The 57,355-nt window shown below is 57.0% G+C and carries 51 protein-coding genes and 3 pseudogenes; 35 read left to right on the top strand and 19 right to left on the bottom strand.

Translation table 11 applies throughout. The features are described 5' to 3' along the window. Positions 1-509: 509 nt before the first annotated feature. The 4 genes from gltB to G5137_RS18780 all read left to right on the top strand — a co-directional run bounded on the left by gltB (position 510) and on the right by G5137_RS18780 (position 8,782). Positions 510-4,967 (top strand): glutamate synthase large subunit, encoded by a 4,458-nt coding sequence (gene gltB / locus G5137_RS18795; protein WP_421255796.1) that lies wholly within the window; start codon positions 510-512, stop codon positions 4,965-4,967. A gap of 12 nt (positions 4,968-4,979) precedes the next feature. Beyond that, the gene (locus tag G5137_RS18790; protein ID WP_021229438.1) at positions 4,980-6,395 is read left to right on the top strand and encodes an FAD-dependent oxidoreductase; all 1,416 of its coding nucleotides are present in this window, start codon (positions 4,980-4,982) and stop codon (positions 6,393-6,395) included. 342 nt (positions 6,396-6,737) lie between these two features. Then, positions 6,738-8,033, top strand: coding sequence for a DEAD/DEAH box helicase (locus G5137_RS18785; RefSeq protein WP_421255795.1), 1,296 nt, complete (start codon positions 6,738-6,740; stop codon positions 8,031-8,033). Between the two features lie 98 nt (positions 8,034-8,131). After that, positions 8,132-8,782, top strand: coding sequence for a DUF2913 family protein (locus G5137_RS18780; RefSeq protein WP_202005516.1), 651 nt, complete (start codon positions 8,132-8,134; stop codon positions 8,780-8,782). Between the two features lie 99 nt (positions 8,783-8,881). Here the strand turns inward: G5137_RS18780 and G5137_RS18775 are convergent, their stop codons facing one another. The 3 genes from G5137_RS18775 to G5137_RS18765 all read right to left on the bottom strand — a co-directional run bounded on the left by G5137_RS18775 (position 8,882) and on the right by G5137_RS18765 (position 11,747). Continuing rightward, on the bottom strand, positions 8,882-9,121 hold the full coding sequence (locus tag G5137_RS18775; RefSeq protein ID WP_005350974.1) for a FeoC-like transcriptional regulator: 240 nt from the start codon (positions 9,119-9,121) through the stop codon (positions 8,882-8,884). Further along, positions 9,118-11,391: a Fe(2+) transporter permease subunit FeoB gene (feoB, locus tag G5137_RS18770; protein WP_266135580.1), complete on the bottom strand. Its 2,274-nt coding sequence runs from the start codon at positions 11,389-11,391 to the stop codon at positions 9,118-9,120. Before feoB ends, G5137_RS18775 begins: the two co-directional genes overlap by 4 nt. 128 nt (positions 11,392-11,519) lie before the next feature. Beyond that, entirely contained in the window at positions 11,520-11,747 is a 228-nt protein-coding gene (locus tag G5137_RS18765) for a FeoA family protein (RefSeq protein WP_005337384.1), read from the bottom strand. A 119-nt stretch (positions 11,748-11,866) separates the two neighbouring features. Between G5137_RS18765 and G5137_RS18760 the strand changes: the two genes are divergently transcribed. The 8 genes from G5137_RS18760 to G5137_RS18725 all read left to right on the top strand — a co-directional run bounded on the left by G5137_RS18760 (position 11,867) and on the right by G5137_RS18725 (position 18,207). Then, the gene (locus tag G5137_RS18760) at positions 11,867-12,196 is read left to right on the top strand and encodes a translation initiation factor (protein WP_005337385.1); all 330 of its coding nucleotides are present in this window, start codon (positions 11,867-11,869) and stop codon (positions 12,194-12,196) included. Positions 12,197-12,455: 259 nt separating this feature from the next. Beyond that, positions 12,456-13,013, top strand: a complete 558-nt coding sequence (locus G5137_RS18755; protein WP_005337386.1) for a TMEM165/GDT1 family protein — start codon at positions 12,456-12,458, stop codon at positions 13,011-13,013. A 164-nt stretch (positions 13,014-13,177) separates the two neighbouring features. Beyond that, positions 13,178-14,116: a DUF2157 domain-containing protein gene (locus G5137_RS18750; protein ID WP_421255794.1), complete on the top strand. Its 939-nt coding sequence runs from the start codon at positions 13,178-13,180 to the stop codon at positions 14,114-14,116. Further along, a complete protein-coding gene (locus tag G5137_RS18745) occupies positions 14,109-15,113 on the top strand; it encodes a DUF4401 domain-containing protein (protein WP_421252353.1) in 1,005 nt (334 codons plus the stop codon). The genes G5137_RS18750 and G5137_RS18745 overlap by 8 nt, the downstream gene beginning before the upstream one ends. Beyond that, positions 15,110-15,628, top strand: a complete 519-nt coding sequence (locus G5137_RS18740; protein WP_421255793.1) for a GDYXXLXY domain-containing protein — start codon at positions 15,110-15,112, stop codon at positions 15,626-15,628. The genes G5137_RS18745 and G5137_RS18740 overlap by 4 nt, the downstream gene beginning before the upstream one ends. A 71-nt stretch (positions 15,629-15,699) precedes the next feature. Further along, the gene (locus tag G5137_RS18735; RefSeq protein ID WP_139400970.1) at positions 15,700-16,446 is read left to right on the top strand and encodes a substrate-binding periplasmic protein; all 747 of its coding nucleotides are present in this window, start codon (positions 15,700-15,702) and stop codon (positions 16,444-16,446) included. 122 nt (positions 16,447-16,568) lie between these two features. Next, complete coding sequence (locus G5137_RS18730; RefSeq protein WP_421252354.1) at positions 16,569-17,324, top strand: substrate-binding periplasmic protein; 756 nt, start codon at positions 16,569-16,571, stop codon at positions 17,322-17,324. 127 nt (positions 17,325-17,451) lie between these two features. Then, positions 17,452-18,207, top strand: coding sequence for a substrate-binding periplasmic protein (locus tag G5137_RS18725; RefSeq protein ID WP_216953321.1), 756 nt, complete (start codon positions 17,452-17,454; stop codon positions 18,205-18,207). Positions 18,208-18,598: 391 nt separating this feature from the next. On the opposite strand, the gene G5137_RS18720 is transcribed toward G5137_RS18725, so the two are convergent. Genes G5137_RS18720 through G5137_RS18710 form a run of 3 tightly spaced genes read right to left on the bottom strand, consistent with a single transcriptional unit; the run spans position 18,599 to position 23,710 of the window. After that, positions 18,599-20,584, bottom strand: coding sequence for an MtrB/PioB family decaheme-associated outer membrane protein (locus tag G5137_RS18720; protein ID WP_421255792.1), 1,986 nt, complete (start codon positions 20,582-20,584; stop codon positions 18,599-18,601). A gap of 11 nt (positions 20,585-20,595) precedes the next feature. Beyond that, a complete protein-coding gene (locus G5137_RS18715) occupies positions 20,596-21,570 on the bottom strand; it encodes a DmsE family decaheme c-type cytochrome (RefSeq protein ID WP_421255791.1) in 975 nt (324 codons plus the stop codon). 55 nt (positions 21,571-21,625) lie between these two features. Further along, positions 21,626-23,710 carry an OmcA/MtrC family decaheme c-type cytochrome gene (locus G5137_RS18710; protein ID WP_421254631.1) on the bottom strand — a complete coding sequence of 695 codons (2,085 nt, stop codon included), beginning with the start codon at positions 23,708-23,710 and terminating at the stop codon, positions 21,626-21,628. A 246-nt stretch (positions 23,711-23,956) separates the two neighbouring features. Between G5137_RS18710 and pdsA the strand changes: the two genes are divergently transcribed. The 4 genes from pdsA to nrfD all read left to right on the top strand — a co-directional run bounded on the left by pdsA (position 23,957) and on the right by nrfD (position 27,030). Then, a complete protein-coding gene (pdsA, locus tag G5137_RS18705; protein WP_216953317.1) occupies positions 23,957-24,568 on the top strand; it encodes a periplasmic diheme shuttle PdsA in 612 nt (203 codons plus the stop codon). Between the two features lie 153 nt (positions 24,569-24,721). Beyond that, entirely contained in the window at positions 24,722-25,342 is a 621-nt protein-coding gene (gene nrfB, locus G5137_RS18700) for a cytochrome c nitrite reductase pentaheme subunit (protein ID WP_421254630.1), read from the top strand. Further along, positions 25,339-26,007, top strand: a complete 669-nt coding sequence (netC, locus tag G5137_RS18695; RefSeq protein ID WP_421206413.1) for an Nrf-like electron transfer protein NetC — start codon at positions 25,339-25,341, stop codon at positions 26,005-26,007. The genes nrfB and netC overlap by 4 nt, the downstream gene beginning before the upstream one ends. Before the next feature lie 69 nt (positions 26,008-26,076). After that, a complete protein-coding gene (nrfD, locus tag G5137_RS18690; RefSeq protein ID WP_421206415.1) occupies positions 26,077-27,030 on the top strand; it encodes a cytochrome c nitrite reductase subunit NrfD in 954 nt (317 codons plus the stop codon). A gap of 177 nt (positions 27,031-27,207) precedes the next feature. Here the strand turns inward: nrfD and G5137_RS18685 are convergent, their stop codons facing one another. From G5137_RS18685 to G5137_RS18670, 4 genes are all read right to left on the bottom strand, one after another. Further along, positions 27,208-30,642, bottom strand: coding sequence for an ImpA family metalloprotease (locus G5137_RS18685; protein ID WP_421255790.1), 3,435 nt, complete (start codon positions 30,640-30,642; stop codon positions 27,208-27,210). A 279-nt stretch (positions 30,643-30,921) separates the two neighbouring features. Further along, the gene (gene lpxH, locus G5137_RS18680) at positions 30,922-31,677 is read right to left on the bottom strand and encodes a UDP-2,3-diacylglucosamine diphosphatase (RefSeq protein ID WP_227342426.1); all 756 of its coding nucleotides are present in this window, start codon (positions 31,675-31,677) and stop codon (positions 30,922-30,924) included. Continuing rightward, on the bottom strand, positions 31,674-32,471 hold the full coding sequence (locus tag G5137_RS18675; protein ID WP_421254627.1) for a DUF4269 domain-containing protein: 798 nt from the start codon (positions 32,469-32,471) through the stop codon (positions 31,674-31,676). Before G5137_RS18675 ends, lpxH begins: the two co-directional genes overlap by 4 nt. Next, positions 32,461-32,958 (bottom strand): peptidylprolyl isomerase, encoded by a 498-nt coding sequence (locus G5137_RS18670; RefSeq protein WP_033115878.1) that lies wholly within the window; start codon positions 32,956-32,958, stop codon positions 32,461-32,463. The genes G5137_RS18675 and G5137_RS18670 overlap by 11 nt, the downstream gene beginning before the upstream one ends. A 212-nt stretch (positions 32,959-33,170) precedes the next feature. Between G5137_RS18670 and cysS the strand changes: the two genes are divergently transcribed. Next, entirely contained in the window at positions 33,171-34,547 is a 1,377-nt protein-coding gene (gene cysS / locus G5137_RS18665) for a cysteine--tRNA ligase (protein ID WP_421255789.1), read from the top strand. Between the two features lie 118 nt (positions 34,548-34,665). Beyond that, positions 34,666-35,313, top strand: a complete 648-nt coding sequence (locus G5137_RS18660) for a hypothetical protein (protein WP_421255788.1) — start codon at positions 34,666-34,668, stop codon at positions 35,311-35,313. A 131-nt stretch (positions 35,314-35,444) separates the two neighbouring features. Here G5137_RS18660 and G5137_RS18655 read toward each other — a convergent pair whose 3' ends face one another. Next, complete coding sequence (locus G5137_RS18655; RefSeq protein WP_421255787.1) at positions 35,445-37,094, bottom strand: MBL fold metallo-hydrolase; 1,650 nt, start codon at positions 37,092-37,094, stop codon at positions 35,445-35,447. 1,357 nt (positions 37,095-38,451) lie between these two features. Between G5137_RS18655 and G5137_RS18650 the strand changes: the two genes are divergently transcribed. Further along, positions 38,452-39,636: an 8-oxoguanine deaminase gene (locus G5137_RS18650; RefSeq protein WP_421255786.1), complete on the top strand. Its 1,185-nt coding sequence runs from the start codon at positions 38,452-38,454 to the stop codon at positions 39,634-39,636. A gap of 175 nt (positions 39,637-39,811) precedes the next feature. After that, positions 39,812-40,446, top strand: a pseudogene (locus G5137_RS18645) (integrase core domain-containing protein); the annotation flags it as partial. 63 nt (positions 40,447-40,509) lie between these two features. Here G5137_RS18645 and G5137_RS18640 read toward each other — a convergent pair. From G5137_RS18640 to G5137_RS18610, 7 genes and pseudogenes are all read right to left on the bottom strand, one after another. Continuing rightward, positions 40,510-41,688 (bottom strand): acyltransferase family protein, encoded by a 1,179-nt coding sequence (locus tag G5137_RS18640; protein ID WP_216953306.1) that lies wholly within the window; start codon positions 41,686-41,688, stop codon positions 40,510-40,512. 220 nt (positions 41,689-41,908) lie between these two features. Further along, positions 41,909-42,760 (bottom strand): annotated as a pseudogene (locus G5137_RS18635) (IS5 family transposase); the annotation flags it as partial. Positions 42,761-42,853: 93 nt separating this feature from the next. Further along, positions 42,854-43,511 (bottom strand): annotated as a pseudogene (locus tag G5137_RS18630) (IS3 family transposase); the annotation flags it as partial. A gap of 540 nt (positions 43,512-44,051) precedes the next feature. Further along, positions 44,052-45,110 (bottom strand): phage integrase, encoded by a 1,059-nt coding sequence (locus G5137_RS18625; protein WP_421255785.1) that lies wholly within the window; start codon positions 45,108-45,110, stop codon positions 44,052-44,054. Next, the gene (locus G5137_RS18620) at positions 45,107-45,508 is read right to left on the bottom strand and encodes a hypothetical protein (RefSeq protein WP_110303031.1); all 402 of its coding nucleotides are present in this window, start codon (positions 45,506-45,508) and stop codon (positions 45,107-45,109) included. Before G5137_RS18620 ends, G5137_RS18625 begins: the two co-directional genes overlap by 4 nt. Positions 45,509-45,735: 227 nt before the next feature. Then, entirely contained in the window at positions 45,736-46,626 is an 891-nt protein-coding gene (locus G5137_RS18615; protein ID WP_110303030.1) for a BRCT domain-containing protein, read from the bottom strand. 100 nt (positions 46,627-46,726) lie between these two features. Continuing rightward, on the bottom strand, positions 46,727-47,422 hold the full coding sequence (locus G5137_RS18610) for a LexA family protein (protein WP_110303029.1): 696 nt from the start codon (positions 47,420-47,422) through the stop codon (positions 46,727-46,729). A 99-nt stretch (positions 47,423-47,521) separates the two neighbouring features. Between G5137_RS18610 and G5137_RS18605 the strand changes: the two genes are divergently transcribed. From G5137_RS18605 to G5137_RS18545, 13 genes are all read left to right on the top strand, one after another. Further along, positions 47,522-47,713 carry a Cro/CI family transcriptional regulator gene (locus G5137_RS18605; RefSeq protein ID WP_110303028.1) on the top strand — a complete coding sequence of 64 codons (192 nt, stop codon included), beginning with the start codon at positions 47,522-47,524 and terminating at the stop codon, positions 47,711-47,713. A 10-nt stretch (positions 47,714-47,723) separates the two neighbouring features. Further along, the gene (locus G5137_RS18600) at positions 47,724-48,086 is read left to right on the top strand and encodes a hypothetical protein (RefSeq protein ID WP_110303027.1); all 363 of its coding nucleotides are present in this window, start codon (positions 47,724-47,726) and stop codon (positions 48,084-48,086) included. Between the two features lie 33 nt (positions 48,087-48,119). Further along, positions 48,120-48,635, top strand: a complete 516-nt coding sequence (locus tag G5137_RS18595; protein ID WP_216988478.1) for a phage regulatory CII family protein — start codon at positions 48,120-48,122, stop codon at positions 48,633-48,635. Between the two features lie 8 nt (positions 48,636-48,643). Next, complete coding sequence (locus tag G5137_RS18590; RefSeq protein ID WP_005351998.1) at positions 48,644-48,868, top strand: ogr/Delta-like zinc finger family protein; 225 nt, start codon at positions 48,644-48,646, stop codon at positions 48,866-48,868. A gap of 49 nt (positions 48,869-48,917) precedes the next feature. Continuing rightward, positions 48,918-49,370, top strand: coding sequence for a hypothetical protein (locus G5137_RS18585; RefSeq protein ID WP_058056132.1), 453 nt, complete (start codon positions 48,918-48,920; stop codon positions 49,368-49,370). A 65-nt stretch (positions 49,371-49,435) separates the two neighbouring features. Continuing rightward, positions 49,436-49,624 carry a hypothetical protein gene (locus G5137_RS18580; protein WP_058056131.1) on the top strand — a complete coding sequence of 63 codons (189 nt, stop codon included), beginning with the start codon at positions 49,436-49,438 and terminating at the stop codon, positions 49,622-49,624. A gap of 2 nt (positions 49,625-49,626) precedes the next feature. Next, positions 49,627-49,887, top strand: a complete 261-nt coding sequence (locus G5137_RS18575) for a helix-turn-helix domain-containing protein (protein ID WP_005352009.1) — start codon at positions 49,627-49,629, stop codon at positions 49,885-49,887. Between the two features lie 193 nt (positions 49,888-50,080). Beyond that, the gene (locus G5137_RS18570; protein WP_421255784.1) at positions 50,081-50,287 is read left to right on the top strand and encodes a hypothetical protein; all 207 of its coding nucleotides are present in this window, start codon (positions 50,081-50,083) and stop codon (positions 50,285-50,287) included. Next, a complete protein-coding gene (locus tag G5137_RS18565) occupies positions 50,284-50,484 on the top strand; it encodes a hypothetical protein (protein WP_216988481.1) in 201 nt (66 codons plus the stop codon). Before G5137_RS18570 ends, G5137_RS18565 begins: the two co-directional genes overlap by 4 nt. After that, positions 50,462-50,773, top strand: coding sequence for a hypothetical protein (locus G5137_RS18560; RefSeq protein ID WP_206901623.1), 312 nt, complete (start codon positions 50,462-50,464; stop codon positions 50,771-50,773). The genes G5137_RS18565 and G5137_RS18560 overlap by 23 nt, the downstream gene beginning before the upstream one ends. Continuing rightward, positions 50,770-51,027: a hypothetical protein gene (locus G5137_RS18555; RefSeq protein WP_323893780.1), complete on the top strand. Its 258-nt coding sequence runs from the start codon at positions 50,770-50,772 to the stop codon at positions 51,025-51,027. Before G5137_RS18560 ends, G5137_RS18555 begins: the two co-directional genes overlap by 4 nt. Next, positions 51,024-53,327 (top strand): replication endonuclease, encoded by a 2,304-nt coding sequence (locus G5137_RS18550; protein ID WP_421255783.1) that lies wholly within the window; start codon positions 51,024-51,026, stop codon positions 53,325-53,327. Before G5137_RS18555 ends, G5137_RS18550 begins: the two co-directional genes overlap by 4 nt. Next, positions 53,320-53,886: a hypothetical protein gene (locus G5137_RS18545; RefSeq protein ID WP_421255782.1), complete on the top strand. Its 567-nt coding sequence runs from the start codon at positions 53,320-53,322 to the stop codon at positions 53,884-53,886. The genes G5137_RS18550 and G5137_RS18545 overlap by 8 nt, the downstream gene beginning before the upstream one ends. Before the next feature lie 88 nt (positions 53,887-53,974). Here G5137_RS18545 and G5137_RS18540 read toward each other — a convergent pair whose 3' ends face one another. After that, entirely contained in the window at positions 53,975-54,541 is a 567-nt protein-coding gene (locus tag G5137_RS18540) for a cytochrome b/b6 domain-containing protein (RefSeq protein ID WP_421255781.1), read from the bottom strand. A 347-nt stretch (positions 54,542-54,888) separates the two neighbouring features. Here G5137_RS18540 and G5137_RS18535 point away from each other — a divergent pair, with 347 nt between their 5' ends. Next, positions 54,889-56,514, top strand: a complete 1,626-nt coding sequence (locus G5137_RS18535) for an MCR-3-related phosphoethanolamine--lipid A transferase (RefSeq protein WP_421255780.1) — start codon at positions 54,889-54,891, stop codon at positions 56,512-56,514. An 85-nt stretch (positions 56,515-56,599) separates the two neighbouring features. After that, positions 56,600-56,980, top strand: coding sequence for a diacylglycerol kinase (locus G5137_RS18530; protein ID WP_421255779.1), 381 nt, complete (start codon positions 56,600-56,602; stop codon positions 56,978-56,980). The last annotated feature ends 375 nt before the right edge of the window (positions 56,981-57,355 follow it).

The raw sequence follows: 57,355 nt of genomic DNA, 5'->3' as shown, positions 1-57,355 counted from the left end.
TTTTGAATAAATATAGAGAAAAAGCGCAAAAAAAGGATTTTTACAGTTCTTTGACGATTCAAACAGTAAACATCCATATGAAAATGAGACCTGATAACCCACTGTTGAACAATGAAAAATTCAAAGAGACCCGACAGCACACAATTGCAAGCATGGGATATTGAAAATGTGATCCCTTCCGCTGTCGGCCACATCGGGTTGGTAAAATTACTACATTCGCCCACCGTCGCCGAGCGCACCATTGAGCCCGCCAATGACGATATATTTAACCAACAAAATAAAAATACACAGAATAAACACTCCATAACTGCGAGCGAATCCCCCTAACCCGACATTTTGTTATGCGAATGTAATCATGAAGACAAACCTGACCTGCGATTGACCTCGCCAGAAAATCCCATTAGTTTGGAGATTCGCCACGTCAGGCAGACGGAACCACAAGAGCCAATCGCAATTTATGCAGTCAGGTGATGACTGTGCGATACAAGGCCGAGCAAGGGAGAAATGCAATGTCACTATATGATCCAAAGCTGGAGAGGGATAACTGTGGCTTCGGCCTGTTGGCCCACATGGAAGGGGAAGCCAGCCACAAGCTTGTCCGTCTCGCGATGTCAGCATTGGCTCGCATGCAGCACCGCGGCGGGATCTCCGCCGATGGCAAGACCGGCGATGGTTGCGGTCTGCTGCTGCAAAAACCGGACAGCTTCTTCAGAGCTGTCGCCGAGGAGAAGGGATGGCACCTTGGCCGCAACTATGCGGTCGGCATGCTGTTTCTCAACCCTGACCCCGTATTGGCCCAGCAGACCCGCGACATCATAGACGAAGAGCTGGAAAAAGAGACCCTGAGTCTGGTCGGCTGGCGCAAGGTGCCCGTCGATACCAACGTACTGGGTACCATCGCCAAAGCCTCCCTGCCCAGCATTGAACAGGTCTTTGTCAACGCCCCGCCCGGCTGGGTCGACAAGGATCTCGAGCGCCGTCTCTATATCGTGCGTCGCCGCATCGAAAAGCGCGTCAACGACGACTACTTCTATGTGGTCAGCCTCTCCAACCTGGTCACCGTCTATAAAGGGCTGTGCATGCCGGTGGACTTGCCGCGCTTCTATCTGGATCTCGCCGACATACGTATGCAGGCGGCCATCTGCGTCTTCCACCAGCGTTTCTCCACCAACACCAGCCCGCGCTGGCCGCTGGCGCAGCCGTTTCGCTATCTGGCCCACAACGGCGAGATCAACACCATCGCCGGCAACCGCCAGTGGGCCAAGGCACGCAGCTACAAGTTTGCCACGCCGCTCATTCCCGATTTGCAGGAAGCGGCCCCCTTCGTCAACACCACCGGCTCTGACTCCTCCAGCCTCGACAACATGCTGGATCTCTTCCTCGCCGGTGGCATGGACCTGTTCCGCGCCATGCGCCTGTTGATCCCGCCTGCATGGCAAAAACACCCGAACATGGATGATGACCTGCGCGCCTTCTACGACTTCAACTCCATGCACATGGAGCCATGGGATGGCCCCGCCGGTATCGTCATGACCGATGGTCGCTACGCCACCTGCGCACTTGATCGCAACGGTCTGCGTCCGGCCCGCTACGTCATCACCAAGGACAAGTTCATCACCCTCGCCTCAGAAGTCGGTACCTGGGACTACACCCCGGACGAAGTGCTGGAGAAGGGCCGGGTCGGCCCGGGCGAGCTGTTCGTGGTGGATACCAGCAACGGCAAGGTGTGGACCAGCTTCGAGATCGATGACGACCTCAAGAACCGTCACACCTACAAGCAGTGGATGGATAAACATTGCCGCCGACTGGTCCCCTTCGAGCAGATGGACGACAGCCAGACCGGTAGCCGCGAGTTCTCTGATGACCAGCTGAAAACCTATCAGAAGTTGTTTGGCTACTCCTTCGAGGAGCTGGATCAGATCATCCGGGTGCTCGGTGAAAATGGTCAGGAGGCGGTGGGCTCCATGGGGGATGATACCCCGATGGCGGTGCTCTCCTCCGGCCCGCGCACCCTCTATGACTACTTCCGCCAGATGTTTGCCCAGGTGACCAACCCGCCCATCGACCCGCTGCGGGAAAACCACGTGATGTCGCTGGCCACCTGTATCGGTCGCGAGCAGAACGTCTTCAACGAGACCTTCGGCCACGCCCACCGGGTGCTGTTCCAGTCGCCGATCCTGCTCTACTCCGACTTCCACCAGCTGCTGGCACTGGAAGGTGAGTACTACCGTCATCAGGTGATCAGCCTCAACTTCAAGCCAGAAGAGGGGCTGGAAGCGGCCATCGTGCGCATCTGCGATGAGGCCAAAACCGCCGCCAGGAGTGGCACCGTACTGCTGGTGCTGTCGGATCGCGATATCAGCGCCGATACCCTGCCGATCCCGGCCGCCATGGCGGTGGGCGCGGTACAGCGCACCCTGGTGGACAACAACCTGCGCTGTGACGCCAACATTCTGGTGGAAACTGCAAGCTGCCGTGACCCGCACCACTTCTCGGTGCTGCTGGGCTTTGGCGCGACCGCCATCTACCCCTATCTCGCTTACGAAACCCTGGCCAAACAGGTTGAAGAGGGCGTGCTCACCATGTCCCTGCGCCAGGCGATGGTCAACTACCGCAACGGCATCAACAAGGGGCTCTACAAGGTGATGTCCAAGATGGGCATCAGCACGGTCGCCAGCTACCGCTGCTCCCAGCTGTTTGAAGCTGTGGGCTTGGCCAGAGCCGTGGTCGATACCTGCTTCCGTGGCGTATCGAGCCGTATTCAGGGTGCCGATTTTGCCGACATCCAGCAGGATCAGCACAATCTAGCCCGTCAGGCCTGGCTGGTGCGCAAGCCCCTCCCCCACGGCGGCCTGCTCAAGTTCGTCCACGGCGGCGAGTACCACACCTACAACCCGGATGTGGTGCAGACCCTGCAAACCGCGGTGCGCTCCGGCAACTATGCCGATTACAAGGAGTACGCCCGTCTGGTGAACGAGCGCCCGGTTGCCACTCTGCGCGATCTGCTTGCCCTGAAGAAGGTCGACAATCCGGTCGCGCTGGATCAGGTTGAGCCGGCCGACAAGCTGTTCCCCCGCTTCGACTCCGCCGCCATGTCCATCGGTGCCCTCGGCCCAGAGGCTCACGAGGCGCTGGCTGTCGCCATGAACCGCCTCGGCGGTCAGAGCAACTCCGGCGAAGGTGGCGAAGATCCCAAGCGTTTCGGTACCGAGAAGAACTCCCGCATCAAGCAGGTCGCTTCCGGCCGCTTTGGCGTCACCCCCCACTACCTGATGAACGCCGATGTGGTGCAGATCAAGGTGGCGCAGGGCGCCAAGCCCGGCGAAGGGGGCCAGCTGCCCGGTGACAAGGTGACTGCCCAGATCGCCCAGCTGCGTTATTCCGTGCCCGGCGTGACCCTGATTTCACCGCCGCCGCACCACGATATCTACTCCATCGAGGATCTGGCCCAGCTCATCTTCGACATCAAGCAGATCAACCCGAGCTGTCTGGTGTCGGTGAAACTGGTCTCCGAGCCCGGCGTGGGCACCATCGCCTGCGGCGTGGCCAAGGCCTATGCCGACTTCATCACCATCTCCGGTTATGACGGCGGCACTGGCGCGAGCCCCCTCACCTCGGTCAAATATGCCGGCTCCCCGTGGGAGCTGGGTCTGGCTGAAACCCAGCAGGCGCTGGTCGCCAACGGCCTGCGCCACAAGGTGCGGCTGCAGGTGGATGGCGGCCTCAAGACCGGTCTCGACATCATCAAGGCGGCCATCCTCGGCGCCGAGAGCTTCGGTTTTGGCACCGGCCCCATGGTGGCGCTCGGTTGCAAATACCTGCGTATTTGCCACCTGAACAACTGCGCCACCGGCGTTGCCACTCAGGATGAGAAGCTGCGTCGCGAGCACTTCACCGGCCTGCCGGAGATGGTGATGAACTACTTCAAGTTCATCGCCGAAGAGACCCGCGAGCTGATGGCCCAGCTCGGCGTCACCCAGTTGACCGACCTGATTGGCCGCACCGATCTGCTGGAGGCCCTGCCCGGCCTCACCGCCCGGCAGGCCAAGCTGGATCTCTCCGGCATTCTGGCCCTTCCGGTGGCACCGGCAGGTTCCAGCCTGTTCAGCCAGCAGAACAACCCCACCTTCGACAAGGGGCCGCTCAACCTGAAAATGGTGGAGGATCTGCTGGAGGCGGTGGAAACCTCAAGCGGCGGCGAGTTCCGCTACGACATTCGCAACACCGACCGCTCGGTGGGTGCGCGCCTCTCGGGCGAGATCGTCAAACGTCACGGCAACCAGGGGATGGCGGCCGATCCGGTCAAAGTGCACTTCAACGGCACCGCAGGCCAGAGCTTCGGCGTCTGGAACGCAGGTGGCCTTGAGATGATCCTCACCGGTGATGCCAACGACTACGTGGGCAAGGGGATGACCGGCGGCAAGCTGGTGATCAAGCCCCATGTCGGCGTGGCGTTCAAATCCCATGAAGCAGCCATCATCGGCAACACCTGCCTCTACGGCGCCACCGGCGGCAAACTCTACGCCGCAGGCACTGCTGGCGAGCGTTTCGCGGTGCGCAACTCAGGTGCCCTGGCGGTAGTCGAGGGGATTGGCGACAACGGTTGTGAATATATGACCGGCGGCATCGTCACCGTGCTCGGTCAGACTGGCGTCAACTTCGCGGCAGGCATGACCGGCGGCTTTGCCTACGTGCTCGACGAGTGCGGCAACTTCGCCAAGCGCACCAACCCCGAGCTGGTGGAACTGCTGGATGTGGCGGATCTCGCCATCCATCAGGAGCACCTGCGCGGCATCATCACGGCGCACCTCAATGAGACCGGCAGCTCGCGCGCCGAGGAGATCCTGGCCAACTTCGACTCCTATGTGCCCAAGTTCAGGCTGATCAAACCCAAGTCCAGCGACGTGAAATCGCTACTGGGTCACACCAGCCGTTCCAGTGCAGAACTCAGAATCCAGGCGCAATAAGGAGGGAACCCTATGAGCCAGAACGTATTTCAGTTTATCGATGTCCAGCGGGTCGACCCGCCCAAGAAGCCGCTCAAGATCCGCAAAATCCAGTTTGTGGAGATCTACGAGTCCTTCAATCAGCCGCAGGTACAGATGCAGGCGGATCGCTGCCTCGAGTGCGGCAACCCCTACTGCGAGTGGAAGTGCCCGGTCCACAACTACATCCCCAACTGGCTGAAACTGGCCAAAGAGGGGCGCATTCTGGAGGCGGTGGAGCTCTCCCACCAGACAAACAGCCTGCCGGAAGTGTGCGGTCGGGTCTGCCCGCAGGATCGCCTCTGCGAGGGCTCCTGCACCCTCAACGATCGCTTCGGCGCGGTGACCATCGGCAATATCGAAAAGTACATCACCGACAAGGCGTTCGAGATGGGCTGGAAGCCCGATCTCTCGAACGTGGTCAAAACCGGCAAGCGGGTCGCCGTCATCGGTGCCGGCCCTGCGGGTCTCGCCTGTGCCGACGTGCTGGCACGCAACGGCGTCACCCCTGTGGTGTTTGACAAGTATCCGGAGATCGGCGGCCTGCTCACCTTCGGCATCCCCTCCTTCAAGCTGGAAAAAGAGGTGATGCAGCGTCGCCGCGAGATCTTCCAGGGGATGGGTGTAGAGTTTCGTCTCGAGACCGAAGTGGGCAAGGACATCACCTTCGCCGACCTGCTCGGCGAGTTCGATGCGGTCTTCCTCGGGGTCGGCACCTACAAGTACATGAAGGGCGGCTTTGCCAACGAAGAGGCGCCGGGCGTCTATGACGCCCTGCCCTACCTCATCGCCAACGCCAACCGGCTGCTGGGCTTCGAGAAGGCGCAAGCCGACTACATCGACTTCGCCGGCAAGCAGGTGGTGGTGCTGGGCGGTGGCGATACCGCCATGGACTGCGTGCGTACCGCCATCCGTCAGGGGGCCGCCAAGGTGATCTGCGCCTATCGCCGCGACGAGGAGAACATGCCGGGCTCCAAGCGGGAGGTGAAAAACGCCCGCGAGGAGGGGGTTGAATTCATGTTCAACCTGCAACCGGTGGCGGTCGAGCTGGATGCCAACGGTCGCACCGTCGGCATCAAGGTGGTGAGCACCGAGCTGGGTGAACCCGATGCCAATGGCCGCCGCAATCCGGTGGTTATCGAGGGCTCAGAGCAGGTGTTGGCCGCCGATGCGGTGGTGATGGCGTTTGGCTTCCAGCCCAACCCCCAGCCCTGGATGGCGGAGTTCGGCATCGAGCTCGACAACCGGGATCGCATCAAGGCCCGCGAGCAGGCGGAATACGCCTTCCAGACCAGCAATCCCAAGGTGTTTGCCGGTGGCGACGCGGTGCGTGGCTCCGATCTGGTGGTGACCGCCATCTACGAAGGGCGCAAAGCGGCCGAAGGGATCATGGACTATCTGGCGGTCTGATCTGACCGGCCACAGCCGTGATGTTCCCTAACAGTCAGCCCCGCCAATGCGGGGCTGATTTTCTATGCGCGCTCACCAACCGCTCATACGCTCCTGGCAGCCGTGAAGATAACTAGATGCAGTGCCTTGCGATGGCTCCTACACTGGGCAACTGCCACGGGAAAAACTCCAACCATTTGAGGCAGAATTTGTGACGTCTATCTGTTACACTTCGCGCCCGCCATTTTCCGGCTCACTCTCTGACTTGATGTCAGGCGCAGCCGTCGGTGGTTACAACCTCCGTCTCGCTCATGCCGAGCTAACCAAGCCAAACACAGCCCAGCTGGAACACAGGAACCCATTATGAGATTTGAATCGTTCGATTTTGCCCCCGAGATTTTGCGTGCTGTCTCAGATTGCGGTTATCAGGAGATGACCCCTGTGCAGCAACAGGCGATCCCGGCCATTCGCCGTGGCCGCGATGTGCTGGCCAGCGCCCAGACCGGTACCGGCAAGACCGCCGCCTTCGCCCTGCCCATCTTGCAGCGTCTGGTAGACAATCCGGCTCCGGTCCAGCCTTCCAACGCCCGTGTGCTGATCCTGACCCCGACCCGCGAGCTGGCGGCTCAGGTGGCGAGCAACATCAATGACTTCGCCAAGTATCTCGATATCACCACCATCACCCTCGTCGGCGGTGGCAAGCAGGACGTGCAGGCCAAGAAGCTCAAAGCGGGCGCTCACATCATTGTGGCCACCCCGGGCCGTCTACTGGAGCACCTCACCGCCTGCAACCTCAGCCTCTCCGGCGTCGAGTGTCTGGTGATGGATGAAGCAGATCGCATCCTCGACATGGGCTTCAGTGCCGATGTGCAGAAGATCCTGCGAGCGGTCAACAAGGCCCGTCAAAACCTGCTCTTCTCCGCCACCTTCTCCGACGCGGTGAAGAAGCTGGCCAACCTGATGCTGGACAGACCGCAGATCGTCAGCGTCAACAAGCAGAACTCCACCGCCGACACCGTCAGCCACACCGTCTATCCGGTCGAGCAGAAGCGCAAGCGCGAGCTGCTCTCAGAGCTGATTGGCAAGCAGAACTGGCAGCAGGTGCTGGTGTTCGCCAGTACCCGCGAGAGCTGTGATGTGCTGGTCGAGGAGCTGAACCTCGACGGCATCAAGTCCGCCGTGGTTCATGGCGAGAAGGCCCAGGGCAACCGTCGCCGCGCCCTGCGCGAATTCATGGAAGGCAAGGTACGGGTACTGGTCGCCACCGAAGTGGCCGCCCGTGGTCTGGACATTCCGGATCTGGAATACGTGGTCAACTATGATCTGCCGTTCCTGGCGGAAGATTACGTGCACCGCATCGGCCGTACCGGTCGTGCCGGCAAGCGCGGCATGGCCATCTCCTTCGTCAGCCGTGAAGAGGAGCGTACCCTGCTGGAGATCGAGGCCCTGATCGGCCAGAAGATCCGCCGCATCATGGTGCCGGGCTACGAGGTGAGCAGCCGTGACGAGCTGATCAAACAGCTGCAGGAGCGTCGCCGCTTCGGCAAGCGCCCGCAGCGTGAAGATAACGCCGTGGCCCAGGTGATGGCCGAAGCCAAGCTGCAGGGTCAGCGCCTCAAGCGTCTGGCTGCAGCCAAGAAGCCCCGTCAGCCGAAATAAGGCGGGCAGTTGCTCTATTGAACCGCAAAGGCGCCACTGGCGCCTTTGCCATCTCTGTCATCGGTGTTGACCCCTGGTGGTCAACTGAAGGATTGCTTATGACCTCTCCGACCTACAATCAGGCCCTGCTCGAGATGGCCACCCAGAGCCTGGCCGAACTGGCCCGCACCGCCGAACAAAAGGCGGGCAAGCGCACTCCAGCCCAAGAGAGCCACTTTCTCTGCACCTGGATGGCCGACTCCCTCAAGGAGAAGCGCTTCTCCCGTCTGGTGATGGAAGATTTGAAAGCTTGGGTGCAGCTTGGCCGCACCCTGGGCGCGGGTGCCGATCTCAAGGGATTGCTTGCGCGCATCGCCTTCCAATACCAGTGCGCCATGACCAACCCGCAACAACTGGGGGCCAAGCTGGCTGCCCTGCTGGAGGAGCTCTCAGCGGCAGGCTGGCTGGTGCTGACCGAGAGCGAGGTGGACGCCAAGCTGCGCCTGCAATCGGGCGGTCAGGCGAGTCTGGTGGTAAGCCATAGCGAATATGAAGGCCATATCGAGGACGGTGAGCTTGTCAAACCCCTCACCCTCTATGTGCGCGGTGACGAGAAGGTGCTGGCCGAGGCGGCCTTCAAGCACGGCCTGCTGCTGAGCCAGGGCAACAAGAAAGCCACCCTGGTCAAACACCACAAGGCCTACCGGCTGATGCCGGACAACGCCCAACCGGCGCTGGCACTGCTGAGCGAGGCTCGCCAGAGCGCCTGATCCCGCCAGTGTGCAGCAATAAAAACGGCAGACCCTCATTTAAAGCAGGGCCTGCCGTTTTTTATTGTTCGATGTTTGGTGATGAGGTTGGGTAGTCGTTTAGCGGATCTTGATGCCAATCTGGCCCGCGTCACACCACTCGAACATCACCTCCTCGCTCTTGCCGCAGCAACTGCCACCACAGACCCGACTCTCGCGCTTGATGACCCGCCCCTTGCGCATCCAGACGCCGAGCATGGCCTCCACCGCATCTTCCGAGGTGTGGAAGTGGCGAGCCAGATCACGCCGGCTCACCTTCTGCTGCGCGGCGAGGTAATCCCCCAGCTCGCGCAGGATCATAAAGTCACCACCTTGCGGGCGACGATGTCACCGTGACGGCGACCGGCCCACCAGAGCAGTACCAGAGAGAGGCCATAGCTGACGATCCAGAACAGGCTCTGCTCCGGATGAGCGGCGAAGGTGGCCACCTGATAGAAGAGGGTCGCGCACATAAAGGCCATATAGTTGCACCAGGCCGCGGTAAAGAGGGCCCACTGGCGACCGGTTTCCCGCACCAGGGCACCCATGGCGGCGGCGCAAGGCATGTAGAGCAGCACGAACAAGAGGTAGGCAAAGGCACCAGCCGCCCCATCGAAGTGGGTCTGCATGTTGCCGTAGGTGGAGACATCCACTTCCTGCGCCTCGGCGGCAGCTTTCTGGTCGTCGAGGTTGCCAACATCAAGCCCCATAGGGTCGCTCGGGTTGATCTCCGCCAGATTGGCTGCCACGGCATCGATCGCCTCATGGAAGCTGGCCACCAGCGAGAACTCGCTCGCCTCCTCTTCATCTGCGCCACCACCGGCGTAGAGGCTGTTGAGGGTACCGACCACCGCCTCTTTGGCGAAGATACCGGTGACGATACCGACCGTAGCCTGCCAGTTGTCATCGCGCACACCGATGGGGTGCAGCACCGGGGTCACCGCCTGGCTGATCTTGCTCAGGACCGAGCTCTCCTGCTCCTGATGGCCAAAGCTGCCATCGGTACCCAGGGAGTTAAGCACGCTCAGCACGGCAACCACCAGCACGATGGTTTTACCGGCGCCAAAGACGAAGGATTTGAGCTTCTGCCAGGTCTTGATGGCAACGTTGACAGGACGCGGCCACTCGTAATCCGGCATCTCCATCACCATGGAGTCGCTCTTGCCCGGCAGCAGGGTATTGCGCAGCAGCAGGCCAGTGAGCACCGCCACCAGAATACCGATGAGGTAGAGACCGAACACCAGGTTCTGGCCTGATTCAGGGAAGAAGGCCACCGCAAACAGGGCGTAAACCGGCAGACGGGCACCGCACGACATGAAGGGGGCCATGGCGGAGGTCATCAGCCGCTCCCGCTCGGAGTTGAGGGTACGGGTCGCCATCACCGAGGGGACGGTACAGCCAAAGCCCATCAGCATCGGCACGAACGCCTTGCCCGGCAGGCCGAGGCGGCGCATCAGGGCATCCACCACGAAGGCGGCGCGGGCCAGATAGCCGGAGCTCTCCAGTACCGCGAGGAACAGATAGAGGCAACCAATCACCGGAATAAAGGTGGCCACGGTCTGCAAACCAACCCCGAAGCCGTCAGCCAGAATGGCGCCCAACCATTCGGGGGCATTGATCAGCCCCAGCAGGTGGTGCACCCCATCGACAAACAGGGCGCCGCCCATGATGTCGAAGAAGTCGATAAAGGCGCTGCCCACCTTGATGGCGAACATGAACATCAGGTACATGACAAACAGGAAGAAGGGGATGCCAATCCAGCGATTGAGCAGCACCCGATCCAGCCACTCACTCTGGGCCTCGGTGAGCTTGCCCTTCTGCTGGCGAGCCTGTTGTACCCACTGGTGGATATGGCCGTAGCGGATATCTGCCAGTTGCAGGTCGATATCCTGCCCTTGATGAGCGCGAGCTACCACATTGGCGGCGGCCGCCTGCTGACCGGGCAGCAGGGTCTCCTGCATCACCGCATCCTCTTCCAGCAGGCGCAGGGCGCGGCCACGGGTAGTGAGGTGATGCGGGGCGAGCAGGGTCTCCAGCTCCGCCAGATCGGTTTCAAGCTCTTGGCCGTAATCGAGTTGCAAGGCTGCTTGCGGCTGACCGATAAACTGCCGGATCTGCTGCTTGAAGGCGGCAACCTGCTTGCTGTTGTGGGCAGAGAGGGCCACTACAGGGCAACCGAGGGATTTGCCGAGCTTGCTATCGTCGATGACGATGCGGCGCTTTTGCAGGATATCCAGCTTGTTGAGCACCACCACCATGGGCAGGCCCAGTTCGCGCAGTTGCAGCGTGAGGTAGAGGGAGCGCTCCAGATTGGCGGCGTCGATGACGTTGAGCAGCAGGTCGGGTTGTTGGCCCTGGGCAAAGCGGCTGGCGATCTGCTCGTCCAGACTGCCATCCTGACCCGCCAGGCTATAGATGCCGGGCAGATCCATCAGCTTGAAGTGATGCTCACCCGCGCTGAACTCACCCATCTTCTTGTCTACGGTGACGCCACTCCAGTTGCCTACCTGCTGGCGGGCGCCGGTCAGGGCGTTGAACAGGGAGGTCTTACCGCTATTGGGGTTACCTACCGTTACCAGGGAATAATTCATACCAGCTCTACCTCTATTTTCTTCTGAACCCACCGCGTGCGAGTGGCAAGCTGCTTTGCAGGTTCGACTTCTTGTCTCTGAACCGCTCCCGGTGACTTTCTTGACCGAAGCGGTAGCCGAACAGGGGGTTATACCGGCTCGACTTCTATTTGCTGGGCCAGACTCTTTTGCATGGAGAGACAGATCCCCTGGCACTGGATCTGGAGCGGGTCCCCCAGGGGGGCGGAGCGCAGATAAATGACTTCAGTCTGGGGCAACAGGCCCATCACCATCAGTTTGCGGCGCAGCGGCCGGGCGAGCTGATTCATATTCTTGATGCGAGCACTCTGTCCCGGTGATAACTGCGTGAGTACCATGACTGACTCCTGAAGTTAAACAATAATAATTCTCTTTTACTTGGGGCATTATAAGCTGTGTCTTCAACTTTTATTTGAGTAAAATCAAACTCCGCTTAGCTAACCCATAAAGTAATGCCATGAGTCACGACAACAACAGCCGCCTCGTTTACAGCACAGATGGCGGCATGATCAAGGAGCAGAGCGCTCCCCAATCCGCCTCCCCCTTCCCCACTGACGGCACCGTGCGCATTCGCCGCGAGACCAAAGGGCGCAAGGGCGCCGGGGTGATCACCATTCATGGCGTACCCGCCGATCAGCAAAAATCCCTGGCCACCCTGCTCAAGAAAAAGTGCGGCACCGGAGGCGGTATCAAGGAGGGAGTGATCGAGATCCAGGGGGATAAACGGGACCTGATCAAAACCGAGCTGGAGAAAGCCGGTTTCAGCGTCAAGCTGGTGGGTGGCTGATCCCCTTGTCACTCATGCGGTTTTTCCCTAGAATGCCCGCTCCCATCGAGGGGGAGTAGTCTCGCACGCCGGTGCCATCCATTGCATGAATACCGGTTTGCGACCCTGATCAACATACTTGGTGCCAAATCACCATGGTCAGGGTGATCCATGCCAGCCATGGATTTGACAAGACCTTTGACGGGCCAGTGCCAATACCGGGGACGGATGGCGCAGGCTTGTCTTTGGTTTATAACAATTCCGTCCCCCGGTCATTTTTATGGAAGCCTTGTTAACCTCAACCCTCAGCGTCGCTATTGCCGAGATCGGCGATAAAACCCAGCTGTTGGCGTTGCTGCTCATCTGCCGTTTTCGCAAGCCCTGGCCCATCATCGCCGGCATGCTGGCGGCTACCTTGCTCAACCATGCGGGCGCTGCCTGGATTGGTGAGTTCATCAGCCGCTGGCTCGATCCCAAGATAATGACCTGGCTGGTCGCCATCGCCTTTATCGCCATGGCTATCTGGATTTTGGTGCCGGACAAGATGGATGACGAGGAGAGCTCGCTGGATAAATACGGCCCCTTTATGGCCACCTTCGTGCTCTTCTTCATCGCCGAGATTGGCGACAAGACCCAGATCGCCACCGTGCTGCTGGCCGCCAAATATGATTCGCTGGTACAGGTCATTACCGGCACCACCCTCGGCATGATGCTGGCCAACGTGCCGGTGGTGCTGATCGGCAAGCTGGGGGCAGACAAGCTGCCGCTCAAGGGGATCCGCATCGCCTGCGCCATCCTCTTCGTCGGCCTCGGGGTGAGCACCCTGATCTTTGCCTGATCGCCTTTTCCGCTGACCAAGCCCTCCACCTCGGAGGGCTTTTTTGTTTGCTGCTTTGTCTAGTGCGTAACCCGCTGTCGCAACCACCTGCCCTACAGCCAAGGGGCAGTGCACGGTTGCGGGGACCTCATGCCATAATGGGGCAAACCTCGTGGAGTCCCCCCATGCACAACGTATCAAGAGAGACGCTTCTCGAATGGGTCAAACAGGGACGGCTGGCGCCAGAGAAGCTGGCGGACGCCCTGACCCTCGCCGATCTTCCCCCCCATCCGGCGCGCTGGCAGTGGCTGTTTGACCGGCTGCTGCTCTGGCTCGGCGCCCTCTGCATCGGGGCTGGCCTCATCTTCTTCGTTGCCTTCAACTGGCAGGAGTTGGGCCGGGTCTCCCGCCTCGCCCTGCTGGAGGCGCCGCTGCTCGCCATGCTGCTTCTGCTGTGGCGCAAACCCCTTGGGGATACCCCCCGTCAGGCGCTGCTGCTCGCCATCGCCCTCAATATCGGTGCCCTGCTGGCGCTGGTGGGTCAGACCTACCAGACCGGCGCCGATCCCTGGCAACTGTTCGCCACCTGGGCGCTGATGCTGGTGCCGCTAGCGGCATTTGGCCAAAGTCCCCTGCTCTGGACCTTAAGCTGGCTGCTCGGCCAGCTGGCGCTGGTGCTCTACTGGCGGCTCGGTTTGTTCACGTTCTTCTTTACCTTCGATGAAGAGGGATTGGGCTGGTGCCTTACCCTGCTCAACGCCGCCCTCTGGGGTCTGCTTCTGCTGGCGCCAAACCGCTGGCGCCTGATGCCAAGCTGGCTGGCGGGCCTTGCTGCCGGTCTGGGGGCCACCCTGCTCACCCTGCTGGCGCTGTTTGATGTCGCCTCCCTGCTGGTGTGGCCGCTCTGGCTTGGCTGGCTCGCTGCGGCCTATGCCCTGTGGCACCACAGATTTATCGCCGGACTCGCCATGGGGTGCCTCAGCCTGATTGCCGTCATCCTCGCGGCGCTGGGCAAGTGGATGGAGCCCGACATCAACGGCTTCTTGCTGCTGAGCCTGATTGCCATCGGCCTTTCTGTCACCGCCGCCCGCTGGCTGCAACAACAACGGAGGTCTCATGAGTGATCTGACCCTTTGGCAAGCACTGCAACAGGCCAATCTGGTGGAAGGGGATCAGCCCAGTGATACCCAGCCCCACTGGTCGAGCCGCTTTATGCTGGGGCTGGTGGGGTGGATTGCCGCCCTGTTCCTGCTCTTTTTCCTGTTTCTCACCTTCGAACAGCTGACCCGCGAGGCCAACAGCGCCCTGCTGCTCGGGGCCGTGCTGCTGGCGGGGGCCTACGCCCTCAATCGCAGCCAAAGCGGCGATCTCTGGGATCAGTTCGTGCTGGCCCTCACCCTAGCGGCCGATGCCTGGCTGCTCTATGGCCTGCTCGATCAGCTTGATCTCCATCATGCCCTGCTCTGGTTTGGGTTGTGCCTGCTGTCCCTTGCCATCGCCGTGCTGTTCGATCACTGGCTGGTGCGGCTGTTTCACAGCGTGGCGGCGGCCCTGCTGCTCACCCTTGGCCTCGCTTGCCTCGGGCTGCAACTGCTGGCGCTGCCGCTGGTGATGGCGGCCATCACCTTCTGCTGGCTGCGGGCAGATAGGGATCCCGCCCGTCACCAACTCTACCACTCCATCACGCTGGGGCTGGCCCTCTCCCTGCTGGTGCTGGGCCGCCTGCACCATCCGCTCTGGGATGGCGGCAGCAGCGTGCTGGACGAACTGGGGCTGTCCCGCCTGCCGCTCTGGCTCAATCCCCTGATCTGCGCCGCCCTGCTGCTGGCGGTGATGGTGAAACTCAAGCTCCCCCTGCTGTTTGGCCTGCCACTGGTGCTGATCAGTGCCATCATCCCCGGCATGGGGGCAGGCGCACTGGTGCTGATCCTCGGGTTTTATGCCGGCAGTCTGGGGCTGATGACCCTCTCGGCCCTGCTGCTGCTCGGTTATGGCTCCCTCTATTACTACGATCTGGGGCTCACCCTGATGACCAAATCCTGGCTGCTGCTGGGCTCCGGCATCCTGCTGCTGAGTGCCCGCCAGCTGCTCACCACCTTCGCGGCAAGGAGCGACTCATGAAACCTGTGACCCGACAACTCGCCCTGTTGCTGAGCGGCCTCGCCATCCTGGCAGGCATCAATGCCACCGTCTGGCGCTATGAGCACGCCATGAGCAGCGGCGAAGTGGTGCTGCTGCGACTCGCCCCAGTCGATCCCCGCTCTCTGATGCAGGGGGATTACATGCGGCTCAACTACGAAATTGCCCGCGAGCTGACCAGCCGCGACGCCCGTGCGACTCAAGACAAGGGCAGCGACACCCTGGTGATCCGCCTCGATGCCCATCAGGTGGCCACTCTGGTGGTCGATGGCAAACCGGATCGGCTCGCCAGCGATGAGCGGCTATTGCAAGTGCACCAGAGCGAGCGGCAGTGGCAGATCGGCCCCGATGCCTACTTCTTTGAAGAGGGCTCGAGGGAGCAGTACGAAGCGGCCCGCTACGGCGAGTTCCGGCTACAAGCGGATGGCAAGACCCTGCTGGTGGGGCTACGGGATGAGGCCTACCAACCCATCGGGCAGACACGCGCCCGCTGGTAACAGCAGTGAGTGGCTATTTACTCTGTTCATGGTCACACTCAAGAGAAGGTTGATCGCTAAGGATGTTCCCAATGAGGATATGGCTGATCTGTCATCTGTTGCTGCTCTGCTGGGCCTCGGCTGCCCGGGCTGATCTGGGCAAGCTCGAGTACCTCACCGAAGAGTACCCCCCCTACAACTTCAGCGATCCGCAAGGCCAGCCCACCGGCCTTGCGGTCGATCTGCTGCAGATGATCTGGCAACACAGCGGCGTGACACCCCAGCCGGTGCGTATCCTGCCCTGGGCGCGAGGTTATTACTTGCTAACCCAGAAGCCCAACGTGGTGCTCTTCTCCACCGCCCGCACCCAGGCGCGGGAGGATCTCTTCAAGTGGGTCTGCCCCATCGGCTACTCGGAGTACATACTGCTCGGCCGCAAAGCGCAGAACATCACCCTGACCGCCTTCGATCAGATGAGCCAATACAAGATCAGCGCGGTGCGCTCGGATGCCGCCGAACAGCTGCTGCTCAACAACGGCATGGATGACAACAACATCATCCCGGCCAACCGCCTGTCGCAGGGGTTGAAGATGCTGCTCTCCGGCCGCGCCGACCTGCTCGCCACCAGCAAGCTGGCGGGATATGACGCCATTCGCGAACTGAAGCTGAGCAGCGACGACTTCAACGTGGCCATGGTGCTGAGCGCCGAGCAGCTCTGCTACGCCTTCAGCCGTCAAGTACCAGACAGCGAGATCACCCTCTTTCAGCAGGGCCTGACCCGCGCCCTCGCCTCGGAGGAGTTTCGCAAATTGCAGGCCAAATACCTGCCGGTGCGCTGACTCTCGGCTGCGGCTGGAATGGCCCCCTCAGTCGCACTATGGTTGCCCGTCAAGGAGCTGGCTATTGCGAACTCGAGCCGTCACACTGTTTGGCATCGTCGATATAGTGAAGGATCTCTTCCATGCGGACATGGCATCTCTCCCACATCCTACTCCTTCTGTGGGCCAGCTTTGCCCGTGCAGATCTGGACAAGCTCGAATACTGCACCGAAATCTCCCCGCCTTTTAACTTCAGTGACGCAGAGGGTCAGCCCACCGGCCTTGCCGTCGAACTGCTGCAGATGATCTGGCAATATAGTGACCTTTCCCCCCAACCAATACGCATTCTGCCGTGGGCCCGCGGCTACAAAGAACTAAGCAGCAAGCACAATGTGGTGCTGTTTGCCACCGCACGGACACCCGAACGGGAAGCGCTTTTCAAGTGGGCCTGCCCCATCGACAACTCGGACTTTGTGCTGCTTGGCCGCGCAGCTGACAAGCTGACCCTTGTCTCTGCCGAACAAATGAAACAATACAAGATTGCGGTGGTGCGCTCGACCGTATCGAGTCAGCTGTTGCAGGAGCGGGGTCTGGATGAAAGCAACCTTGTCGAGGCAAACCGTCTCAGCCAGGCGGCAAAAATGCTCGCCTCGGGCCGTACCCATCTCTTTGCTACCAACAAGCTGGTCGGCTATCAAACCCTCAAGGACCTCAACATGGATCTGAATGACTTCAATGTGGCCTTTGTGCTCGACAGCAAGCCACTCTGCTATGCCTTTAGCCGTCAGGTGCCAGACAGGGATATAAGCCGCTTTCAACAAGCTCTGGATCGTGCCCGGGCCTCCCCTCAATTTTCGCAACTGCAAGCCAAATACCTGCCACTGCGCCAGTCTCTCTGACCCTCGCAACACAGCACAACATGCCGGCGGCCTCCTGCACTTTTTGCCAAACTGCAAACCCGCCTTGGCGAAATCATCCGGCTTGGTCACAATTGAGCATAGGTATTCCCTTGAGCAGGATAGAGAAATGAAACCATGGATCGGGTTGGCCACACTGCTTGTTACCTCCTTTGCCAACGCCAGCCCCGAGCTGGCAAAGCTTCACTACATTACCGAAGAGTACAAACCCTACAACTACGCCGATGCCAGTGGCGCCCCCACCGGCCTCGCGGTCGAACTGCTGCAACTGGTATGGAAAAAGACCAATACCCCGGCGCAGCCCATCACCATCATGCCTTGGGCGCGCGGTTACTACCTGCTGACCCAAAAGCCCAATGCGGTACTCTTCTCCACCGCCCGCACCCAGGCGCGGGATCCTCTGTTCAAATGGGCCTGTCCCATCGGTTACGCCGAAATCGTGCTGGTAGGGTTGGCCGAGCGCAATATCACCATCACCAAGCTCGATGATGCCAAAGCATTCAATATCGGGGCGGTACGGGCTGATGTGGGAGAACAGTTGCTACTCAACAACGGCTTTGACGAGACAAAGCTGATGGCAGCCAATCGGCTGGCACAAGCGCTGAAGATGCTCACCTCAGGTCGAATCGATCTGGTCTCCACCAACAAAACCACCATGGAACAGCTGATCGTCGAGCAAAAACTCGACCCCGCCCGCTTCAAGGAGCAGTGGGTACTTAGCTCGGAGCAGTTCTGCTTCGCCTTCAGCCATCCGGTAAGCGACGAACTGGTCAAAGAGTTCCAGACCGGCTTGACCCAGGTGCTGGCGAGCAGTGAATACCCGCTGCTGCACAGCAAATACTTCCCTGCCCCCGCCGCCAAATAGCGGCGCAGCGAAAAGCGCCAACAACAAGGGGTCCGCTGCGGGCCCCTTCGCTTTTTACCGTTTGCTCTCACCTGGCCACGTACCAGCACAGCAGCAGCCACCTTGTGAAGGGCGATAAGCTGTTCGATATCGAGCCCCACGACGGCGCCATTCACACCCGCCACTTGTCGCCCACCATCAACCGATCGGCCCGTTCGGCGCCACACAAGATCAGCGGCCTAACGTCGCAGTGCCGCCACGCAACCCAGCTGCTGGGAAGATCTGAAATATAGAAAATCAATTAGATAGCAACATGCCTCGCGGCATCCAGGCATCAATTGCTATCCGCATTCGGGTGTCTGTGCCGGGCATGAAAAAGGGGAGCCAGGCTCCCCTTGTGGCACTTGCGGCGTTAGAACTTGTAGAGCCAGGAGATAGCGGTGAAGTAACCGTTATAGTTCTGGTTAACATGACCCATGCTGTACTCCTCACCGGTGTAGAGGTAGTCCACATCGTGGTAGAACTCGTAGCGCATATCCCAGCGCAGTGACTGCTTCTCGTCGAGCTGATAGAGGGCATAGCCTTCCAGACGGTGTTGCTTGCTGGTCAGGTCGGGGTAGTCATAACCCTTGCTGGCATCTGTCTGGCCACGGCCATAGGAGAAGCTGTAATCCACCCCCAGTTCCAGCGCCAAATCAAACGCCTTCTTCTGGCTTAGACCCACTCCCAGAGTAGTGATTTGGTCACGAACCCGGGTCGAATAGGGATCCCAGTCCGGGGCACCTGTGTAGGCATGGTTCTGGCTTGAGGTGATCCACTGTACGTTGCTGAAGAGATGGCCACTGAGGTTCTCATCAAACTGCTGGTTAAGGGTCAGATCGATACCGTAATCCTCCCCTTCACTGAGTCCGATGTCGGGCTCCGGGTAGTTGGCCCGTGCCCACCACCCTTCCAGCGAGGAGCTTAACTGCTCGCTGAAGGCATACTGCAGATCGCCGCGCAGTTCGAACCTGTCACGATTGGCCAGATAGAACTGGCGCAAGGTCGGGCTGACATTGGGGTTGTTATTTTTCCACTCAGAGCCATCCCGGGTGCTCCAGGAGAGTTTGCCCCCCAGTTGCAGATCGCCCACCGGGCGATAGCGACTCTTGAGGAACAATGTCTGCTCATCCGTCTTGCGACGATCCGCGTACTCCCGTTCATCGGCACGATACTGGTAACCCCCGGTTACCTTGACCGATCGACTCAGGCGGTAATCCGCTTCCAGATTGGCTTTACTGTGAGAACGATCCCCCGGCTGCCGTTGTTTGCCAATAACAACCTGCTTGTCCGAGTTGTCCTGCCGATCCCGGTATTCGCCCCCGGCCCGCAGAGTCAAATCCCGGCCAAAACGCCCCACCCATTTGGCATTGGTCTGGATGGTATCGATCTCACCGTGGAAATCGCTCTGGGTGAGCGGCACCTGCCGGAAGGCGGCTAGATTGCCATCCGACGTTGTTCGGCTGCTGAGAATGCGACCGCTCAGACTCTGCCTGTCCCAGTTGTACTGGCCGGACAAACTGACCTGATGGAAGCTGTTGTCGGGTTCGTAAGCCCGCTCATTGGCATAGGGGTCGCTGGCCGAACCGAAATAGAATGCGGTCTCCTCGTTGCGATAGAGTGAGCCGTTGTAGGCCAGATCAACCAGCCAGCCTTCACCCAGGTAGCTGATGCCACTCTTGACCAGGGTGGTACTGCTGCCATCGACCAGCTTGGGTACAAAGCCCGGCATGCTGCCTATCCCCGGGATGCTGGACTGATAAGTGGCCAGCGTTGCCTCTTTTTTCTCATAAGAGAAATCGGCATAAGGGCGCCATGGGCTCTTGGGGGTATAGGCAAGCCCCATGGTCAGCTTCTTGCGGACCACCTCCTTGTCAAATTCGGCCAGAGCGCCAGCCGTCATCGGTGTATCGTCAGGGCGATAGACGCTCTTGCCATGGCTGTTCCAGTAGAAGGGGGTTTCGGAGTAGCCAATTTTGGCGCGCGCGCCATCATAGTACCCTTGCTCCAGTGCCATGCTGAAACGGCGCATTCCGAGATCCCTGGCCTCGAGTGCCCCATAACGGGATCCCTCCCCCCGATACTGCAGGTCAGCGTTGAAGATCCCCAGCATGCCGGTATCGTTGACGGCGGGCACCCAGTTGCGAAAACGGGTCGCGCCATCATCGTTGATGTAGCCTGTGCCCAGCCCCACCTCACCAAACCAGCCACTCTCGCTTTCACAGGATGCACAGCGCCAGCGTGCGGTTTTGGCCTCCTTGGCCGATTGCAGAGAGTAATCCTCGACAGCCAGCGACTCCTCGGCGGCATGGGCCGAGAAGATGGTCAGCAAGGAGAGCCAAAGTGTTGATTGTTTCATGACTTCTCTCCTCAACGTCGCAGGGACTGCCCATTCGGATGGTTGGTCCCGTGGATCTGGTTATGACAATTCAGGCAACTGCCGCCACGTACCTTGAGATCCCCCTCTGGGATGGACACGTTGGCATGGGGGGCGCTGTGACACTCCTGACACAGCTGGGGAACGCGCTTGTTGAGCAGCGCCTGATTGATGGAGCCGTGGGGGCTGTGGCACAGGGAGCAATCCTCGGTCACCGGCTCGTGCTCCCACAGGAAGGGGCCCCGCTTCTCGGCATGGCACTCGTAGCAGCTCTCGTTGACGGTCGGCTGTTTCAGACTGGCCTCATTTTGTGACTGGTGCGGGTTGTGGCAACTGGAGCAGGGCATTTCGCCATTCAGGATGGGATGACTGGTGCGCTTGTGCAGATCCGATTTCTCTGCGGCATGGCAGCTGGTGCAGGTCTCGACCTGTTTCTTGCTGTCCATCACCGGATCCTTGGCCTGGTGCAATGTGTGGCAGCTGGTACAGGAGAGATCCTCGACCGTATGAACACTGGCATGCCAGCCCATCCGGTTGGTATCGGTATGACAGGAGAGACAGACACTGTTCTGCTTCTCGACCGGCACAGGTGAATCGGGACCAAAGGTGATCATCGGCTCCCGTTTCTCTCCTTTGCGAGGATTGCGCGTGTGGTTGCCTGCCGGACCATGACAAGCTTCACACTGCCGGTCGGCCATGGGGCCATTCTGGTTGCCCAGATTGCCGTGCACACTGTGGAATATGCCGGTCGCGGGTTTGCGTGAATCTGAATCGTGGCACTTGAGGCAGGTATCAGCTCCCTTCGGGGAGTATTTTCCCTGGTCAAATTTCTTGTCCAGAGCCGATTCAATCTGGAGTCGCGGATCTGCATCGCCAGCGGGTTGCGCGGCATCGATCTTGGCCCAGGCTGACAGGCAGCTCAGGGCCAGCATGCCAGCCAATAACCACTGCGTGATGGTCTTTTTCATCTTGTTTCCTTCAACGGCGAAGGGCCAGGGGTTACCCCCTGACCGCAGGATTTCATCAACGGAAGTCGTAGACCTTGTGAACCTTGTCGACACCCTGCTCCTGCCCGACGGCATGGCAAGAGGCACACTGTTCAACACCGGTTGCGGCTTCGATCGTCTCTGCACCAAAGACGGCGCCGTTATTCTTCATGTGGGTAACCCACTCATCCCCTGCCACCGGGCTATCCGGCTTGACCAACCCCAGCGGTGATTTGAGGTGGCAGCTGGAGCAGACCACCAGCACCGGGCTGAAGTATTTGGGCTGTTTGTTGTCAGCCGTGGTGGCGACCAGAGAGGGGCGCGCGTTCTGCTGGTTGGGCAGGTTGTATTGCCCCTGGGTATGACAGGACTCGCAGTTGCTGATATCGCCCGGGAAGGTAGCACTTCCCCCATGTTTGGCGCCCAGCGCGTGGAAGGAGTGGACGTGATATTTCAGGTCCCCCGGCACCCCCGCATAGAACGAGGTACGGGTCGCGTTGTGGCAACTGGTGCACTGGCTCATATCCTTGGCCGCATGATTGCTCATGTGGACTGCCAGATCCTTGTGACAACTGTTGCAGGAAGCGAGATCCGCACCGGCCTTGAGCAGATAGCTGCTGTCGATGCCCCCTTCGGCACGGAAGTAGGCGCTGACCGGATTGATGGCGATCAGGGAGAGTGCGCTGGCAGTACTGCTGCAAGGCAGCAGATCCCCTGCGGCAAACGCCCCGTTGCGATCGGCTTTACGCGCCACACAGACTCTCAAGTCAGCGATGGTCGCAGCCAGGGTGCCGTTGACCTCGTTGCCCGTCTCTTTGCTGCACAGGAAGCGGCCTGTGCCCTGGCTGACACACTTGCTGAACTCGATCTTGTTGCCAGAGACGAAGGTCTGCGGATTGGTGGTGGCCAGCTCGAATCCCTGGCCCTGATCCCAATTGACCAGAATGGCCGGATTGCCATCTTTGACATATTTCAGCACGTCATTAACGCTCTCGGCCGGCGTACCGTCGACGGTGACGGTCAGTTCGATCTCGATATTGGGAGCGGCATAGCGAACGTCATCGAACGTGAACTGCAGCTTGTCGCGTCCAATCGCCTCGTTGGCCATGTAACCCAGGTGGACCATGTAGGGGGACTTGCTGCTGGCCGGATCAGCGCCATGGCACTGGGTGCAGACTGCGCCACTGTTTATCTTGCCAGTGATGTGAGCATCAAAACCTGTGGAGCTGGTTGAATCGGCATGACAGGCACCACACGCTTTTTCCTGGGCATGTTGCCAGTTACCGGCATTGAGGGTGGCTGGCGTGGCGTCCTTGTGACAGGTATCGCAGTTGCGCGAGTCTTGCGGGAAGTGGCTGACCGTCTTGGTATCCGTACTATCCAGATTGCCATGGTACTTGTGCACTATGGTCGTCAGAGAGCGGCGGGTAGCAATGGCCGGATTGCTCTCGTTGTGACAGGTGACACAGAGTTTGGGGTCAGCGCGATCCGCGTGTTTGATCGCTTGCTTCATGTGACAACTGTTACAACTGCTCTGATCCACGATATCCCGGGTCAAAGCGGCGCGCGTCCCAGCCGGCACCCAGTCCAGCACATAGTTGGTGACGGGGACATTGTTACTGCCACCAAAAAAGATACCCACACGATGAGTCGCCGTTTCATCCCAACTAATCACGCCATTGTTGCTCTGTGAATCAGCAGGATAGGGATCCGGCACTGTGGTGGGGTTAATAGCAAAGGTGTAGCGATATTGCCCATTGCCCAGTGACTCCAGCTTGCCGCTGTTTTCACTGGTGGCTTTGCCGGAACGGTAGATAAAACTCTTCCAGATGGCCGGGTCTTCACGTGTGGCATCGCGGCCGGGGATCATCTTGTTGAGGGTGAATGAGGGGATCGTAGCGCCCAGGTCGTAACCCGAGCCCTGTTTGTCCGTCACGTTGAACTGTACCGAGAGCTGACCATCCGGGGTGAGAACCGGTGTCGACGCCGAGATAATCAGAGATCCAGGGGTTCCTGGAGGAGGGGTGGGTGGCTCACTCTTATCACTGCCATCCCCCCCGCCACCACAGGCCGAGAGGGTGAGCACCATTGCAGCTGCCACCAGCGCTTTCCAGTATTTCATCTTGTTTATCCTTTTTTATCGGATTTTTTATTTCATGTATGAGCTGTCTCAGAAAAGTCCCAAAAACATGCAACATTGAAGCCTTTTGAGCCCCACCTTGGTCAAAAACCATTTCCACCCAAATTATAAGGTTTATGTGGCTCTCGACGTTGACAGAAGTCTCAAAAGCGGGACTGAGCCCACTTTTTCGAATAAAAAAACGGTATAAGCTGTCTTTTTCGATTTTTATGTCAAAGGGAGTGCAAAATGAAGCGAAGCATGAAATGGGAAGTGGTGGGGTTATCTCTGTTGATTGGTTCAATTGGGCCAGCCTTTGCCGGGGTCGACGAGATGGCCAAAACATGTAACGCATGTCACGGTAATCAGGGGATCAGCTCACATACAGATATTCCGACAATCGCCGGAATAGCAGAATCTAATCTTGCGGAGCAGATGCGAAGCTACCTAGATGGCCGCCCTGCTAAGACCGTTAATCATGTCACCGGTGACACCAGCAAACAGGGAAACATGACCGACATTGTTAAGGGTCTTAGCGACGATCAGATCGACGAATTGGCAGCTTACTATGCCGAACTGCCCTACCAGCCGATGAAGCAGCCGTTCGATGCCGCACTGGCCAAAGCAGGACAAAAACTGCATGAAGAGTCTGGTTGCAAGAAGTGTCACTCCGAAGGTGGCTCCGTTGCCGACGATGAAGCCTCCATCCTCTCCGGTCAGCCAAAAGGTTACATACTGATGGCCCTGCAAGAGTTCAAGGCCGGCAAGCGCAGCAATGACGAGAAGATGAATAACGCCATCATTGCCATGAGTGATGCCGATCTCCAGGCGTTGGCCGAGTACTACGCCAGCCAGCAATAACCAAAGCGGTCAGGTTTATCCATTGATCAAGCCCCCACTCTGTCGTGGGTGGGGGACTCTTGCCCGTTTCTGGCATTTTGGGAGGTATTTGTCGCTCTTTTTCTTGTCAGGGGGTGGATAACGCCGCTGAACCTCTTTGATCCGGAGTCCAGTATGAAAAAAATAATGCAGTGGGCCTTGCTTGCCACGATCTGTCTGGGTGCAAGCGAGTTTGCCCTCGCAGCGACCGCCGTCGAACCAGCGTCTGCTGCCGTCAGCACTGTGGCCGATAGCAGTGCCGCCGATGCACTGGCCTCACGCCAGGCCAAAGCCGCGAAGAAAGCCGCAGCCGAGAAAACAGCGGCCGCCCGTTTCGCCAAGTGTGACAAGTGCCACGACGGAAACGAGGGGATGCATGGCAAGCATGCCAGCGTCACCAACCCCAATACCAATGAAGCGGTGACCTGTACCAACTGTCACGGCAACCCGTCAGCCCAGCACCGCAAACAGCGTGGCGGCATTGTCGACGTGATGCGCTTTGGCGACGATGCCTTCCCGCTCAGCCAGCAAAACGGCGTCTGCATGAGCTGCCATGAGCCCGATGATCTGCGCAAGGCGCTGTGGGCTCACGACGTGCATGCGACTCGCGTGACCTGCACCAGCTGCCATCAGTTGCACCCGGCCAAAGAGCCCATGGTCGGCATCCCCGAGAAGGCCCGCATCAAGCTGTGCGTCGACTGCCACAGCAAGCAGCATGAGGCCAGGCAGCAAGCCGCGGCCAAGGAGGGCGCATGAGCACGACCCGTCGCGAGTTTATGGTGGGGATGAGTGCCAGCGCCTTGATCCTGATGACGGGGTCGCCCCGCGCCCTGGCCAACAGCATGACCATCGGGGGGGGGCGCTACGGCATGATCCACGATGAGACAGCCTGCATCGGTTGTACCGCCTGCATGGATGCCTGCCGGGAAGTCAATCAGGTGCCACAAGGGGTAGCCCGCCTGCAGATCCTGCGCTCCGGCCCTGTGGGTGAATATCCGGATCAGGAGTACCGGTTTTTCCGCAAGTCCTGCCAGCACTGTGATAACGCCCCCTGTGTGCATGTCTGCCCGACGGGTGCATCCCATATCCGGGCCGAGGATGGCATCGTCGACATCAACCCCGATCTCTGTGTCGGCTGCCGCTACTGTCTGGCGGCCTGCCCTTATCAGGTACGCTTTATCAACCCGGTCACCCGCATTGCCGACAAGTGCGACTTTTGCCGCAAAACCAATCTGGCCAACGGCAAGCAACCCGCCTGTGTCGAAGCCTGCCCTACCAAGGCGCTGGTGTTCGGCAATCTGGATGATCCTCACAGCCCGATCGCCAGACGGCTGGTGCATGAAACCACCTATCGCTACAAACAGTTCCTCGGCACCTCGCCCAAGATGTATCGGGTACCGAAAGGGGAGGTAAAATCATGAGTCCTCATAACCCGCATCATGACGGTATCCCTCTGCAGATGGTGAGTAGCGAAACGGGATGTATGTACCATGTGGCATAACGCATTTCACTTCGACTCACTGGTCTGGGATGGTCCCATCGCCATCTACCTCTTTCTGCTGGGGATCTCCGCCGGTTCAGTCACCCTCTCGGTGCTGTTGCGCCAGCGCGGGGCCGGCAGCGAGAGCGGCATCATCAGGGCGACCGCCATTCTAGCCCCGCTCAGCGTGATACTGGGGCTGCTGATCCTCATCTTCCACCTGGCTCGTCCCTGGACCTTCTGGAAGCTGATGTTCCACTATCAGTTCGATTCCGTGATGTCGATGGGGGTCATGCTGTTTCAGGTCTATATGACGGTGTTGTTTGCCTGGCTGGCGGTGGTCTTCAGAGCCGAGATCGAGGGGTTGCGGCGGCACCTGCTGGCGGACAGGTTCGCCTTCATCGATACCCTGATAGGCAAGATGGCACAGATCGAGCGACTGCTTACTCCCCTGTTGTTGTTGCTGGCCGTACTGCTGGGGGCCTATACCGGCTTCCTGCTCTCGGCGCTCAAGACCTACCCCATGCTCAATAACCCGATCCTGCCGGCGCTGTTTCTGGTATCCGGTATCAGCTCAGGGGTCGCCTCCACCATCTTGCTGGCGGTGACTCTGTTCAAGGAGAGCAGCCATAGCAAGGGGGTGAGCTTTGTGCACCGCTTCGAGCGTCCCATGGTGGCTATCGAGATCTTCTTGCTGGTCTGCTTCTTCACCGGCCTCTACTTCGGTGGCGGCCAGCGGGAGGCAGCGATGTGGGCGGCCATAGGCGGCGGCTTCTGGTCGCAGGTCTTCTGGTTTGGCGTGATTGGCATCGGCATCCTGCTTCCCCAACTGTTGGGGCTGTTCAGCTCGCCAGCTCGCCAGCACCAGCGCTCCCACCTGGTGCTGGTCTGCAGCCTGAGCCTGGTGGGGATCTTGCTGCTGCGCTACTTCATCCTCTATGCCGGTCAGATGACGGTGCTGTAACATTGCTGCGTGGATGGGCCAGAGATGTGTTTAGTCCTTACACAGGCTTACACATTTTCGGCTCGTTCTTCTCCACGCAGACTCCCCAACCTTCTCGGCATCCACCATGGGGCCAAAGGCCGGATAAACAACAAGCGCCCAGCCGGGCGCTTGTCGTAGTTATCGTGATGACCGGATTCAGGGTGTTGGGCAGGCGCTTGGCGAGCCGCTGTTGCGGGGCCAGAGGGTGGATCCGTCGCTTTCAGAGAGCGGCAGGAATGTGACGCCTTCGCTCATGTTGGCAGGGGGCAGGTCATCCTCCAGCACATACATCCCCATCGGCAGGCTGCCATAACGCTGGTTGGCCTGCACCTGAGCGACCGCGAGGCTTGAGTAACGCAGGCCGAGCAGATCGAAATGATTGCGCCAGTCCCAACCGGTGAGCCGACTGAGTGCAACCAGCATAAAGTCATTGCCCGGTATGTCGCGCACCCGTTTGCCGCCATAGACCGCATGCCCCGAGTAGGGGAACAGGCTAAAGCCGAGCCTATCCTTGTTGGCATTCCACTGCGCTTCACTGTCGGCTGCCGCGCCGAAGATCCGTGAATGCTGATAGAGCAGGGTGAAGATAGTGAAGCCATCGTTCAGCCGGGTGCCATCAGTCAGGAGCATACGGTGGGCGCGTAATGCCATCTGGATATAAAACGCCATGCGATAGCCGTTGTGGACGGCGTAGGCATTGCTCTTCCAGGGGGCTTCGTAGCGACTCTCGCCGGTATCGAGCACCTTGCAGTTGGCCCCGAGCACGAGGCGGTTGCCACTCCTGTCCCTTACCTGCGCCGCATCAGACATGAACACATAGAAGAGATCCTTGTGATTCATGTGTCCATCCTTGATGGGCGCCGTGTTGCCATCTCTCAGATAATGGGCGCGCCACTTCACCACATAAGGGAAGATGTTGTTGGAGTTTTCCCCCGCCCGGCTGCCGTAGCCACTCCAGTTGTCGGCATCGCCTGCCGCAGCGTACTGCACGTTCAACCGGTTGGTCTGCAGGTTGTGGCCCAGTTCGTGATTGTCGAGCCAGCCGGTCGGGCTGATGCTGCCGGAAGAGTCCCACGGGTTGCCGCTGCAACCGCTGCCGCAATGGGCATTCTGGTCATAGTTGGCATGCTGGATGATGGTGCGGGTATGGAGCGATTCATCGAGACACCCCTCCCCCAACAGTGCCACGCAGGCGTTTTTAACATCCGCAGGCAGCGACTCATCGAGCCCCTTGCCCTGAATTTTCAGGCCCGCCAGGGTGTAGACACCATTGATGTGATCCCGGGCGATGCTGTCGAGCAGGGCATTGGTGTCGGGGATGACGCCACCCACCGCCTTGGTGAAGCGATCCCGGCGCAGATGCTGTTCTGCGCCATCGGCCCGCAGATCGATATGGGGCAGCTCGGTTTGTTCCAGCCGCTCGTTGAACTCGCGGATCTGCTGCTCATCACTGAAATCCATGATGGCCGGATGACGGGTGACGCCCGTGGCGCTCACCTGGACGGCCAGCGATGCAGCCGCCCCTTCCAGATAGAGGTAGATAGGGCCGCCATAGGGCGAGGTGAAGGTGACGCGGCCCCCCTTGGCCAAGATCAGTCGTCCGGTGGTCAGCTCCAGCGGGGCTCGATAGATCTTCTGCTCATAGGCGCGATTGGTGTTGGGCCTGTGGTAGTTGAGTCGGACGGTAGCGGACACATCGGCGTTATCGGTGCGTCTCAGGGTGATGGTTTGTCCCGGCAGGGCATACCAGCCGGTGGTGGTCCACTGCCCGCTGTAGGGAACCGCAATGCGCCGACTGTCGGTGAGCGTTGCGGGATAGGCATAGTGAGCCGCTTGTCCCTTCACTACCTTGCTGCGATCGGTGACGTACTCCCCCAGATCGGGTTGGGCCGGGGTACGAGTGCGGGCATAGCTCACCAGCCAGTCGGCAAACATCGCCTGCTGCCAGGATTGATGCTCATCCCAGGCGATGGGGTAGTCGATGGCGGCACGGTATTTGTCGGCCAGCAGCAGGGTGGCGGGCAGCAGTGTCGCGCCCTCACGGGCAAAGGGGCTGATCCCGGCCTTGTCGAGGGTGATGGCCCCATTTCTTAGCCAGTCGGCCCCCTGCTTGAACTGCTGGTTGAAGCTCTCCGAGCCACCGCAATTGATAAAGTTGCCGCCGCAGCTATCGAGCCACTGGGTCGTGAAGTTGCGATCCTGAAGGTTGCCAAGCAGGGTATCGACCGCCATCAGCTGGGCGTCGGGTGCCATGATGGTGTTCACTGCCAGATCGCTGGCTCTGAGTTTTGACCAGTAGTTGCCCCAGGTGACCAGCCCCATATCGAGATAGAGGGGGCTTAGCAGCGGGCTGGCATCGCGCCGATAGTTGGAGAGCAGCAGCGGGATCCCGGCCGCTTTGGCCTTGGCGATCGCCTCTGCGATCCCCTGATACCCCAGCCCCTGGCGGTCGATATCGCTGATCACGATAAGCTCCGGCGCCATGGTGTCGATACAGTTGCTCAGCGCCTGATAATCGCAGGCATTGGCCGGGTTGATGCTGTGCTTGTCGGGATAGATCGCCTTGAGCCAGTCCCGCACGCCTTCGTTGTGGGGAAAATAGACGCTATCGGCGCGGCTTGGCATCTGGGTGGTAATGATGCGCAGGCCATCGCTATCCTTGCCCCGGGTCAGCCAGCCAATCAGCCCCTTGAGCAGCGCCTCGCTCTGCGCTGTGCGGTCAACGGAAAACAGGTTCGCCCCCATGGCAGCCTGACGGTAATCGGCTTGCTCGGAGACCATCACCAGACCCCGGATCTCGCTCTCCCCCTTGCCATTGATGTTGGAGGGGAGCAGGGTCACCGTGCTCTCAGGCTGGAAGCTAGAAAAGGTGATGGAGTCGTGGCTCGGGTTCCAGCTGATCTGTGCCATCCCCTGATAGAGGCTGCGAACCAGCTCGGTGCGGTGCGCCTCACTGTCAGCAATCGCCGCGCGGGCATGGGCGATCAGGGATTGCTCGCTGGCAAGGGTATGATCTTCCCGGGTAATGGCATTGGCGGCATCGCTGATAAAGCTGGCCGAGATTTGGCAATCACCACGCATGGGGCCTGTGGTGTAGGTGTTACCCGTCAGGGTGCCTTCACACCCTGTGATGTTTGCCAACACGAAGCCACTCTCGGGCTGCACGGTGAAACGCCCCTGTTCACCCGCATTCAGGCGCAGGTAGTCGGGACTGACCGCGCCTCCCAGAGAAGCTTGGGTGGTGGCGTTGAAATAGACGGCTGCACTCTCCTGCGTGAAGCTGGCCGAGATCTGGCAATCGCTGCGCATGGGGCCAGTGGTATAGGTGAGGCCGTCCAGGGTGCCATCACAGCCGCTTATCCCGGTCAGGAGGTAACCGCTGTCAGCCTGTACCGAGAAGCGCCCCTGTTCACCCGCCGCCAACCGCAGGCTGGTGGGGTTCAACTGTCCGCCCGCGCTGCTCTGGCTGGATGCCTCGAAATAATTGGGGGTGACAGGGGGGCGGATAGGGGTCTCTTCCTGTTCGCCATCACCGCCGCCACAGCCTGTGATCAACAGCGCCAGTAAGGGGGTGAGAACCGTCTTTTTCATTGTTTGATACGTTCCTTGTGTTACGACGGGTGGGAGGAGTCGGTAGTCTAATGAGCGGTTTCGTTTATTTCAACGCCGATTGAATGGTTAATTATCTTTATTTTCAGCACCTTGCATGCTTTTTGGTCGATTTCTGCCCTTGCTGGCGCAGCAGAACCGGTACAGATGGGCCGAACAGCCCATAGGCATACCTGAACTCGCCGTTCTACGTCGGTTCACCGGGTTTACAGGGGGGCGCCGGGCCGCAGGTTTTACCTGCAACCCGCACAGGGGGGGATGTCAGACGGATGGCTGAGCGGCGGGGTCGATCGTTGCCAGCGCCCGCATCTCCAGCCGCTGCTCGCCGGGGCGACAGACCAGCACCGAGCCTTGCTCGAACCAGTCCCCCAGCACGATGCGCCGCGCGGGGTGACCGTCCAGGGTGAAGTCGTGGATGGCGGGTCTGTGGGTGTGGCCGTGGATCATCATCCGGCAGTCATGGGCGCGCAGCATCTCGTCCACCGCCGCGGGCGTCACATCCATGATGATCTGGCTCTTGTGAGCATTTTCCATCTGGCTTTGGCCGCGCATCTTGCAGGCGATGGCCTGACGGCGGGCAAGCGGCAGTCGCAAAAAGAGCCAGCGCAGCCACTTGAGCTGGGTGATGCGACGAAACTTCTGATACCCCTCATCCAGGGTGCAGAGCAGATCCCCGTGGCTCAGCACTACCCGCTCCCCATAGAGGTCGATCACGCAGGGGTCCCCCAGCAGGGTCATCCCCGCGCGCTTGGCAAACTGCTGGCCCAGCAGAAAGTCGCGGTTGCCGTGGATAAAGTAGATGGGCACGTTCTGCTGGCTCAGGGCCAAGAAGGCATCGGCCATCTGTTGATGGAGCGGATTGGGGTCATCATCGCCAACCCAGAATTCGAAGAGATCCCCCAGCACATAGAGGGCATCGGCGCCGGGGGCGTCGTGCTCGAGAAAGCGCACCAGTGCCGCGGTCATATCGGGCCGCTGGGCAGAGAGGTGAATGTCACTGATAAAGAGGGTGCTCATGATGTGGGGGTCGGGCTCTCGGTCGAAACAGGGCAAACAGGGGTGGCAGAGGTAGTAGACACAACAGGGGACGAATAGTGCGCTGCGGGCGCCATCGCGCCAGTTGAGGTATGGATATCGTCACGGGATGGCGGCTGCCATGCCAGCTCGGCAAGATTGCGTCCCTCCAGCGTCAGCAGCGCTTCATAAGGATCTCCCGCCAGCCCCAGCAACCGGCACATGGCCGCCTCCCCTTTTAGTCCCTCTTCAAGGCGCAGACGTAGCACGTCACGGTAGAAGGCATCACCAAAACGCTCTAGCAGGGCCGCCATCAAGGTGAGGTGGCGCCAGCCGTTCTGCATCTCGATGGGAGCTGGGGTGACATAGAGCTCCAGTAGCAAGCAGGCATCGCTCTTGTCAGAACCGCTATTAGCACAGCTCTGGTCGAGGCAGGAAAAGGTGCGCTCCAGCAGCCAGATATTGTCGCCCTTGACGCTCGCTTGCCAACCTTGAGCCTCGAGCCTTGCGGCAAACTTGGCGGGATCTGGATGCTGGCAGAGAATATCGAGATCGCTGCCCGGCCGATCGAGGCCGATGGCGAGCGTGCTCACCAGCGCCAGATCGGCGCACTGCGTTGCCAGCTCATCCCACACACCGGCGGTGAGCAGGGCATGGGCCGAGCGCTGGCGCGGGTTGCCGTGGGCCAGATAGTCGAGGCGGCGCCAGTTTGGGCTGGCAGTGGGGGAGGCAGATGGAAAAACTGCGGCCGGGGCCGCAGTTTTGTCAGTGCCAAGTCGGCAGAGATCAGTCAGCAAGGGTCACCTTGGTGATCACCACGTCTTCGGTCGGAACGTCCTGATGGATACGGCCGTAGTTGCCGGTCTTGACGCCCTTGATCTTGTTGACCACGTCCATACCGGCGGTCACTTCACCGAATACGCAGTAGCCGAAACCCTGGGTGGTAGCGGATTTGAAGTCGAGGAAGTCGTTGTTGTTCACGTTGATGAAGAACTGGGCGCTGGCAGAGTGCGGCTCCATGGTGCGGGCCATGGCGATGGTGCCGATCTTGTTGGAGAGACCGTTGGCCGCTTCGTTCTTGATGGGAGCGCGAGTGTCTTTCTCTTCAAAGCCCGGGGCATAGCCGCCGCCCTGGATCATGAAGCCGTCGATGACGCGGTGGAAAATGGTGTTGTCGTAGTGACCGTCACGGCAGTATTGCAGGAAGTTGGCCACGGTTTCCGGGGCTTTTTCAGCGTTCAGGGTGAGGGTGATGTCGCCGTGATTGGTGTGCAGAGTGACCATGATATGTCCTTTCATTTGATGCGGACGACGAAGTGCCCGCAGGTGTATGGCATAAAGTGGTGGCAATTCTAGCCCATCAGGGGCTGGCGGCATAGTCTCTCTGGCGCCGTAACCGTGCTGGCAGGCGGGATTGGCCACGTTTTCTGCCTCGTTTTCTGCCCCTGAACGGGGTATCATGACCAACCATTTTACTCACAGGCAGTGGTTAGAAGATGCTGAAGATATACAACACACTCACTCGTCAAAAAGAAGAATTCAAACCTATCCACCCGGGCAAGGTGGGCATGTATGTGTGTGGTGTCACCATCTACGATCACTGTCATATCGGCCACGGCCGCACCTTCGTCGCCTTTGATGTGGTCGCTCGCTACCTGCGTTACGCCGGTTATGACCTCACCTACGTGCGCAACATCACCGACGTGGATGACAAGATCATCAAACGTGCCGCCGAGACCCAAGTGACCTGCGACGAGCTGACCGAGCGGCTGATTGGCGACATGCACGCCGACTTCGACGCCCTCGGCATGGTGCGCCCGGATATCGAACCGCGCGCCACCCAGCACATCGAAGAGATCATCGAGCTGGTGCAATCCCTGCTGGAAAAAGAGCACGCATACGTGGCAGATAACGGCGATGTGATGTTTATCGTCGAATCCTATGCCGACTACGGCAAGCTCTCCGGCCAGGATCTGGAGCAGCTGCAAGCCGGTGCCCGCGTCGACGTGGTCGATGCCAAGCGCAACCCGCTCGACTTCGTGCTGTGGAAGATGTCCAAACCGGGCGAGCCGACCTGGGAAAGCCCCTGGGGCCCGGGCCGTCCTGGCTGGCACATCGAGTGCTCCGCCATGAACTCCAAGCACCTTGGCAACCACTTCGACATCCATGGCGGCGGCTCCGATCTGCAGTTCCCGCACCACGAGAACGAGATCGCCCAGTCCTGCTGCGCCCACGGTGGCAACTACGTCAACACCTGGATGCACAGCGGCATGGTGATGGTGGATAAAGAGAAGATGTCCAAATCCCTTGGCAACTTCTTCACCATCCGCGACGTCTTGGCTCACTACGACGCCGAAACCGTCCGTTACTTCCTGATGTCTGGCCACTACCGCAGCCAGCTCAACTACTCGGAAGATAACCTCAAGCAAGCCCGCGCCGCGCTGGAGCGCATGTACACTGCCCTGCGCGATCTGCCGGTGGCCGCTGCTGCCGGTGGTGACGAGCAGGTGGCTCGCTTCAAGGAGGCGATGGACGACGACTTTAACACCCCGGAAGCCTACTCCGCCCTGTTCGATCTGGTGCGCGAGATCAACCGCCAGAAGGGTGAAGACATGGCCGTTGCCGCCGCGCTGGGCGCCCGTCTGCGCGAGCTGGGCGCCGTGCTCGGCATCCTGCAGCAAGACCCCGAGGCCTTCCTCAAGGGTGACGAAGCGGACGAAGAGGTTGCCGAGATCGAGCGCCTGATCGCCGAGCGCAATCAGGCCCGTGCCGACAAGAACTGGGCCGCTGCCGATGCCGCCCGCAACCGTCTCACCGAGATGGGCATAGTGCTGGAAGACAGCGCCGGCAAGACCAGCTGGCGCCGTGCCTAAGGCCCGCCGGTTGACGACCTGACGCAGAGCGCAGCCCTTGGGCTGCGCTCTTTTTTTCAGGGCCCGGCGCGTTGTTCAAGGCGCGGCCCATGCAAGCGAACATAAGGAAGATGGCACCATGAAGATATCCAGCTGGCCCGTGCTGGCACTGGCCCTCTCTGCGGCGGCCCTGATCGCCCCAGCCCATGCGGGCACCACCACCAGCGGCAAACTCGATCCGGCCGCCAGTGCCCGCGCCAAGGCCAAGGCCAAGGTGGCCCAGTTTCTCGACTGGGAGCGCCAAGTCAAACCGAGTGGCCTCTATCAGAGCGATCTCGGCGGCGCGCTGCCCACTATCGTCTCCCCCGAGCTGCTCTGCCTGCTCAATGCCGCCTCAAAGGCGCGCGAAATAGCCACCCGCGAGGCCCCCGACGAGAAGCCCCCCTTTGTCGAGGGCAACCCCTTCCTGCCCAACGCCTGGGATAACCTGCTGGGCTCGGAGATCCTCTCGTCGCGCGCCATCGCCGGCAGCCGGGATCGCAGCGAGGTCAAGGTGCGCTTCACCTTTGGCGAGCCGGGCACCCCGCTCGACGCCCCCAGCGGCACCTACCGTTTTGTCAGCACCTATCTGGTACTGGATGGGCCGCAAGGCGCCCGCATCACCGATATCGACGCCGGCGGCAGCTGCGATTTCTGCCAATCCGGCAGCCTGCGCGCTGCCCTCTATGAGACGCTCACCACCTATCCCGCCGCAGGGGGAGAGCAGTGCAAGGGGTTGGGGAAATAGAGTTTTGGTTGGAATAGAAGCGTATTTGGGGAATAGAAATAAAAACCGCAGCTCAAGGCTGCGGTTTTTCATCTTCAAAATAACGTAAGATCATATTGACGTCAAAAATCCAAAATAATATGAATGACAGTTCACTTCTTTAGTGTAGTTTTTCTCAGCAGTCTTCTGAGCATGATCTTTATTTCTTTCAATTCATTTCCTAACAAGTCTATTTTTTGATCTAATGATAGAGTGAGCGTATCATCTGATGTATCTGGAAGATAGGTACCCGCGTCAAGATCAAACCATTGTGAGCTTGCAAGATATATGTCTTTTATTTTTCTCTTTGACAGATCTCCACCTTCAATTAATTTGTTTTTTAGTCCAGCCTTACTATCATCTGAACCGTGATTAATGAATATTGTTACAGGGTTGCAATTGGATTGTTCAGTGTTTTGAGTGTTCAAAACGAAATCAACTAGACCAGACTGATCAGCATGGGCAGAGTAATAACTGGAGAAGTCAAAAATAGATGCTTTACTATTTTTCATTCTTTGAGTTAGCGTGGAGCTACCATTGGCTTCTTTGGCCTGATAACCAGTAATTATAATCGCATTATTGGAATTATCAGATAATAAATCAAGATAATCGACAACAGGCCCTGCATTGCACATTCCTGAGCTTGCAATAATTATTTTGTGTCTTTTTCGGATAACATCTTCTGGTGTCTTGATTGAGGATTTTTGATTGGTACCAATCTTTCTTAAAATTTGACGTTCGGACACATTATTATCTTTTTCAAAAAGGTATTTTAATTTTGAATAGTCATCAAACCCCAGTGTTTGCAATAATGACTCATTTATGTACATGCCTTTTCCAGTCGATGTTTTATCAAATAGCCTATCGCTATAAATAGTTGATATTTTATTACCAAGAGGCGAGTGGACACACCATGGAAATCTCTTTGGCTTGTTATTTTCATCATAAGTTGGTGGCATGTTTTTTTCAATTGCAGCCCAGATGTCACATATTAACTCCTGAGTTCTATGCAATGAAAATGCAGGAACTAACAGTGTGCCGTCATTATTTATACAAACGTTGTTAATAACTTTCCACAGTTCAGCGATACGGTTATCTTTTGATTTAACTGTTGGTTCTCTGTTTCTAGAACCATATGTTGACTCTATGACCATATAGTCAGTTTGCGGAAAAGGGTAATGTTCAGATTTGAGTAACGGTAAATATTCAGCACCATCTACATTAACACCGATATCGCCACTAAACAAAATAGTTTTCCATTTGCTGTCAGGACTATTTGGGGTTTTCCAAGATAATGAAATGTGAGCAGCTCCAAGAATATGGCTACTTCGTAAATATGTAAACTTTAGTCCATCTGATAGAGATATTGTTTGCCCCCATTTAAATGGTTGTTCATCAATCAAAAACCATGATATTTCTTTTAAAAGACATTGGTCCATTCCGCTTATTTTTAATGAGTCCAACAACATTACCTCTACAATTTCTTTAGTAGCTTTAGTGGCATAGACTTTTCCAGTGAAACCATACTCAATTAATGTAGGAATTAAACCGCAATGATCTAGGTGGGCATGGGTAAGTAAAATAAAGCTAATTTGCTCTGCATCGAATGGAAAATCCTCAAACTTTTCTACTCTTTGCGGCTCATCACCACCTTGATAAGCACCACAATCGACAAGAAATTGAATGTCCGAGTCAGTGTGATGTAACCAAGAACAAGAGCCACTGACGCCATTAACAGCGCCAACAAAGTTCACTTTTAGCATAAAACCTCCTTGTTTTTTCAATAAAAAATTTAATTGATTCTGATGCCTTTTAGGTGGCTAGTTAGTTTTCATATTGCTGTGCTAAAGAAAAATATTTTTGGATTTCGTAGAATCAAGCATTAGATCATCGTTTAGAAGGCCGTAGGTTCGATTGACGAAGCATAATCAGAGGTTCGAGAAATAAGTCGTTATTACGGTGAAATACTTACTATCGGGCCTTCAATATAAAACCGCTTCCCGAAAGGGATGGGTGCCGCTTGCCGTTATACTCACCATGATTTTTCACCTATGCAACCATGGCGATGACACCTGTTGCATAGGAGTGACAATCTGCTCTCGCCATAGGGTGGTCGAGGGGCTGACTTTGAGCTAACAACCCGCCCGATCATTGCCCCGAATAGGCTGGGGGCTGTTACCGTGGTGCAATGCGCTGCGCTTGGTGCACCCTACGCCTGTTAACCGGCCTCGGCGTTGCGGGTTGGGTGTTGCCCCTTGTTGTTCGCCGGGGTGATCCCGTTTGTCCCATACCGTAGGGTGCAATGAACGAAGTGAATTGCACCTCTATTCGACGCGGGTTTGCTTGCGGCAACAGGCTTGGCGGATTGCGCCATGGGCTTCACCTGTAAGGGGAGCGGTTACCGCGGACGATTACGCTTCGCTAATCGACCCTACCGACCCTGCTGGCGAAGTCATGCCAACGGGGTTGGCGACCCCTCACCCTAACCCTCTCCCGCAGGAGGAGAGGGGACGGTTGCCTTGGCGCAGGGGCGGGAGACCGGCTGGTCTCCGTGAAAGACGCTACCGCCCCTGACTGTCGCTGCCACATTGCGCCGTTGACCTTGGTTTGGGAAAAGGGGCCAACAGGCGCCGCCAAATATCTTACGGATTCATTGAGCGCTTAACTATGGCGGCTATCACGCAACTATCAGAAACCAGAGGTTTTTTTGCGCTGGCACAAGCTTTTGTTAATCACTGGTTGATTAATTGCGGGGTAAACCTTGTGTGGATGGTCGCCTTGGGTAATCCGTCGCTATCACCTTGATTCAAAACGGCGATCACAGACTTTTTGCGCCGTATGTCTAGACTGGGTTGGCCGCGGTCGCTGACCGCCGCCTCTAGATCAGCAGACAGGGTATAACTGAGCTGGCTCACCCCTATGTGTCACTGATGGAGGAGTCGGCCATGTCCGCTACCCGTATCTGGATTAAAAACCCCCTTGCCACCTTTACCCCCGAAACGGTCGATGGCCGCGGCGGGCTGGTGATTGAAAACGGTCTGATAAGCGAGGTGCTGGCGGCAGGCCAACAGCCTGCCTGCCCGACCGTGCGAACAGCTGTTCGATGCTCGCGACCATGTGGTGCTGCCGGGCCTTATCAATACCCACCACCACTTCTACCAGACCCTGACCCGTGCCTGGGGGCCGGTGGTCAATCAGCCGCTCTTCCCTTGGCTCAAGACTCTCTATCCGGTCTGGGCCAGATTGACGCCCGACGCTCTGGCGCTGGCGAGCAAGGTGGCGATGGCGGAGCTGCTGCTCTCGGGTTGCACCACGGCGGCCGATCACCACTACCTCTTCCCGCGCGGGATGGAGGAGTCCATCGATATTCAGGTGGCGGCGGTGCGTGAGCTGGGGATGCGCGCCATGCTGACCCGTGGCTCCATGAGCCTTGGCGAAGATGAGGGGGGCTTGCCGCCGCGCCACACGGTGCAGGGGCAGCAGCAGATCCTCGATGACAGTCTGCGGCTGGTGCGCCAGTATCACGAGCGCGGCGCCGGGGCGCAGATCCAGATTGCGCTGGCCCCTTGCTCCCCCTTCTCGGTGACCGAGGAGATCATGGTGGAAAGCGCCAGACTCGCGGCCGAGCTCGATGTGCGGCTGCACACCCATCTGGCGGAGACGCTGGATGAGGAGGCGTTCTGCCTTGCACGCTTTGGCCTGCGCACCGTCGATTATCTCGAAAAGGTGGGCTGGCTTGGCGATCGCACCTGGCTGGCCCACGGCATCCACTTCAATCCGGACGAGATTGCGCGGCTGGGGGCGGCGGGCACCGGGGTGTGCCACTGTCCGGTCTCCAATATGCGGCTCGCCTCCGGCATCTGCCCGACCCTGGATCTGGAGGCGGCTGGTGCGCCGGTGGGGCTCGGGGTGGATGGCTCGGCCTCCAACGATGCCTCGAACCTGATGCAGGAGGCCCGTCAGGCGCTCTATCTGCAGCGGCTGCGCTACGGCGCCGAGCGCATCACTCCGCGCAAGGTGCTGGAGTGGGCGACCGTAGGTTCGGCCCGGCTGCTCGGGCGCGGCGATCTCGGTGAGCTGCTGCCCGGCAAGCAGGCAGATCTGGCGCTGTTCAAGCTCGACGACCTGCGCTTTAGCGGCAGTCACGACCCCATCGCGGCCCTGATCTTGTGCGGCGCCGAGCGGGCCGATCGGGTGATGGTGGGTGGCAAGTGGCGGGTGGTGGATGGTGCCATCGAGGGGCTGGATATCGAGCAGCTTATTGCCCGTCACAAGGTGGCCGCCGCCGCGCTGGTGCATGGCTAGCCGACTCTGGTGCCACTCCCTGGCTGTATGGAGTTGGTATTACCTGACAGTTGTCCACAAAAGGGAGTGGTCATATGGCTTCAAACCGGATAACAAAACAGAGCCCCCTACTGTGTTATCTGGAGTCACCGTAGACCTGCAACGAGAAAAACTCAGCCTGCCAGAGCTCGCCAAAGAGCTCAATGACGAGTAACTTCGCCTGTTCGAGCGTCTCAGCCCAGAGTTTCGAGAACGTCAGATTGAGGTCCACTACACCGGAGAACTGGTGGCTGTCGGCTCCTTCTTCGTCGGCGCGATCCAAGGGGTTGGCAGGTGTATCTGCAAACCGTGCTGGACTGCTACAGCCGCCACGCCTGGGGACGGCTCTACACCAGCAAGCTGCCGGTGACCTCGGTCTATGTGCTCAATGAAACGGTACAGTCGTTTTTCGAGGCCCACGAGGCACGGGTCTATACCATCCTGTCGGATAACGGGCGCGAGTTCTGTGGGCGCCCAGACCATCATCCCTACGAGCTGTTCCTGCAACTGGAGGGGATTGAGCACCGGACAACCAAGGTACGCAGGCCGCAGAGCAACGGCTTTATCGAACGGCTGCATCGCACACTGCTGGATGAACACTTCCGTATCAAGGGGAGGACGACCTGGTATGAGTCGGTAGAGCAGATGCAGACAGACCTGGGTAGCTACCTGGCGCACTACAACACCCAGCGGCCGCATCAGGGCAGGATGATGGAGGGACTGACGCCCTACAGCATGTTCAAGAAGGGTCTGAAATTGATACCGAAGGAAGTGCGCTCTAAAGTAGCGTAAACAAGACACCGGCTTGAGGCCGGTGTCAGGTGATAACTAGATCTGTACAGCAGCTTAATAGACTTAATTTAAATGACTAACGGCCACTTCATTATTAACTCTACAGTCATTTTTTTTGATAATAAAGTAGCCAGCCAATTTTTTACCAACTCGTTGGGATGGCTTTTCCACTAGCTTATGTAAAACCCAAGATAAAAATATGCACCCACCAGTCACAATCAACAGTGAAACCCAAGCTTTCATGCCAAGATCGAGTAAGATTCTAAGCGCTACATAGCCAGCGACACCATGTATCACATAAAGTGGGTAGCTTATATCTGCCAGGAAATCGAAGAACTTGTTTGACCTGAAAAAATCCTGATACGTAAATGCAAAAATGAAGGTCAGCAATGCAAATGCATAGCTCCATGCTACCGTTATTCCGGCAGCTGCGGGGCCAATATACCATTGCAAACAGAAAAGGCAAAAAATCACTCCAATTAAAAGATATGCTTTGTCTCTTTCAATACGACCACGTTGGACATAGTGAAACACCACCCCAATGAACATATATATAATATATTGCGACACTGTCATAAAGGTCATTGCCAATTGCCACAACCTTGCATCCGTATTACCCCAACCGGGAATATACTTATTAATAACAATCGATGCTATGAAGATAAATATCGGGGCTAAAAAAACCATGGTTGATTGCTTTCGAAATAGCACAATCAATAACGCACAGACAAAATAAAACTTCATTTCTATCTCTAGCGTCCACACTATTCCATCAATACCTCTTGACCATAAGACATCTCTAATACCAGGTATGTAATGAATCAATACCTCTTGAGTAGTGAATGGCCACTCCCTTGAAAAATAATGCGAGCTAATTAAAATGGCAACCAACGTAATACTAAAACCTACAATATATGTTGGCACAATTCGCAGCATTCGATTGATAGTAAAACCAAACCAACTTGTTTTTTGCAAAGAAAATGGAATTACGAAGCCACTAATGATAAAAAATAATGCTACACCATATGCCCCCCAATTAAATAATGAAAAGGCGTTTAATAATGAAACATAAATAGGAATTGCATGCGTTTCAAAGGGAAGCATTGGCGCATTTGTTAACACCTCTACAGCTGCACGGCTTGACCAAAAAACGCCATAGTAATGTGAAATAACTACAGCTAATGCAGCAAAGCCTCTTAGAGTGTTTGCGAAATCAATCCTATTGCTTTTCTGGTTTTGCATATGGTTGACGTAGATAGTGAAAGATTGACAAATTGTAACATGAACTCAAGCACAGTCTGTAGTGGTCAACTAAATCCGGACTCTTGATTAGGCGGATCCTCGGCTTTTGCTGGCGTGACCCCGTAATTGTGTTGATGTGGATGCCGCCAGTTGTAGTAATCGGCGTTGTTGCCCAAATCCCCCAGCAAGTCATGACTTCCCCAGCCCCTGGTGACCGCAACACTCGGGGTTTTCTGACAGGTAGACCCAGGGTATTGAGTTTGTTTATGGCGCTTACATACGCCATGACTTCTCCCACTTGGCCGTTTAGTTACGCAGACTGATTTTCCCCGCCAACAACTGCTTGAACCGATACATCACCGTCTCGGCCAGCGAGCGACGGTGATACCCCGATATCTTCTTCCAGTCCGCTAGCCCTTCCTTGCGCATCACAACACAGCATCATTTCTCGGGTGTCCCTTTTCCATAACGCCGTGCTTTCGCTAGTCAGGATACAGGCTGTCGCCCCCTGTGCGCTAGATAAGCTGATGGCTGGCTTTACTGTCGTCGGCGCCATCCGCATAAACATGTCCCAGCGAGACTTCCGCCGCCACGATATCGTGGCTCACCGGATCTACCGCCAGATGCAACTTGCGCCACACTCGCCGTTTTTCGGCGCAGTGTTTGCTGACCTTTCACTCACCTTCACCAAACACCTTCAGCCCGGTTGAGTCGATAACCAAGTCGGTAACGCGTCCCCTTGGGGGGAGCGATAAGCCACTTTCACCATACGGGCTCGCTTGCAGACACAGCTATAGTCCGGTGCGCACAACGCCAGATTCCTCAACTCGAGCAGGGAGTCGAGTAGTCCCCGAGTGGCCCGCGGGGTGAAGTTGAAAATTCCCTTGAGCATCAGGAAGGTACAGATGGTCTGGTTGGTGTAGAACTGGCTGCGGCCTTGCCGTCCGTGATAGTCGTGGTGAAACCAGTTGCTCATGGCCTCGGCATCAACCCAGAAAGTGGGTGAACCACGGTGAATCAAAGACTTGTTGTATTTAGGCCAGTTGGTGATGGGGTGCAGCGAAATGCCCATGATGCAAACTTGAAGAGGATGGTGATGAGCAGATCACCGAGTCCTCAGCTAGTTCCATTCAAGCTGCATCGATTTGGGCAACAACGCCTAGCAATCCATCAGGTAATAGCTGATATCCAGCTTCGCTTCCCGCAGGTTCAGGTATCCCGTTGCTGGGAGCCACTGTGACTTCAAGCTTCTGAACAGCAACTCCATCGGGACGTTATCCCAGCAGTTACCACCATGATTGACAAGCCCGCTGCTGATAGGGCATCTCCAGAGCTTTGATGGCCAGATCTACATCAGGCTTACCAGAGATCGTCCAGCCCACAACTCGCTGGGTATGCAGGTCGAGCATCACAACCAGATAATGCCAACTAGCCCCTGCCCAAACCTAGGTGATATAGCCACACCTGATTGAGTTGCTGGACATCAAATTTGCGGACCAGCAGATCGGGAATATCCGGTCGTGCAGACCGGGCACCTTATAACGGTGTGCGCCCGGCTGTTTGGATGCCAACCCGGATTCCTTCATCAGGTTACGGACTTTGAATCGGCCAATCTGATACCCCAGCGTTCGCATCATCGACATCAAGGCGCGACTGCCTGCGGAATCCCGGCTCTCTTTGAACAAACGGCGCAACTAACGGCACTGTTGCATGCACTCACGGTTAATTACTCTCCTACGAACCAGATAATCATAAAAACAGAACGAGGGAGCATCGCAAGCGCAGCAGACCAAAGTGATGAGGGCTTTCCTCCAAGTCCTGTCAGGGATATCTAACGGGCTAAATGATCTGAGAGTAGTAACCAAAGCGAAAACAGGGACCGTAGAGCAGGACGGAGCCTTTCAGACCACCAGTAAGAGAACATTGAGCACAACACTGCGCTTTCATGGCCATGAATACCCGGTTGGAGAATGGAATAACTTACCAAGCAAGGAGTGGTGGAAGTAATCGGCCATACCCTAACCCACGCGGTAAATTCCTCGGCTATATACAGACCCGATAAAAGCCTGCCTTCAGCAGGCTTTGTTGTTATGAAGCTGTGGACTCAGCACAATCGCTGTCGCCACTTTGTCGCCATTTAGGCAAAACAAAAAGGCCGCTATTGCTAGCGGCCTTTTGTAACTATTTGATTTTAATGGTGCCCGAGGCCGGAATCGAACCGGCACGACGCGAACGCCGAGGGATTTTAAATGCTATTGGCAAGCCTTTAAAATCAAATAGTTATTTTAAAACAATGAGTTATGAATGCGACATAGAGTGACAAAATGCGGTGTTCTGCGAGCTGTGTGGATCAAATGTGGACACTACCGCAGCTTGTTCACTGTCAGCGGATTGAGCCGCAACGCATCCTCAAGGTGGTCTGGGGCAAAGTGGGCATAGCGCATCGTCATGGTGATGGTCGAGTGCCCGAGTATCTTTTGCAGCACCAGAATGTTACCACCGTTCATCATAAAATGGCTGGCAAAGGTGTGCCGCAACACATGGGTACTCTGCCCCGCCGGTAGCTGGATCCCAGCCTTGTTGATGGCGGATTCAAAATGGTGGTAGCACTCACTGAACAGTTTTCCCCTGCGCTTGGGGATAATGTCGATCAGCTCTTGGTTAATGGGCACGGTTCGACGTTTGCCCCCCTTGGTATGAGTGAAGGTCAACCGGTTCTGTGACACCTGCGACTGGGTCAGGTCCTGGATTTCTCCCCAACGCGCCCCTGTGGCCAAGCAGAGCCGCACCACAATGCCGAGATCTGGATTGCTGGCAGTGTCACAGGCCTCGAGCAATGCCTTGATCTCGTCAGGGTACAGAAACGCCAGCTCTGATTCGGAAACCCGGTAAAGCCGCATCCCGGCCAACGGATTCTCTGCCGTCCACTCACCCAACCGCTTTAGTTCATTGAACACTGCTCGCAGATAAGCGTGATCACGGTTCACCGTCGATGCGCTCACCCCCTTCCCTTCTTGCGTCGCCGCCCGTCGATCGCTCACTACGCCAGAGAGACGCGCCTCACGGTATTTGGCAAAGTCATTACCCGTAAACTCAGCAGCCAGTGGGTTGCCCAAGCTTTCGCAGATCAGCAGCAGTTTGGACCGACGCTGCTCACCATCACGCAAGCTCTGACCATGCAGGCCATACCAACGTTCAACCAGATCAGACAAGCGCCGGGTATCTGCCACAGGTTCGGCTGCCTGCTCATCATCACCCAGCCAAGGTTTTTCAGCGAACTGTTCAAGCTGCCACAGCTCCCAAGCAGCCGCCTCGCCTTTGGTGGCAAATCGCTTGCGCCTGCGCGGCCCATTGCGACCACCTGGGCGAATATCGGCAAGCCAAGGTAGTGGCTTGCCGTCGTCAAGTTTGCGGATGGTCATAATCCAATTTTTTCCATTATGACCTCTTTGCCTAATTCGTATTGAATTGCATTAGTGTCTAATGCCAGAAGAATTAACGGCCTCACATATGTAATGTAGGAAAATGAGATTGGTCCTTGCCATGGATAGTCTAATGCCTCCTTTCCACTTCTTTGACGCAAGTTATTTGCTATATCATGGATGTCATCCTTATCCAATCCTTCAACGCCAAGTCTTTCGGCTCCAATCACACCCAAATCAGAAAAGTAAACTCCCATTTGCTCTTTGGACATGTAAAGTGTTTGCCATTTCATCGAATGCCAAGCAGCTCCTGGCAAGTACGTCTCTTCAGTAAAATCGAAGTCATAGAATGAAAGCACCGTACTGATGAAAATATACAGACCAATTAGTGCAGGCATAATCTCCCCCTAAATTCATATAATCTCGACTGGTTCAATGATGACCAACGGGTATCTATTTTTTCGCCGTATTGTACCGCTGCATTTTTGTGTCTGCTGGCGTCATATACATGGGTGCCAGCAGACGTGTCCGCCATCATGTCGATATGGTTTGCATATTTCTTTGCAGGAGGAGCAATAAGAACCGCCATTGCAGACAAACCAACCGCTACACCGATGGCTGGCGGCTATACCGCCAACGGTTCCGAGGCGATCCGCACCCAGTCCTCTTCGTTGATGATCTGGATGTCCTGCCCTTTTTCCTTGGCTTTGATAGCGGCTTCAATCTTGCGTCCATGGCTGGTGAACATCCAATCTCGACTAGCTAAACTCCCGACGATCAACACATCAAGATGAGTTGTAACTCCCTTAATTGGAGAAGCGCCAAGCAGCTTAGCTTGCTGTTCTAGGTTATGGCGGGTGTCGGATAGGAATTTTCCTGTGAAGCATACTGTTTTGCCTTGGAGAGTCATCACATCTCCATCAGCAAAGAACTCAGTCGCCAATCCGGCAGCTAAACCTGATTCAGTGAAACGCTGGCCAGAGATTTGTTTTACCAGCTCCAATAGGTCTTCTCGTTCATCTTCAGTGATCTTACCGTCGGACAGAATATCGTTGAGGCGGCTGAACAGCAGACTACCCGGCCAAGAGGCCAAGAGGTCACGGTGCTTAAGTAATAATGAACTGAGCGCGAGAACCTCTTGCTCAACAATGTTGCTATCAGCACTAATGCCCTGCAGGAAACCAAGCAGCATGTTAACCAGCGCATCCATGTTGTCGTGCTCAATTTCGTTGTACTGCAACACATCGTTGAGTAGGTTCAGCAGGTCTTCTTTTTCATCAGCAGTGATAACACCGTCTTCGAGAACATCATGGATGAGGTCTTGAATATCGAGGAAATCACCATCTTTTTTGAACTCGGAATCCGATTTCAACCAAGTAGCCATAAAGAGGACTTCAGTATCATTGAGACGCTGATCAGCTGTGATTCCGCTCAAAATACCGTGAAGGCTGATCAGGGCTTTTTGCTTATTGCGCTTGTAACCGAATGACATTGGAACATCATGGAACTCTGACATGTTTTCTCCCTAAAACGTCTTGTCAGCCCAAGCATGTCGACCAATGTTTTTTCATCTTGGTTTGGCTATAAGCTGGCAACGGATGCAAAAACAGGGCCTATTAGCGCCCTGTTACTCTTTTTCTAAATATTCTGTGTTCTACCATCACGCCGATGATCTCGATGTGCTGCCGATCGGAGTGCATGGAAGGGTAATCATCATTAAGGGGGACAAGCTCAAACACCTCTTGCCCGTTTTCATCGATGCCGCGGGGTCGGAACTTCTTGAAAGTAGCTCCTTCGCTACCGTTCTTGGCAACAACATAATCGCCAGGGCGAGGTGACTCATCAGGGTCAACGATCACCAAGTCCCCTTCATTAAAGATCGGAGTCATGGAATTGCCGCGCAGCCAGAGACCGAAGCCACGAGGGCCAATATCGATACTGGCAGACACATACTCGACATTGCCGTCGAAGGTCGTGGCCTGCTCGCACATCTCCCGCCAGTTACCAGCTTGGACATAGCTCAGAATCGGAACACGATTACCCTGCGGTATCACTGCCGGTTCGACGTTGTGATAGCCGGGCATAGTTTCTTGGGAAGGAGCCGTCGCCCCCTCCCCACCACCGGCCAAAAGCCAGTCAACAGATACCCCCAGCGCTGCCGCCAAGTCATTGAGATAGCGGCCTTTCGGCTGGTTCAAACCAGACTCCCACTTCCCTACTGAAACGTCACTCACACCAATGGCTTTGGCAAGTGCAGTCTTCGAGAGATTCAGAGCCGTTCGTCTACTGAAAATGCGATCACTTATTGTCATCGCTCTAGCTTAACCTCGGCAATCCGAACAAAAGGTTGATACTTTACCGAAGTTAAGTTAGGCTCAGTTCAATCCAAACTTAAGGTCGGAAAAGAGGTCATGAAAAAAGAGGACGCAATCAGTTACTTCGGAAGTGCAGCAGAGCTAGCCAGAACCTTGAACATTTCAGAGCCAGCTGTATCCCGCTGGGGAAGCGACATTCCCAAAGGCCGAGCCTATCAAATCGAAGTGCTGACTGGCGGGAAGTTGAAAGCTACCCCAACAACAAAGCACTCGCGTACAGCACATTAAGGAGATCGCCATGACGATGGAAAACCATCCTGTCGAGCCCATCACCGAGGTACTGCGTGAGCTAGCGGCCATCAAGCAAGGGCTGGCCTTGCAAGCCCTGCCGGCCATTCCGCTCGATGCCTTTTTGGACATGCTGCTCGACGTCTACAAGTTCAAGCTCCCCAAGCGCACCGCCCAGGACATGATTGCCGATGGCCGCATTCCCATCATTCCCAAGCTACGCGCCGGCGATCAGCCCTGGGTCAATCTGGTGCGCTGGCGCGATATGGCCAGCGAGCCGGAGCAGTATTTCAAGCTGGTCAATGAGAACTCCGGACGGCGGTTGGCAAGCCGTGCGCTGACCAAGAAGCCCACGTCCCGCTCTGTGGCTTGATCACACAGTAGCGACTGCGAACAGGAGCTGAAAGTGTCTAACTGTCAACAAAACATACACCGCCATTTCGCCAGTGCTTGCGACCGCTTCAAGCAGGTGCACAACCTTGCCGACCTGGCTGCGCAGATCGGCATGAGTGCCGATGTGCTGCGCAACAAGTTCAACCCGGCTCAGGCGCGGCACAAGTTGACTGCGACTGACCTTATCGACCTTTACCGCGTCACCGGTGACGACACCCTGTTCGACGGGCTGCTGTTTGATTGCCAGTTGACGGCCGTGCGCTTGCCGGCGGCTGCGGCCGCAGCACCAGAAGCACGTGCCCAGCAGGCACTCAATGCGGGGGCCCAGATCCTGGGCGTCACCGCTCAGGCGACCACGCTGCTTGCCGGTGACCGCGTCACCAAATCCAACCGAAACACCGTCGTCACCGGCATCTGGGCTGGCATTGAGCACCTTGTGCTGCTGGCTACCGAGGTCGAAGACCGCTTTCACGCCGTCCCTGGTCTTGCGTGTGCCGCTGATATGGCGCGTGCAGCACTGGGCGCATAGGAGAAGCCATGAGACTGATTTGCCCCCACTGTGGTGCCCGCGCCAGCACTCGCACATCCATCCGGATGAGCCCGCTTTGCGGCATCGCCACTTATCAATGCAGCAATGTGGATTGCGGCCACACCTTCAAGGCGGGGTTCGAAATCATCGCAACCATCAGCCCCAGTGCCATGCCCAATCCGGCCATTGTGCTACCCATTGTCCCGCGCAGGGTGAAAGAGGTGGCCCAGTGATCCCCTCACTGGCCGCCAGATTCTGCGCCCAGGTGAAGGAGAAACCAGCATGCAACACACCCAGCCAGAGCCCCGCAACATCGCCGGTCTGACCGCCGAGGAGCAGGTGCTGATGAATACCGCAGGCATCGCGCTGTTGCGGGAGCACCTCAACCGGGCGGGTTCAAACCTTGACGGTGATTGGCTTAATGCGCCCAAGACCAAGCGCGTCGCCATTTGCACCATCGCCCGCCAGCCGTGGGATTCGCTGATGATGGCGACCCTCTCTGCCCTGCCCTATCAGCAGCGTGAGGCGATCCGCCTTGCGGTGATTGCGCTGGATTATCAGTCGCTGTTTCACAGCGGGTGTGATCCCAAGGTGTGGCACCCGTCGGTGAAGGTGACGCCAGCAGAACTAGCCGAGCGGAAGAAGAGAGAACAGGCCAAACGCCAGCAACTGGATCATGCGGTGCATGTCGCTGGCCAGATTGGCCAAGAAGGCCCGCGACCTATCGGGCACTAAAAAGCCCGCTTAACGGAGCTGCAACTCCAAGCGGGCCTTTATCAACAACGTATGAGGAAGTCGACATGGCAACTTTAGCGATCCCCTGCGCACTGCGCAACCTTCGCATCCAGCAACGCAAGCTGACGGGCCGCTATGGCGCCCGTCTGAGCCAACACCCGGACGGGGTGGCGCTGCTCGAGCGTTCCACCGCACTGGCTTGGGCTTCTCTGTTCAGCCGCATCAACCCCTGCACACCTCAACAAGGAGCCTGACCATGACCGCACAGCCAACCCAAATCAATCTGCTCAACCACCATGCCGCCAAACGCCTGCGCCAGTTGCGGGAACAGCTGAAATTGAGCCGCCCGAAGTTTGCCGACCTGCTGGGTATTCCACCCACCACGCTCAAGAACTACGAGCTGGGATACCGCGAGATTGGCGGCGGTTTGTTCCTGCTGATTGCCAACCACCCGGAGCTGAAACGGCACATCGACTGGCTACTGACTGGCATCGCCACACCGGAGGTGCAGCCATGAGGCAGATCTTCCACCCCATATCCCAACAGGAGGCGCTGGCAGAGTTGCCGCGCCTTCAGCAGCGGCTGACCGCCAAAGCTCGCCCTGCTTCTTTTACCTATCGGGGGTCAGAGGGCAAATCCCTGTTAGTCCAGGCGCAGCAGTCATTGCGCTGGCACCAGCTGTTTCACCACCTCAACCGGAGGGCCCGCCCATGAGTGATGCCATCAAGATTGCCAACCAAGCACCCAAGGTGATCGAGGGTCTGCTGGCCGAGATGTTTGCCGCACGCGCCGAGGATAACCGCATCGCCCTGGGCGCACTCTACTCGGGGAATGAATACATCCAGGTGCAACTGGTGGTGACCAGCAAGCCTGCGGATCTGCTCGATGACGATTTGGTGATGGAGGATGAGGCATGAGTACCACGCTGTTCACCCTGGCCAGCCTGAAAGAGTGGCTGGCCCAAAACGAATCGAAATTGCTGCCGACCGCCCCGCTCTGCTGTGGTGGTGAACTCGGTATCTCAATACGCATCGAGGCGGGCCATATCGCCATCGATGCGCCGGACTTTCAGGCAATAGATGAGGCATGCGATGAGCAACTTCGATCTGTTTGAGCTGGACGCCCAACAAGAGCAGAGCGAAGCCGGCCCTGCACATATGCAACCCACCACACCGGTCAGCCAGCTGACCACCCACTGGTTTGCCGCCCGCGCCGAGTTTATCGCTGCGGGCAGCGATGCCAGAGGCAACCGGGATCAGGTAGCCGAGCTGCTGGCGCTGGGCGCAATGCGCACCGTCTACTGGTTGGCCGCTGCAAATCTGGAGTTGGCACTGGCCCGGGAAATTGCCGAGTGGTGGGCAGAGTGCGCACCACTGCATGGACAGGGGGAGATCATCAAATGAGCCATGGACTGCAATGGGAGCTCACGCTCCTGCAAGATCGCTGGCAAGCCACCTACCGGGAAGACGAGGCACGGCTGCGCCTTTATCAGCGAGAGCTGGCCCATGCGCGCCGGCTACCTGCCCGCCCCCACGCCAGCATCAGGCAATTGCTGCGCCAGTGTGCGGCCGCTCGCCGATTGAAAGAGCACGCCAAAATGAGCGTTCGTGGCTGCCAGTCCCACATCAAACAGCTATCCGGTTATCTCTCTGCATGACCAGCAAGACCAAACGCCTGCCGCTGTCGAAAAGAACGCTGCGGCAGCGCATCGATACCCTTTGCAACTCTCTGCCCGGCGTCAACTTTGACGCCGCTTTTGCTGGTGACCGCGGCCAGTACGATCTGCTCTGGGCCATGCAACTACTCGATGGGCTCTCCACCGAGTTGACCAGGAACCTGTTCAAGCAGTACATCCGCCGCCGCAAAGACGGCAGCTTTAGCCACTGCCGCTCCGCCAACATCTGGTTGCGGGAGCGAACCAAGTGGGTGCGGATGCAACTCCAGGCCATCCCGGTCGATCCGAAACAGATGCGCGATGAGACCGGCCGCAAACAGATTGCCCACCAGTTCGCCAACCAGACTGCAGCCATTTACAAGCACATCGAGCAGGGCATCAAAGAAGGTGCCGAAGCGGATCTGCTGCTGACCTGGGAGCTGATACGCCAGCCTGCTGACCAGTGGGGTTTTATCGGCGAGCTGCCGAAGTTCAAAACCGAAGAGGCTCGGGATAACTGGATCTTGAGCGTGATGGTGCGCCTGCTCTCTGCCAAGTGGTGGGAGAAGCGCGTCAACCGCTGCTGGGACAGGCTGCAAGAGCACATCAATATCCTGCTCGGCAAAGTGCGCAAGGGCGTATCTGCTTATGTATCAAACGCCACCATGAAGGTGGTACGCGAACGCAAGCGGGCCATGATGCGCTGGCTGGCCGAGTCAGAAGTGGTGAACGAGCGTTATGACCTGGTCGTGTCGATGAAGGATTGCTGGGAGGCCAGCAATGCCAACCCGGTGAACCGCCGCAACGAAATGATGGTGCGGGCGCGAGGGTTCAATGACTATGCCGAGGAGCAGGGTCATGTGGGGGTCTTCTTCACCTGGACAGCCCCGAGCCGCTTTCATGCCTGGACACAAAAGCACAACGGCAAAGCGGTAGAGAACAAGCGATATCAAGGGGCCACGCCGCGGGAGACCTGCGCCTATCTGGCCAAGCTATGGAGCCGCACCAGAGCTGCCCTCAAACGGTGGAACGCCCCCGTTTATGGATTTCGCGTTTGCGAGGCTCACCACGACGGCACCCCGCACTGGCATCTGCTGCTATTTATGCGCCCGGAAGATCGCAACCGGGTGATCGGTATTCTACAACGCTATGCCCTGACCGATGACCACGAAGAGCTGGTACGGGATATCAAGGGCACCCCACCCTTTACCGACTTTACTCCCCGCTTTGACTGGAAAGAGATAGACCCGGCCAAGGGGGATGCCGCCGGCTATCTCGCCAAATACATTGCCAAGAACATCGACGGCGCCTACCTGGACGATGACGAGGAGGCCGGTACCGCCGCCGATGAGGGTGCCCTGCATGCCGTAGCTTGGGCCAGTTGGTGGGGCATTCGCACCTTCCAGCAGATCGGAGGTGCTCCAGTCGGGGTATGGCGTGAACTGCGCCGCATCAGCAACGCCAAGAAGAATGCCGATCTGGTGGGCCCACCCAAGCCAGTGCTGCAAGACCCGCGCTTTGAGGCGGCTCGCTTTGCCGCAGATAACGGCATCTTTCGCTGTTACCTGCACGCCATGGGCGGTGCACTGGCGACCCGTGCCGAACACCCGATCAAGCTGGCCCACCTCATTGAGGAGCAAGCCAACAGCTACGGCGAAGACATCAAACGCCTGATGGGCATTACCTCCGCTCGCCTTGGCATCAAGACCCGCCTGCAAGGGTGGGAAGTGATGCCTGCAGGTACCTATGTTGCCAATAGAGCCGCCGAGGCTGCAGCGAGGGGTGTTGGGGTTAAGGCGGGCGACAGCCCAGCACCTTGGAGCTCTGACAATAACTGTACGCGGCCGGATCCTGAGGCCTTCGCAGACCAGATCATGAGGGAACAATGGGGGTTATCGCCCTTCTCCATCGACCGATTGCGGGCTGGTGCCAACGTCACGGTGGACGGTTTCACCCTCTGGCTGGAGAACGGGCAGGTGCAGTCGAGCCGCTTGACCCTATCGGGCGATGGCGACCCACTTATCGAGTTGGAATGGTTACGGGCCATGGTTGGTGTACCAGAACCGGACGAACAGCCCGATACTATTCCTCCCGATGATGAGCATTGGCCAACACTAGTGATGGATTGCTACGAGCTGTTCAACACTTGCGGATTTGCAGCATGCCATCAGTGGATCACGGATCTGCCCAATCCATATCGGTGTGAGCTCTGGCGCGTGCTGGATAAGTTAGACCGCGCAGAGCAACACGATATGCCGAGTTCGTTGTTTGACGAACTGATAAACGAGGTAGAGTTTGACTGACCTATTTTCCAGATTGGAAGCCCTGCAGGGCGAACTACCCGATACGCCCTATACCTACAAACCACTGACGGCGGCACAATATGATGCTCTGGAATGCCAGATATACCGGATGGGCCCGCAGATTGACGGCACACCGGCATGGTCGCCTGAACGGATGCTTGGATGGCTGCAACAGCAACCGCCGCATATTCGAGGGGTGGCCATCGCCATGATGCGCCGGGTTTTCCGGCTGGAGCGGGTAGGGATCCCTTCCCTGCCGCAAGCCATTCCCGGCCGCCAGAAAGCCACCAAGCTGATGGCCCCCACATCCCAGCCGACACTCCCGCTGCTCTCCGCCGATGGCCGCCCCGTGGGCAAGTGCCACCTTGTGGATGGCCTGGTGCCGGTGAACATCGACCAGAGCGGCACCATCCGCTGCGCCATCACCGGCCGCACCCTCTTTATCGCACCTGGCAGCAGCACCGACCGCGCCAACCCAGGCGCAACCGAACAGCTCAACCCTCTTTATCAGCCAACCAAACACCAGATTGTCACAGATCATAGGGCGCTCTCGATCTAAGCTGCATGTTGCTTGTTCGCATCAACCCAAAAGAGTCATAAAAATAAAAAAGAGCGGGAAAGCCGCTCTTTGCCATATGAAATACGCTTTAACATTTATCGACGACATCTACACCTGATGGCACACGTTTCTTGCCAGTAATCATCGCCCGAATTAAGTCGCCGTGAGTCAAACGGTCAATCGCAATGACAGCTAATACATGCACGAAAATCGCTATCTGCAACGCTTTGGCAAAAAACTCATGGATACCTTCCATTATCTCATCACCAAACAGATCCTCATAGTTAGTCAGAATCCCAGTAACAGCTGTACCAACCAAACAGGTCAGTAACAAGATAATCATCAAGGAGCCCATAGGGTTATGCCCTGCGTGATAGGGGTGCTCCCCTTTCATGCTCGCTTGGACGTAACCAGTCACACGGGCTGGGGTGGGAAACCACTGAGTGAACTTTGCGTAATGAGACCCCAAAAAGCCCCACACGATTCGTATCACCAACAATCCAGACAAGGTATAGCCGACATAACGATGGTTACGATGCCCCTCCTCGAGAATAAAGAGATTGAGCACACATAGTACGACAGTCGCCCAGTGAAAAAACCTGACCAGAAGATCCCAGACTTTGATTTCATTATTGTTCGACATCATTTTCTCCATAACCTTTCAAGACGTCATGATGAGCCGTCACCCACCATCCCGCCGTTCCTAGAATGCATGAGATGATGCCGATGATTTCTTAAGAGATGCTTAAGCTACGCAACTGATTGACAAAAAAACATTTTGACCAAAAAACCACCGACAGAGACCAGGATACGGCCTTAACTCTTCCTTAAGTTTCAAGCACTATCTTGTATCAAATGCCCCGCTATTGATAAAGATCACACTTTCACAAATCTTTACAAATGCCCCGTAATCAATCCTCATGCGAGGCTGTTACTATCCGCATGCCATGTAATGGATTGCAAAAAATAATTTAAGAATTCAAAATTTCTCAGGGAGAAGTCATGCCTTCAGTTGTTAAAATAAAGATTGTTCCATTTATTTTATTGTTGGCGCTAGTGTTTGCTTTTTTACTAAACTGGCCTGTTCTACTTCACTTTTACGAAATACTGTCAAAAATTGATCATTTTAAAATAGGGTTTGCTATCTCAATACCAATTCTGCTGGTAGCTGCATTAAACTTCGTGTTTATGCCTTTTTCGATACGCTACTTGCTAAAGCCTTTCTTCGCATTCCTCTTCATTACTGGCTCTATCGTCAGCTACACCATGATGAAGTACCGCGTCCTGTTTGATCGGGACATGATCCAGAATATCTTCGAGACCAACCAGAGCGAAGCTTACTCCTATATCAATTTACCTATCGTTGCCTGGGTACTGCTGGCTGGGGTTGTTCCTGCGGTATTACTGTTTTTTGTGAAAATTGAGTATCCAAATACATGGTATAGGGGACTCTTCCAGCGCGGAGTCTCCATGCTGGCCTCGCTCGCTGTCATTGGTGTTATTGCCGCGTTTTACTATCAAGACTATGCCTCGATTGGACGCAACAATCAGACCCTGAATCGTGAAATAGTCCCTGCAAATTTTGTCTACAGCACGACCAAGTATCTCTATAAGCGTTACATGGCTGAGCCTGTTCCCTTTACCACAGTCGGAGATGATGCCACTCGGGTTGCAAAAGAGGACAAGCCGACTCTGATGTTCCTGGTGGTCGGGGAGACAGCTCGTGGTAAGAACTTCTCAATGAACGGCTATGAAAAAGAGACCAATGCCTTCACCAGCAAAAGTGGTGATGTGATCTCTTTCAATGATGTTCGTTCATGTGGAACTGCGACCGCTGTATCGGTGCCCTGCATGTTCTCCAACATGGGCCGTAAGGAGTATGACGACAATCGAGCTCGCAATAGCGAGGGGCTCCTGGATGTGTTGCAGAAGACCGGGGTATCAGTTTTCTGGAAAGAGAATGATGGTGGTTGCAAGGGAGTATGTGATCGGGTGCCAAATATCGAAATCCAACCGAAAGATCACCCGCAGTTCTGCGATAAAAACACCTGCTATGACGAGGTGGTATTGCAAAACCTCGATGATGAGGTGGCACAAATGAAAGGGGACAAGCTGGTTGGCTTCCACCTGATCGGTAGCCATGGTCCGACATATTACAAACGCTACCCAGATACTCACCGACAATTCTTGCCTGACTGCCCTCGCAGCGACATCGAAAACTGCACGGATGAAGAATTGGCTAATACCTATGACAACACGATCCGTTACACCGACTTTGTCATTGCAGAGATGATTGCCAAGCTGAAAAAGTATGAAGATAAGTACAACACCGCACTTATCTATGTCTCTGATCACGGTGAGTCACTGGGTGCCTTGGGGCTGTATCTGCATGGTACGCCATACAAGTTTGCCCCCGATGACCAGACCCGAGTGCCGATGCAGGTATGGATGTCCCCCGGTTTCTCCAAAGAGAAAGGGCTTGATATGAATTGCCTGCAGAAAAAAGCGGCTGATACCCGTTACTCCCACGACAACATTTTTTCATCTGTGTTGGGGATCTGGGATGTAAATACAGCGGTATATGACCAAGGACTGGATATCTTTAGCCAGTGCCGGACAGTGCAATAAACCTTATCTGGGGTACTGGAGTGCCCCTCTTTATTTGCGGTATTTCGTAAGCAGTAAAAGTTAAAATTCGAGAGAGGAAGACGAAATGGCTAAACCAGGTGCAACAGGGATAACCCGCATCATTCATGCAACCAACTACAGCATGAAAGGATTGTCATCTGCATGGCGACATGAAGCAGCGTTTCGCCAAGAGCTATTGCTCATCTTGCTACTGATGCCACTGGCATTTTTTGTTGGCGACGGACTTAACCAGATTTTACTGTTGATAGTCATCAGCTGGTTGGTCGTTATTGTAGAAATCCTCAACTCTGCAGTTGAAGCGGTCGTTGATCGCATTGGCTCTGAGCATCATGAACTGTCTGGCAGGGCTAAAGATATGGGTTCTGCCGCTGTTTTTATCTCGCTCGCACTGAATGCCCTTGTTTGGGGCGCACTGACCGGCCGTAACCTGTTGGAGTGGTGGTAAGTAGAGCATGAAAGGATCTGACGGAAAATGAAGGATCGCAAAAAGGATCCGTTATCCCCCGCGCAGCCAGTGCTGGCGCGGGGAGCCGATACCCTCCCCCAGTCGTTCACCTGCATGATTTTCAACACATAAAGCGCGCAGGCGAGGCGGGGTCCCGATTGCGCGCGCTGGGTGTTGAGGGACCTTTCGAGGCTTCGCTCATGCTCGCAGGTGCGCGTGAAGGATCTCGGGAGTGTGGCTGCGAAGAGATAGCCGGCGATGGCCTGTAACGCGACTGGTGGGCTCTGGCAGGATGGGTGCTCAGCCAAAACAAAGCCCCCTGGGTAGGGGGCTTTGAATTAAATCATGGAGGAATTTGGAGGAATTCCAATTTGA

It is taken from the genome of Aeromonas sp. 600282, from assembly GCF_049175755.1.
Lineage (GTDB): Bacteria > Pseudomonadota > Gammaproteobacteria > Enterobacterales > Aeromonadaceae > Aeromonas > Aeromonas veronii_A.
Note: the sequence above shows the minus strand (reverse complement) of the source record. Positions and strands in the feature narration are given on the sequence as shown.

Bases quoted from the DNA above. Each gene is read 5' to 3' on its own strand.
- G5137_RS18615 (WP_110303030.1), bottom strand. From the start codon at position 46,626: ATGTCAGAGTTCCATGATGTTCCAATGTCATTCGGTTACAAGCGCAAT.
- nrfB (WP_421254630.1), top strand. From the start codon at position 24,722: ATGAAAAAAATAATGCAGTGGGCCTTGCTTGCCACGATCTGTCTGGGT.
- G5137_RS18560 (WP_206901623.1), top strand. From the start codon at position 50,462: ATGAGCAACTTCGATCTGTTTGAGCTGGACGCCCAACAAGAGCAGAGC.
- G5137_RS18715 (WP_421255791.1), bottom strand. From the start codon at position 21,570: ATGAAAAAGACCATCACGCAGTGGTTATTGGCTGGCATGCTGGCCCTG.
- G5137_RS18575 (WP_005352009.1), top strand. From the start codon at position 49,627: ATGACCGCACAGCCAACCCAAATCAATCTGCTCAACCACCATGCCGCC.
- pdsA (WP_216953317.1), top strand. From the start codon at position 23,957: ATGAAGCGAAGCATGAAATGGGAAGTGGTGGGGTTATCTCTGTTGATT.
- G5137_RS18590 (WP_005351998.1), top strand. From the start codon at position 48,644: ATGAGACTGATTTGCCCCCACTGTGGTGCCCGCGCCAGCACTCGCACA.
- G5137_RS18535 (WP_421255780.1), top strand. From the start codon at position 54,889: ATGCCTTCAGTTGTTAAAATAAAGATTGTTCCATTTATTTTATTGTTG.
- G5137_RS18725 (WP_216953321.1), top strand. From the start codon at position 17,452: ATGAAACCATGGATCGGGTTGGCCACACTGCTTGTTACCTCCTTTGCC.
- G5137_RS18780 (WP_202005516.1), top strand. From the start codon at position 8,132: ATGACCTCTCCGACCTACAATCAGGCCCTGCTCGAGATGGCCACCCAG.
- G5137_RS18585 (WP_058056132.1), top strand. From the start codon at position 48,918: ATGCAACACACCCAGCCAGAGCCCCGCAACATCGCCGGTCTGACCGCC.
- G5137_RS18760 (WP_005337385.1), top strand. From the start codon at position 11,867: ATGAGTCACGACAACAACAGCCGCCTCGTTTACAGCACAGATGGCGGC.
- G5137_RS18745 (WP_421252353.1), top strand. From the start codon at position 14,109: ATGAGTGATCTGACCCTTTGGCAAGCACTGCAACAGGCCAATCTGGTG.
- G5137_RS18550 (WP_421255783.1), top strand. From the start codon at position 51,024: ATGACCAGCAAGACCAAACGCCTGCCGCTGTCGAAAAGAACGCTGCGG.
- G5137_RS18790 (WP_021229438.1), top strand. From the start codon at position 4,980: ATGAGCCAGAACGTATTTCAGTTTATCGATGTCCAGCGGGTCGACCCG.
- G5137_RS18655 (WP_421255787.1), bottom strand. From the start codon at position 37,094: ATGCTAAAAGTGAACTTTGTTGGCGCTGTTAATGGCGTCAGTGGCTCT.
- G5137_RS18610 (WP_110303029.1), bottom strand. From the start codon at position 47,422: ATGACAATAAGTGATCGCATTTTCAGTAGACGAACGGCTCTGAATCTC.
- G5137_RS18765 (WP_005337384.1), bottom strand. From the start codon at position 11,747: ATGGTACTCACGCAGTTATCACCGGGACAGAGTGCTCGCATCAAGAAT.
- G5137_RS18625 (WP_421255785.1), bottom strand. From the start codon at position 45,110: ATGACCATCCGCAAACTTGACGACGGCAAGCCACTACCTTGGCTTGCC.
- G5137_RS18775 (WP_005350974.1), bottom strand. From the start codon at position 9,121: ATGATCCTGCGCGAGCTGGGGGATTACCTCGCCGCGCAGCAGAAGGTG.
- G5137_RS18755 (WP_005337386.1), top strand. From the start codon at position 12,456: ATGGAAGCCTTGTTAACCTCAACCCTCAGCGTCGCTATTGCCGAGATC.
- G5137_RS18730 (WP_421252354.1), top strand. From the start codon at position 16,569: ATGCGGACATGGCATCTCTCCCACATCCTACTCCTTCTGTGGGCCAGC.
- G5137_RS18555 (WP_323893780.1), top strand. From the start codon at position 50,770: ATGAGCCATGGACTGCAATGGGAGCTCACGCTCCTGCAAGATCGCTGG.
- G5137_RS18670 (WP_033115878.1), bottom strand. From the start codon at position 32,958: ATGGTCACTCTGCACACCAATCACGGCGACATCACCCTCACCCTGAAC.
- G5137_RS18710 (WP_421254631.1), bottom strand. From the start codon at position 23,710: ATGAAATACTGGAAAGCGCTGGTGGCAGCTGCAATGGTGCTCACCCTC.
- G5137_RS18580 (WP_058056131.1), top strand. From the start codon at position 49,436: ATGGCAACTTTAGCGATCCCCTGCGCACTGCGCAACCTTCGCATCCAG.
- G5137_RS18540 (WP_421255781.1), bottom strand. From the start codon at position 54,541: ATGGAGAAAATGATGTCGAACAATAATGAAATCAAAGTCTGGGATCTT.
- cysS (WP_421255789.1), top strand. From the start codon at position 33,171: ATGCTGAAGATATACAACACACTCACTCGTCAAAAAGAAGAATTCAAA.
- G5137_RS18685 (WP_421255790.1), bottom strand. From the start codon at position 30,642: ATGAAAAAGACGGTTCTCACCCCCTTACTGGCGCTGTTGATCACAGGC.
- G5137_RS18620 (WP_110303031.1), bottom strand. From the start codon at position 45,508: ATGCCTGCACTAATTGGTCTGTATATTTTCATCAGTACGGTGCTTTCA.
- G5137_RS18720 (WP_421255792.1), bottom strand. From the start codon at position 20,584: ATGAAACAATCAACACTTTGGCTCTCCTTGCTGACCATCTTCTCGGCC.
- G5137_RS18530 (WP_421255779.1), top strand. From the start codon at position 56,600: ATGGCTAAACCAGGTGCAACAGGGATAACCCGCATCATTCATGCAACC.
- G5137_RS18565 (WP_216988481.1), top strand. From the start codon at position 50,284: ATGAGTACCACGCTGTTCACCCTGGCCAGCCTGAAAGAGTGGCTGGCC.
- nrfD (WP_421206415.1), top strand. From the start codon at position 26,077: ATGTGGCATAACGCATTTCACTTCGACTCACTGGTCTGGGATGGTCCC.
- G5137_RS18735 (WP_139400970.1), top strand. From the start codon at position 15,700: ATGAGGATATGGCTGATCTGTCATCTGTTGCTGCTCTGCTGGGCCTCG.
- G5137_RS18570 (WP_421255784.1), top strand. From the start codon at position 50,081: ATGAGTGATGCCATCAAGATTGCCAACCAAGCACCCAAGGTGATCGAG.
- G5137_RS18640 (WP_216953306.1), bottom strand. From the start codon at position 41,688: ATGCAAAACCAGAAAAGCAATAGGATTGATTTCGCAAACACTCTAAGA.
- G5137_RS18660 (WP_421255788.1), top strand. From the start codon at position 34,666: ATGAAGATATCCAGCTGGCCCGTGCTGGCACTGGCCCTCTCTGCGGCG.
- G5137_RS18600 (WP_110303027.1), top strand. From the start codon at position 47,724: ATGACGATGGAAAACCATCCTGTCGAGCCCATCACCGAGGTACTGCGT.
- gltB (WP_421255796.1), top strand. From the start codon at position 510: ATGTCACTATATGATCCAAAGCTGGAGAGGGATAACTGTGGCTTCGGC.
- G5137_RS18605 (WP_110303028.1), top strand. From the start codon at position 47,522: ATGAAAAAAGAGGACGCAATCAGTTACTTCGGAAGTGCAGCAGAGCTA.
- netC (WP_421206413.1), top strand. From the start codon at position 25,339: ATGAGCACGACCCGTCGCGAGTTTATGGTGGGGATGAGTGCCAGCGCC.
- lpxH (WP_227342426.1), bottom strand. From the start codon at position 31,677: ATGAGCACCCTCTTTATCAGTGACATTCACCTCTCTGCCCAGCGGCCC.
- G5137_RS18740 (WP_421255793.1), top strand. From the start codon at position 15,110: ATGAAACCTGTGACCCGACAACTCGCCCTGTTGCTGAGCGGCCTCGCC.
- G5137_RS18785 (WP_421255795.1), top strand. From the start codon at position 6,738: ATGAGATTTGAATCGTTCGATTTTGCCCCCGAGATTTTGCGTGCTGTC.
- G5137_RS18750 (WP_421255794.1), top strand. From the start codon at position 13,178: ATGCACAACGTATCAAGAGAGACGCTTCTCGAATGGGTCAAACAGGGA.
- feoB (WP_266135580.1), bottom strand. From the start codon at position 11,391: ATGAATTATTCCCTGGTAACGGTAGGTAACCCCAATAGCGGTAAGACC.